Here is a 41,755-nt window from a genome sequence, read left to right on the forward strand (position 1 = left end):
TTTGTTGAAATATAGAAAATAAACTTCATTAATGGTTTGTTTAAACGACTTCACCGGAAGGGGGCGCATCCAGGCTTCAGATAAGGAGGAATGTTCGTTTATCTAATAGCAGCAGAAGCCATGCGCCGTTTGGAGGATGCAATACAGTAATTTTCAAGTGTATATTATTGTGTTTTTTCATTCTATCAATTAGTGTTTAACATTATTAGCGATTTTAATATGTTAAACACACAGTATAAATAGAAAACGTGTATATATGTATTAACATTTGATAAAAACAAGCCAGATTTACTATCAGTGTTTAGTTTACATAATATGGATTATTTACATTATTAAAGTAGAACGAAAGAGTACAGTTTTGAGTCAGATCCGTCATTAGACGGCTTTTAAATATCTAATTGCTTCGGCCTTAAACGGCCCGATAACCAACGGACTGTATGACTAGCGCCAACATTCCGTTGGTTCCTGTTCCATTTACGGCAAGCCGCCAGTTTTTTGTTCCTTCACATTAGTTTGTATGCGTTTTGTACACATATAAAAAAATAACCTTAATATCATTACAAAAAATTATTCATATTACATATTACTTATTATGTAATACTTATACTTAACAAGTTGACTCACTCGTATTCCATTTGTATAATCGTGGTAAATCTATTTTAATAAGGTGGTGTATCATTGTGGCGAAAGTTATTTCTGTTGGTATACAGAAAGGGGGTTGCGGAAAATCCACTACAGCAAGTATCTTAGTCTATCAACTTAGTCAGAAGCACAAAGTATTAGCTGTTGATATGGATGGACAAGGCAATCTAACGCAATTACTGACAGGCTCAGAAGACATCTTTGAGTTCGGTGGCACAACGGTTTATGATGCAATTCTTGCAGAAGATGCTACAGAGTACGTCTTGCAAATCAACCCCAATCTTCACATCCTTAGTGGCGATGAAAATGTAAATACACTCGCCCCTTACTTCCACGTTGAATTAAAAAATCAAGGGAAAGAATATCATTACGCGCTTAAGAATGCACTCGACAAAATTGCCGACAACTACGACTACATAATCATAGATAATCCCCCTGCATTGGGTGAATTATCTATCATTTCATTGACAGCAAGTGATTACGTTTTAATCATGTTTGAAACAAGTAAATTTTGCTATAGTTCATTAAGAAGTTACCTTAAGACAATTGAAGTTGTTAAAGATAGAGTTAATGGTGACTTAAAGATAGCAGGAATAGTGCGTAATTTAATCGATGGAAGAAGAAGCGATAACAAGTATTATTCGAATCTAGTCAAAAAAGAATATGGTGAATTGTGCTTAGATACAGTTATTAAACGCTCGGCTATCGTTGGTAAATTGCCAGCATTAGGATTTAAAGATAATAACGATATTAAGAAGATTATGAAAGAGTATCAACCACTAATTAAGGAGTTGATGAGTAATGTCATTTGAGGAAAGTTTAAAGAAGAAACAGAAGAAAGATGCAAGAGATGTTCTGATACCAGTAAGTAAAGCTGAACCAAGTCTTGTAACAAACAATGATAATACTAAACATAAAACAAGAGATGTAACACTTAAAAGTAATACAACTACTGAACAAGAAACCGAAACACTAATAAATAATAAGACAGTATTAGATGTAAAAGAAAACCTGTTAAGCAAGTATGAAGAAAAATCAAAGAAGCTGACAGTTGAAGAAACACATACAAGGTCTACATTCCTTTTCAGAAATGACTTATCGAAACGTCTAGATGAACTTGCTAAAGGGAAACGTGGATTCAAAACTATGTTTCTAAATGAAGCTATCGAATCTTTATTAGATGAATTAGAGAAGAAATAAAAATAATAAGGAGTGGTCTTAAGCAAGTATCAGGCATTATAAGTAGTTCTAAATAACACATTGAGAAGGTGCATACTGTACCTTTTTTTTCTTCATGTCTTTCTAAAACTTCTTAAAAATGTGTGTATAAAGTTATCCAATTTTTCAATCTTACATGTAGTCCAAGTTGTTAATAAATTTTACGGAAAGTTGATCTATTGAGAACTAAATAACAACATTACATAAGTGTGCTTATAGTAAGCACACTTATAACTTGTTTATCTGTTTCTTCATGATTACAACAAAATATTAAGTAATATGTAAACTCTAAGGTCACATCCTGTGACTTTAGAAGATTCATAGTATTACGTGTTACTTTTTCTTTTTCCGTTTTCATCGTTATATCTCCAATGACTATTATGGGAAGCTGATATGAATAAGATGCAAGAGGTGTTCTGATACCAGTAAGTAAAACTTAACCAAGTCTTAGTCTTGTAACAAACAATGATAATATTAAACATCAAAAGATGTAACATTTAAAAGTAATACAATTACTGAACAAGTAACTGAAATATTAATAAATAATAAGACAGTATTAGATGTATAAGAAAACCTGTTAAGAAAGTATAAGAAAAATCAAAGAAGCTGACAGTTGAAGAAACACATCTAAAATCAACGTCAAGCATTTCCTTGACATCAGCATTTAAATGGCATAATATTACCTTATAACCAATTCTCATCTTGTCTAATCTCGTAGAATAATGTTAGAATTATAGCAATTAAACAAAAAAACTACATAGAAATTGAAAACGCCCTAACCTTTTCAAACTTGGCGGAATGGAAGGTTAGAGCGCTCTGGAATTCGTATATTAAATCTATGAACTAATAATACCATAGGTATATATTTGGTGTAAATAGATTTGATATGTGAAATCCTGCCTTTTTTCTATACTGGGAGGATTTTTTTAATGCAAAAAATGCCAATAGCAACAACTAAAAGAAGGACAGTCAATGAACATCTACGCATAAAACACATTCAGATTCCAAAATTCTTGTACTACGTTTCCCCATACAAAGAGATGAGCAACAACGCCAAACAACTCTATGGTCTATTATTAGACAGAAATAATCTATCTATCAAAAATAACTGGTACGACAGCGAAGGCTGTATTTTTCAATACTATAGTGTTAAAACCATTATGGACATGCTTAATGTCTCTAATAAGACTGCAATCAAGCTTAAAAAGGAATTAGTCGAGATTGGTCTGATCGAAGAGGTAAGAAATGGCTGTAATCGCTCGAATAACATCTACATCCTAGACATCATGAATGAATCAGAATTTATGAATTATGTTTACGAAGTCGAATCCGAACAAGAGCAGGTTATTGTCTCGGAAGCCTCTTCGGAGAGCTCGAAAAGCTCCGGAAGGCTAGAGCCACAAGGAAGTGTAAAAAATACACTTTCGGAAGTGAAAAAATTACACACGAGTAATACTGAATTAACTAACACTGAACTAAATAATATATACAATAATATAGATTACATTGATGATGATAAGCGAACATCCCCTTCGGGAGATAGTTCAGCAATACATAACGAAGAAACTATTAATTTAACTATTAATTTGCTAAGAGAAGCTACTAAGAATGAATTATCAGACAGAAGCTTTAAGTCTGTAATTCGTAAAGTCGTAGACAAATATAATCAAGGCAAGGTACATAGTTTCAGAGATTATCTAGCAACGTCCCTAGCAAGGCATATTGAAGCGCTAGAGTTTCGTAAAGTTAAAGAAGGCGCTAAGTCAGCTTTGCAAGAATCTAAGCGCATGAGTCAAGCTGAGAGGTCTGAGGCAATACTTGAGCAAGCTGAATCAAAACAAATCAAGGATATTCCTTTCTATAACTGGTTGGAATGGAAATAAGCCTCAGGAGATATAACGATGAAAACGGAAAATGAAAAACTTATACATTATCTAGTTTAACTTTGCCAAAGCTACAAATTTTAGAACTAAATCAAGGCATATAACTTACCTCATCGGAAAAGGACATGATTGCGAAGCTGAGAGGCTTAAAGTTAGGGTATGGTGTTATTAACGTCCTATTTGAATACGTTATGATAAAAACTAACATGATATTGTCTTCTCCTTACGTTATGAATAGGTAGCCACTAGTCTAGAATGAATATGATTAAAACAGTTGAAGATGTAATGACATTCGCTTAGTCCAAACAAAGAAATATTAAGAATGGAATAGAGAACATCGTCTAAAGCAAGTTAAAACGATAACGCCAGTTGAAAGAACAAAATCCAAAGCCATTGAGGATGCTATTTTTCAAGGCATAAACGACAAATAACTTGGTGTATTTGTAAGGGAATTGTTCTCATAGCCCCAAAAGCCACTCTAAGTGATTCTAGGTTAACAAGGTATGTAGTCACCGAGTTGATTAAAAATCTGTGCGGGATAAATATGGAAGGTTGAATGGTATTCTGAACCACTACAACTAAATATTGTTATAAAAACATAAGTATGAAAGTATTACGTTGTTTGTAATATGTAATAGTAATATGGTTACATAGTTAGTAATTTTCCGAAAATGTCAAGGGTCCGGTTGACGAGTGGTTGTATTACCCATATAGATCGTGTGTGTAGATAGATGAAAATATGAAAATACTATCCAATAAAGTTGAAAATAACAACCATGAAAATCAGTGACACTCTTAATAAAATAGTAGAAAGCACATTAACACCAAATCTAACTCAAAAGCAGAAGGATTTGCTTAAATACGATCTTGAGGAATCAGTTACAAATTTGGGACTAGAAACTCAATTTAGTGGTTTTAAAATCTGTGAAGAAAAAGGTTATAATGAAGGATATAAGTAGGATAGCAACTGTATTTCGTGACCTTATCAGAGGCAGTGAAGTAGATGATATACAAAGCGAACAAGGAGGAAATTTTAAGTTGGGAATAAACTTAAATGACAGTACTATCATGGACATGGTAACAGCTTCTGAGCGCTACAACATACCAGTAGATACAATTAGATGGTGGCTCAAGAATAAGGATGCTGATTTGCCTACAGGAAGCTTTAGACGATTCGGTAGCAAGTGGATTGTTACAGAAGATTGTATGAACTATATCAAGACAAACAAATCATATAGTAAGAATTAGAGGATACTCCTGTATTTGATCTGATCTAACTGATACATGAAGAAAAGCTACTAAAAAGGATGGGATTAGAAGTCAAGTTAACGATTGATACATACTCTTATCGTTTTGACGTTCTTAGGATGACTCCTGTATGGTATCACGGTCGGAAATCAACTAGGATTTATCGTATCTCTTACTGCTGAACTTGTTGGATGTACCTTAATACTATGGAATTATGCAACGAATAAACGTCCCAAACAAGATGATTTTTCTGATAATTAGGGTACATATCTACAACAGTGAGGATGCTGAAAAGTATCCTTTTTCTTATTAGAGATTCCACTCAATCACCCTGCTTTGGGAGTATTAGTATGTATTTTACTAACTCACCTGTCTAATCGGAGATTGATTAAAAATTGTAGTTTATGTACATTTAAAACTCCTTTCTGAAAAGGAATGTTAATTTTGTATGTGCTTCTTCAACTGTCAGCTTCTTTGATTTTTCTTTATACTTGCTAAACAGGTTTTCTTTAGGATACGGTAGTTTAATCGGCAAACCAAACGGAACGATAGTGGAGTGCGGTAGTAATGGAAGACCACTACATAATATTACTATATGGGGTTCTAAAATTAAAACGCGTTTTTATAGTATATGAGATAAAGTTAAAATTAAAGTGAAGTGCATTAAGAGCCTGGAACGGAAACTGCTTCAGGCATTCTTTTTCTTTTTGGGAAAAGTCGGGATTCCTTTTTTTTCTGAATGAGCGAGAATTTTTTTTAATAATTCTTTGCCTTCTTCTTTAGTCATGTTCACTTTTTGTTTAGCCATGATCCATACTCCTTTTTATGTAATTTGATTGTACAAGCATGGCCGAAATTCAGAATTATTAAACATCTCCCTTTCTTCTGGAATAGTTCATATTTCAGGTTCATATGGATAGTGTACATAGGGTATTTTCACTTTTGGGAGGGGAAAGGGCTTATGAAAGAGGGAAGCCAGACAACAAAAAGAAAAGTTCGGTCAGATAAAAAAAGGGATATCAAACCAACAATCTCACAATCTTTACATGAATGTGTTCATAATCTATCCTATATTTTGAATCAGCCTGTGAAGGATATAGGGGAAAAAATAATAATGGCAGCTTTCAATTCCAGGGAATGCATTGAGGGCTTGTCCATGTACTTCAAAAGAGACTACAGGCACGATAATACGATTTTTAGAGGTGATCTTGAAGCAGAGGTAATCCAGAAGAGGAATATCATTCAGAAGGAAAGGCTTCATTTAAGATTCAAAGCTTGCGAACATGAAAGAATTTCAGCCTTGGCTTATTCAATGGATTGTAGCGTCAGTTTAGCCACAACTATGCTGCTGATTGCTGGTATTAGAAATCATGACGTCTTTATTCAAATGGTGGATTCAGAGGTAATTCGTTTACTTGATCCTGGAAGGCAAAAAAGTTTAAAGATGATTCAGAAATATATTTCTAAACTGAATGATCAGCACATTTCACTTTTTTCTGTAATTTCATATGTAGCTCATGAAGTAGTGGACACTACGAAAACCATGCACGAAAAAGTTAATGATTGGATAGATGCAAATATAAAAAATATTGAATGAAAAATTGATATCAATATCAATTTGAATCTTACAAGCTAGCAAACCCTTGCTACATCAAGGTTGTATAAATTTCTGAATAAACGATAAAAAAAGATTAAGAGCCAAACCCCTTATACACATGGGTTTGGCTTTTTTAGCTACTTCCTTAAATTAGCATTATATTAAATAAGAGTTTTATATAAAATATGAATTTAGTAAGAAAGCGAAAAGACTACCTCTTTCTCAACAAGGTAGTCTTTTCATAGAGACTATATAAAGTCGAACTGTTCTTTTTGATTTGGTAATTATCCTATTACCCAAGCATTTCCGGTTGCCGGAGGATCTTGATGAATATCCTCGTCTTCGACTTCAATAAGATCGTCATGACGGAAGAACATGGTTGGTTCATGCATTAGATCACTTGTTCTTTTACCGACGAACGATAATTCAAGTTTCTCTGCATCTTCATCCAAGTCTCCTTTAGCAAAAAAACGAAGGATAGCATCTGGTTGAACAATAAGAAAATTTATTCTAAAACAGCTATTGTTAGGGATGTTAATAGGACCAGAAGGAAAAGTAGTTTCAGTTGTGGAGTTAGGAGGACAAACATCACCAAATAATTCTATTGTGAAATTTTTGGTAGTTGGATTTTTAATTGAAACAGCAACTACGTTTGGGGGTCCACCAGCAGGATCACCTGTTATTCGACCGGGAACCCTCATTGGTCCTGTTGTAAGAATATCTGCCAAATTAAAACACCTCCTTAATGTTAACATTCTATAGTAAATGCAATGTAAAGGTAATTTGTATAAGACAAACTGTCTAATCTATTAGACTATTTTTCGTCATTTCAAATGATTGCATAAAAACAGCAGGTGAAATCATCCATTGTGATCCTTACCATGCACGAAAAAGTGAATGGTTGGATAGATACAAATATCAAAAATATCGAGTGAAATTGATAACGATATTAATATTAATTTTTGGCTGAATTGATTGCTTCAGTCTTTTTTTTATGCGAAAAAATATTCAATGTGTAACCTCCTTGAAAACTGAATGTTCCATTATGGTTACTTACAGTTTTATAAAGATAGAAAATTTTTTCATACGGTCCAGAATCAAAAAAGTAAAAGGCTGCTGAATTTTAGAAAGTTGTTTTTTCGTATGGATCAGGAAGTTAAATAGAAAATTAGGACAAGCAAAATGAAAGGTCAGTCGATTAGGAAATTTTACCTGTTTTGGAAAACCTCCTTGAAAAGAAGAAGAATAAGAAGTAAGATAAAAGTACAAACAAAAACCGTAAATGAAATAATAACCAAAAGAGAAATAAAAAGTAAATTGCGTTACGGTTTTATTTACGGTTTTAAAAACTCAAAACCCTTATATGGTGGGGGTCACTGGCCCAAATGTATCTCGTGGGCAAATAGAAGACCTCATACCCCCAACGTACTACGTACTTTTGGTGTTATGAGGTCTTCTATTACTTCGATAAATGTGGGCCAGGGACAAGATAAGTGTTTGGGGTGGGAGAGGTTAAGAAAGAGATAAGGGAGAGGTAAGGATAAGAGATAAGAGATAAGGGATAAGAGATAAGTTCAAGAGATAAGAGATAAGGTCAAAGGATAAGTTCAAGATCAAGTTCAAGGGATGAGGTCAAGTTCAAGAGATTGGGTTTGGTTGAATTTTAGGGAGGTGATGGGATTCCAGGAGTGAGTAGGAAGAATGTATATTTTGGATTTTTGTTGAATAAATATTCGGCTTCTGGGAGGGGTGAAGTTAATTAATTTTAGAGTGTTTATACCAATGTTAGGATTGATTGGATTTGCGTATTCAGTTGTATTCTATATTGCGGTTCTGTTTATAAAGTTGTTGGTGTTTCTAATTGCAAAGTTATTTACGCTTTTTGTGTATATAGTTGCATGGGTATTTGGTAGAATTTTTAGAAAGCAGGTGAACATTAATTAAGAAGAAAGAGGTCGATTGATTAAATGGTGATTAAGTATAGCGCACTTAAAGAAAAAGATATTAATTATCTAAAATTCATTTTGAAATCCGGGACAGTGACAGCACAGCAGATTTTTTTAAAGTTCCAGGAGAATAATATCTACGCTGTTTACCGCAGATTAAGGAAATTGAAGGAGCGCGGCTTTGTCAGGCATGAAATGTTAGCTCATAAAGTTGGGGTATATATCGGAACCACAGAAGCCAGGGATCTTGTTGAAGTTGATGTAACAGTACCAGCAAAACTATCGTTATACACCATTAAACATGAGCTATTATTAACGGATTTGGCTTTGTATTATGAGTTTTTCACCAAAAAAAAGGGTTTGGAATTTGCTTATAAATCTGAAAGAGAAATCAGATATGAAGCAATTGGGGAAGGCGATAATGCTTCAAAGTTGAAAAAGTATAACGAAAATAGGGAGAGGATACCTGATTCTATCTTCTATATAAGGGGAAATGGTACCACTCAAAAAATCTGGATAGAGCTTGAAATAAATAAGAAGGAACAAAAACGATATGACGAAAAGTTCAAGGAAGTTTTTGAACCTGCTTTATCCAGCGGTGATTATGCAGCGGTTTGGTACTTTGCAAACTCCACAAAAATTAAAAATGGAGTGGTAACGGCTAAAAACAAGCTTCTCAATGGCGATAAAATCAAGGTTTACGATATTCCCGAAGTCATTTTAAAAGACAAATGGGAAGAGGTGTTGCCAAATGGAGCAACAAATGGAAAAACCACAGGGGAAGGGGACAGCGGACCAGGAAATTGAACAATTAGTTTTATGGGGTGTAGGAATTATTGCAGGAGCCTTCTTCATTATTCCTATGATCCTAGCCATGATAGGAGTTGCAGTCCTGAAAGCCTTAAAAAAAGAATCCATTTCCCACTATATAGGTATAGCGGGCGCACTGATTCTAATTTTTCAAGCTTTAACAGGAAAAATATTAAGTTATTTAGCCATTTTTAAAGAAATGAATGTACCGTATGTTGTCCCAGCCATTGAAAAGTTGTCGCACAAGCCACTAGAAATGAATTTTTCATCTTATCTTAGTGTATTGGCTCTTTCAATGGTTTTTATTATGGCCTTTTCCGTACTTGGTAAGTATTTCTGGAAGCATTCTGTTAAATCAAAGCAAACAGAAATTAAAAAACAGAAAGAGGAAAGCAAGTATGTTTCCTTCAGAAAAAACCGCCTGAAGTTCCTTGATAAACAGCAAAAGAAATACAGGGAGAGCGATTCCAAAGATACTTTTATAGGATATTCGGAATTTAAAGAGCGGGTGGAGCTTTCAGGAAATGAATTTAACTACCATATGTTAGCTGTAGGGGGCACAGGGACAGGGAAAACCACTTTGTTAGCTTCAGTTATGGAAGGAGCTTTAAAAAACGATAAGCCAATCATATTTGTCGATGGAAAAGGCGAATATGCAGCCATGCAGGAGTTTAAAAAGTTTTGTGAAGCATACGGCAAAAAGGTTTATATGTTCTCTGAAGTCGATTCATACACCTACAATCCTATAAAACATGGTACTCCGACAGAAATACGCGACAAAATAATGAATCTTTTTGAATGGAGCGAACCATATTATAAAAATTTCAGTTCTCGCTACCTTCAATTAGTTGTGAAGCTGCTAGATGAAACAGGAACCAAGAGAGAGCTTCAAAACGTTTATAAGCTTACAGGCCTTGAAGTTTTCAAGTTTTTTCAATCTTTTGAAAAAACAAAGGAAATTGAGGTAGAAGTGGAGGTCGAAAGAGTAGAAGAAATTCCAGAGGATCAGCCAGAAGAAAATACAGATTCTAGCCAGGAAGAAGACCAATTAGCTTCCCTGGGACTGATTCCAGAGCCAGAACAGGAAGCAAAACAGGCGGAAATCACCCAGGAAGACGAATTCGCAAGCCTTTTCGGTTCTATACCGCCAGAAACAGAAGAAACGCCAGAAGAAACCCCGAAAAAAAGGGAAAAGGCAGCGGTAAAAACCAAAAAGAAAAAATCCGAAAAGAAAAAAACTAGAAAAGTGAAGGTTATGGAGATTCAAAAGAAGACAGTCAAATATTTAGACGATAACCTTCAGGAACTAAAAGATATTTTTGTCTCAATCCTTGCGGATGAAGAAGCGGAACGATGCCTGACAGGGTTAAAAAACCAGCTTGGAGAGCTACTTGAAAGTGATTTAGGCCATTTATTTGTAAGTTCTAATAAGGAAATTGATTTAAGACAGATAACGGATGAGGGAAATGTAGTGATTTTTAGCATATCCGGCAGCCGTTACAGGGAGTACATTAAAAAGCTCGGCAAGATCATTATTTTAGATGTAAATAGCCTGGTAGCATACCGTCAATCCAATGGTATGAAGCGAACACTCACTATATATGATGAATTTTCAGCTTATGGAAACAGTGAAATTGTGGATCTTGTGAATAAATCAAGGTCAGCGGGTTTTGAATGTATCATTTCAACGCAATCACTAGCAGATATTGACGCGGTAGAGCCATTTCTTACTAATCGTATTATTTCCAATTGCGGTATTTTGGCAACAGGTCGTGTTGATGCTGAAGACGCGGAAAAGCTCGCAAGCCAGTTCGGAACCTTTGAAGACCAAGAAATCACTTCACAGGTCGAGAAAAAACACAATTTGCGCCAGGTTTACAGCGAAATGGGTACAGTGAGAGGGGTTGAAAGGTTCATAGCGCATCCAAACACTATAAAAAATTTACAGGTTGGTGAGATATTCATTAAAAGAAAAATGAAAGAAGAAAAGGCGGGCACGTATACGCGCAGGGTTTATGTAAGAAACGCCTTAAATTTAGGGGGGATTAAACAAAGTGAAAATACCCGAAGCGTTCAAAAGTAAATTCAAAGTTGGGAAAACCAAGATGTTAAAGCAAGAAAGGAAGCTAAAAAAGAATAAGGCCGGAACCATTGTAGTTGGTGGATTTTATGTAGTATTGGCGGCAACGATTTTTCTTTCCTTTTCATCATTCACAAGGACAGGATTTATAAATGAAAAGCTTAATGGGTTTCAAAGTGAAGCAAAAGCACAGATGAAAGACATTAATCAATCGGCCTTTGTTTCTTCTCCAGCTGGTGAAGATTATGCAGAAAGGTTTGTAAAAGACTATATAGCCATTCCGACAGATAAGGAGGGCCGGGAGCAGCGGAAAGAAAAGCTTCAGAATTACTTTGCTGAAGGATTATCAATGGATCGGGTGGAAAATCTAGCAGACTTCAAAGGGAAGCGGGTTTTAAAGGATATAAAGCTTTATAAAATCGAGAACGTGAAGGCAGAATCAGCGGAATTACTTTTCAGAATCAGCTATGAAGTTATTAATATCAAGGAAGTTAAAAAAATTGAAAAGAAAGGCAAAAAGAAAACAGAAGTTATAGAGCAGCAGGAACAGCAGCCAATCAAAAAAGAAATGCTTATAGCCGTACCGCTTGGAACAAACGGTGAAACGTTCAATGTAATAGAGCAGCCATACTTTGAAGCAATACCAACAGGAAGCAAGCTTGCAGCGGTTAAGGATCAAGGGACCAGAACAAAACAAGATTTTAAGAGAACAGAAGAAATAAAGGATTTTACCGTTCAATTCCTTACTTCTTATACGGAAAACACAAAAGAAGAAATGGCTTACTTGATGGAAAAGCCGGAAAGCTTGAAAGGGTTATATCAGTACAAGGGTTTGCAAGAAATAACGGTATATAAAGCCGGAAAAGGAAAATGGGATGTAAAGGCTTTGGTGGAACTAAAAGAGCAGGAAAGCGGCTTAGTGGTTAAACAGCCTATGACACTGACTCTTTCCATGCAGAATGAAAAATATTTTGTAGAAAATCTAAAACAAACACTAGGAGGAAAATAATATGCCAGATTTAACAGGATTTACGGATTATGCTTCAGCACAAATTGCAGCGGTGATTTTAATTATTTGTTTCGTTTCATTGGTCAGAGCGTTTATTTCTCAAAGATGGGGAGCTTTCTTTTCAAGTTTGATTTTCGGGATTGTTTGCTGGGTAGTAGTTGCTAATCCAGGAGAATTTGAAGACTTAGCAAGTTCTGTTTGGGGGCTAATTACAAGCGGTGGTTTATCGTGAGGGAAAAAGCTCGCTGTTATAGGAAGTTATGGAAAAAGCCAATAACCATACACAAGCTTGGAAAAGGCGATATGGCATTGACTTTCTCCAAAGGAATTGAGGTGCGACAGATTCTTGTCGCTCTTCTCATTTTAAGCGTGATTGCGATATTTCACAAATCAATAAATTCTATTATTCCTTTCCAATTTCAAGTAGTTGTATACGGTCTAGTTCCTTGGATGTTAGCAGGGTGGATATGTAAACAGAATGTGAATGGAAAGCGGTTAGATCGTTTCTTTTTAGGATACTTCAAATTCCTTTATAACAGGCGGTACAGCTACAGCAACAATAAAGCGGTGTATCAGCCACAAATGAAGAAAAAGCAATCATACGGACAATATGAGGTGAAAATAAATGATTAAATTCCCGATTGAACATATGAAAGCAAATATTTTTTTTACCAAAGACAATAACGCCTGGGCCTATTACAAAATAGGTGAAAATTCTATAGGGATTAACGATAGGGAGCAGGAAGACAAGTTGATCCATAGTTTAAATAAATTATCATGGCAGCTTTCCTCTTTTGAGGAAATTGACTATAAAATCATTCCCTTCCCAATTGATATTTCAAAAAAGATAGATGACATAAGCGGGAGATATGAGGGGCAATACGCTGAAATTGGACGATATTACGCAAATAGAGCCAAAGATATTTTGGCAGATGAAGTAAAAGACGCGGTGGAATACAAATTTTTTATAGGCGTGAAGCTAAAAGAGGAAAATTTAAGTGATGAAGGGCCAATGCAGGAAGTTTTTAAAGCTTTTAAAGGGATAAACCAGACCATTAAACATCTTACAGGAGCGGGCGCAGGCTTTGACGTCCAGGAAGCCGAAAAGAAGTTCAAATCAAATGAAGAAGAAGCTTTTTCAGAAATCAGCGCATATTTAGGAGCGTACCGCCTGACAGAAGAAGAAATGCGGTATATGGTGCGTTATCAGTTCATGAGGGGCAATGGAAGACCGGAGCCAAAACAAGGCTTATATAGCCTTACTGAAGGTATTTTGGACCCAAAGGAAGCGGGATTCCTGAAAATTGAGCAAATAGAAAAAGAATCATATTGCGCTTTCCTTCCCATTTCAGAATTGCCAATTGATCTTTTATATTCTTCCTGGGCACATTCATTCCAGGCTTTCAGCTTCCCTGTTGAAATGAATATAAGAGCGGTATATAAGGGACGGGAGCCGGATTATAAAGAAACCAACAAAATGAAAAAGCGGTTCAGGGAACAAGATGCACAGCTTATAGAAGCGAATGAAGATGAAGATACATTAATTAGCCAGGGCCGCGTTCTCCTATATGAGCTTGAAAACGATATTAAGAACCAAAATAAACCGTTAATAAGAACACACGCTCAATTTGTTGTCTATGGTTCAACTAAGGAACAATGCAGAGCGCGGGCAAAATCAATCATTAAACGATATGAAGACCAATCTTTAGAGGTTGTGCAGCCTTTAGCGGATCAGTTGCTTTTATTTCACCAAGCTATACCAGGAGCGGAGATTGTGGCGAATGATTGGGAACAGCTTTTAACGCCAGAATCATTTGCAGAATCTTTATTCTCACTCACTAGGAAAATAGGAAATCACACGGGATTCTATCTAGGCCGTGATATTTCACTACCAGGGGAAAGGTTAGAAAATTCAAAACAGTTAGTTTTCTTTGATCCATTCATAGCGCGCCTGGGAGTGAAAGGGAGTAAATATTCTTCCCCTCATTCCACTTTAAGCGGACCCACAGGAATGGGGAAATCTTACTTGCTGAAACTTATCATACTTAATGCGCTATTCATGGGGGCAAAGGTACTTATTACAGACCCTAAAAATGAAATTGAAAAAGCGTTCAAGAAATTAGCCAAAGGGGATGACCCTTTCAGCCAGATAGTGAATTCGTTCAACTTCATTACATTTTCAGCTGATAAACAGGATGCAGGAAAGCTTGACCCGCTTACATTCTTGGAGAAAGAGGAAGCACAGGACACGGCACTTTCTATTCTTGAATACTTGGCAGAAATCAAAGGTGATGAAAGGGAAATTAAAACAGCCATTTCAGAAGCGGTAAGAACGGTTGTAAAAGAAGAAAGTAAGCCGGGATTGCTGAAAGTAGTCAAACGATTACAAGCAGATCCATTGGAAGCCGTTAAGCATGTCGGGAATTACCTTTATGAAATCGGCACAAACGGCACAGCAAAGCTTCTTTTCTCGGATGGGAACGTAAAAGGGATAAACCTTTCCGAACAAGTAAACATCCTTCAGATTCAGAATTTAACACTTCCAGGTGAAGGGGAAAAACCTTCAAACCGTGATGAACATATAGCGGTGGCCTTAATGATTCCGCTTGCCAAGTTCGCGGCAAAGTTCGCCAGGGATGACAGCCAAACGAAATTAACCATATTTGAAGAAGCCTGGATGCTTACAAGCACAGGACAAGGGCACAAGCTCATTAAAGAAATGTTAAGGACGGGCCGCTCGTTAAAGTCTTCTGTATACCTTGTAACGCAATCTATATCGGATTATAACAAAGCGGATATCAAAGAAAATATCGGTACAAAATTCGCTTTCAAAGCCAAAACAGCAGAAGAAGCGGGCCATATCATTGAATACCTGGGATTAGAGGACAACAAAGCCAACAGGGATATGCTGAAGAACCTCACAGAAGGCGAATGTATCATGGAAGACATTTACGGAAGGACAGCCAAAATTAAAGCGGACGTTCTTTTCTCGGAATGGGTGCAAGCCTTCAATACAAAGGATGATAAAAACAATACAGCAGAATTGGAGGAAGCTTTCATATGAATTTGATCAAATTTTTAACAGTAGTTTTGTTTTTCGGTGTTCTGGTAGGTTGCGGACAACAGCAGCCGCCAGAGCAAGTTGTAAATACCGCTTACCAATGGGAAAAAGCTTATATGGACCGTGATTATGAAGCCAAACAAGAGCTTTTATATGAGGATGGGACATACGACATAAAAAAGACCGCTCAAAAGAAAGATTCAGGACTAAAAAGCGAAAATATCCGTTATGAAGTCTATTTTGATAAAGAACTTGATTGGTATTACGTCTTTACAACATATAAAAACCCAGGGCATGGAACCAAGGTTAGTAATGATTTAGTTATCCGGGAAAAAGATTCAGATTGGAAAATAGACATGGAAGCCAGCGAAGATATTTCCAAAGAGGATATTGAGGGAAAATTCGATCAGGTCGCTTGTATAAACTGTAAATAAAGGGAGGAAATCATGAAATTTAAAAGAGTATTATTACTTTGCTTTTCAATCTTATGTATTTTGCTTCCCGCTTCAGTTTCAGCGGATGATCCAGCAGTAAAAGTAAAAGAGAACGAGGAATATATAGGACGGGTTTTACTAGATGATAAGAAATATCCGCTAAGTCATTACAAAGTGGAAACACAGACAGGTGACAGCTTCCTTTCATCAGGTGATAAGGCTTTAGCTGGTTTAAATAATGGGTTATGGAGCATTAACAAACAAATTGCTAAATTTACTATTTTTGCAGTAGAGCAGCTCATGACATTTGATTTATTTTCTAAAGTATCGGAGCATGTAGCCATTATGAGTGAGCGGATATTTGAAACTGTTTCAGGGATATTCCTCACTCTATTTGTAACCATAGCGGGCGGTGTAGCTGCTTATAGATATTTTGTTAATCAGCAAGTCGCAGGAGCGGTTAAAGCGTTTATAGGGGTTCTTTTGGTCCTTACAGCGAATTTATGGTTTTTCAGTGATGTTGAGAAAAATGTTACTTGGATCAATGAGGTAAGCGCAGATATTGAAGGGGCCGCAAGTTCTACAAATGTTTTTTTAACATCAGATGAATTTAACAGCAATGAACCGGCAGACAAACAGGAAGGAACAGCCGTTTTAAGAAATCAGCTTTTCGATTTAATGGTAAAGAAACCTTACTTGCTGCTTAATTACGGAACTACAAACGAAAATAAGGTTGTAAAAGAAGAGCCCGAAAGAATCAATGAATTGTTAGCCGTTAAGCCATATGCAGAGGAAGCAAAGGAAAAAAGGGAAAAAATCGTTAAAGAAGAAGTTGAAACCATTGGAAATATTCATATGTCCGCTGATTATAGCGCGGAAAGGTTCGGCCAGGTGCTTTTAACTATTGTTTCTACTATAGCCGTATCTATTCCAGTACTTATAATGGCAGGGTGTAAATTCATACTTCAGCTTTTTTTCCTAACAGCCGTGATATTTACGGGAATACCGCTCATTATCTCCTTAATTCCTTCTTATGCAGGGAAAGCAGCTTCACATTTTAAATTGATTGTATCTTTAATCATTCATAAAGCAGCTTTAGTTCTATTTATTGCCGTTGCAACAGGGATTGCTACATTAATTTATGAATCAGTCAAAGTTACGGACGGTATAGAAGGGTTTATGCTGATAGTTTTTATTCAAGTCTTGACTATGTGGGCCATTTTCAAATACAGAAATGAAATTTTGGAAGTTGCTTCAGTTGGTATGATTCAAGGCAATACCGCAGCTGGAAGGATTCAGCAATCAGCCATGTACGCGGCTACAGATACCGCTTCAAAAGGTTTGGGATTAGCGAAAAGGGTAACAGCTGAAAGTTTCCAAATGGGTGAGAAGGCCAGGAATAGAATGGGGAGCATGGAAAGCGCAGGAGTTAAAGAAAGTGAAAAACGTGAGAAAGTGCCAGCAGTTACCATTATTGACGGTCAAGGCGGCCAGGGATCAAAACCTTCTTCAAAAAGAGCTGCAGGAGTATTTGATATGCAAAGTGTATACAGGAGTGAAGGCAGCCAGCGCAAAAAATTAAATAGTAATGGATATTATTTGGATCAAGGCGAAAAAGGCCCAGACGGTCCAAACGAGAGCAAAGAAAGGGCCGGAGTAGTATCACTATCAAAATATAGAGAACAAAGCACAGGAAGCGGACAGGAGCCACAAAGACAAGAGAATCAAGCAGCCAGGGAACAGCAAGCGGAAAAAGAAAGTGTCTCCGCTTATAGACAAGTTGAAAATCAACAAAATGATTCTATTTCCAGACAAGACAATCAGTCAGCCGGGGTACAGCAAGCAGAAAAAGATAATGTTTCAGCTCATAGACAAGTTGAAAGTATGCAAAATGATTATTTTTCAAGCCTAGCCAATTCAATACCGCCTGAAAGCGAAGCTTCCGGGTTTTATATGAACAGCAGCACGCCAAATTATGAAAATGTATCAAGTTTTAGACAGCCAGAACGAAAAAGAGAACAAGAACAACAAAAATGGCCAGAAATGGGGCGTAGAAGCAAAGAAGCCTATCCAGAAGCTAAAGGGTTAAGTCAAAAAGAAACAGCCGTTACAAGCGAAGCTAGAAGGCCAAATTTCAGGAATGAAGCGAAAAGGATTAAATCAGAATGAGTCAGCTTGCAAATGTAGCGAAAAATACAGCAAAGACCGCAATTAAAGGGGCTTTGCTGAAAAATCCTTATACTTGGCTGGTTATAGCAATCGGCCTTTTCTTGGCCGGGTTGGTTGCTATAGTTGCCTTGTATTTAATGGCTTACAGTAACGAGGATGGCGCAGAAAGTAACATGAGCGAGGAATTTATACCAGGGGGAACAGCTCAAATTTCCCCGGAGGTTTTAAGATATGAGCCGCTTGTCAGGAAATACGCGTTACAAAATGGAGTAGAAGAACATGTTCCTTTGCTATTAGCGAAGATCCAGCAGGAATCCGGGGGAAGGTTGCCGGACGTTATGCAATCAAGCGAAAGCCTGGGATTACCAAGGAATACAATCATGGACCCGGAATACAGCATAAAGGTTGGTGTGGCCTATTTTGCAGGGATTATAAAACAAACTAAAGGCGATATAAAACTAGCTTTACAGAGTTATAACTTCGGAACAGGCTTTATAGATTACGCCTTAAAGCGTGGTGGTTATTCAAAAGCGGTTGCCATAGAATTTTCAAATATGATGGCTGCAAAGCAAGGCTGGGATAGTTACGGTGATGTTAATTATGTTGAAAACGTCTTACGTTATATGCCCAATACAAACTCTATACCTGTAAATGCCAAAGGTTTTCTACTTCCTATGAATCAAGTCTCTATTACTTCACAGTTCGGAATGAGGGTTAATCCGGTTACAGGGGTTTATAAATTACATGCGGGTACTGACTTTGCTTGTAATCGTGGGGACGCGATTTATGCAACAAAAGAAGGGAAAGTCACTAGTGCGGGTTGGCAAAACCCAGGAAATCATAACGCTGGTTATGGTCAAAGGGTTAATATTCAGCACGGAAGCAATTTAGAAACCCTTTACGCTCATTTATCCGCTATTCATGTAAAGCCAGGGCAACAGGTTAAAGCGGGCCAACAGATAGGAGCTTGCGGAACGACAGGTAGCAGCACGGGAAACCATTTACATTTTGAAATTGCTATGAGTGGTAAAAAGGTTGACCCATTGCCATATGTCAGCAGCGGTAAATAAAAAAGGGGGGGCGGTGTCAATCATGAAAAAAAATCTAATATTGATTGGTCTTGTATTGTTTGGCTTAATTACTTTCTATGTATCTAGCTTACAAACGCAGCTAGCCGAAGCTACTTCTTTAAAACAAAATTACCAGGATGAAATCAAAAAGCTTTCTACATACAAAGAGGATGAAGCCAAAAAAGCAAATAAAGCCTTCCTGAAGTATTTTTTCAACTATGAGAACGTAAAGGAACGAAACAAGGAAATAAAGCCGCTAATGACGGACCAGGCTTTCCAAAAGGTCAATTATGAAGGAGATTCAGAAGCGGAAGTACATGTTTCCACTTCAAACATTAAAAGCTATGAGTACAGGGAAGACAAAACAACAGCTGAATATATCACAGAACTGGATATGAAAGTCAGCTATGACGGTGTAAGTAGCAAGGAACAAACAATGATAAAAACAGAATGGATTTTCGTTGAGGGTGAAGGCTGGAAGGTGGATCATGTAGAAATGATTGGAGGGGTACAAGAATGAAAGAAAAATTGTTTAATAGGGTTTTAGAACGCATGGAAAAAAGGTCTCAAAACGCTGGGAAATACCAGAAAGTATGGCTTTATGTATTATATGGATACCTTGCTTTATGTTTATTTTTTTTCATACTTCATAAGGTAGCTATCTTTCTAGTTTTCATGCCGTTAGGGGTAATTTTATATTTACTTTATGTTCAGGGGAACAAAAGCTATAAAAAAAGGACAGAAAAGATACTAAAAAAGTATAAAAATTAAACCTTTCCGGCTTTTGAAAAAGCCTAGCCAAAACTTTTAATATGTGGGGAGGTTCCCCACGCCCCTTTACCGCTCGCCACTAGGCAGCTTCAAAACGGGGTTTTGAAGGGCATGAAAGCTTCTTTGGGATAGATAGCTTATCAACTCCTTAAATTCCTTCCCTACGGTCAGTCAGACATTTACCGTTGACAAGGCCATGTGTAGCCAATATACCAAGGAAAGAGGCCTACTGGTTTATTCCTATTGTTTACCCCCTTGTTTTGGGGTGTGAAGGCGGAGGCGGTCTTATTGGTGTATCTGTATAAAGATTAAAAAGAAACGTCAGGAGCGGAAGCACAGGCGGTTTGTCGGGTACGATAGGCAGAGTAAGCCGGATATCTGATTCCTCGTTTTGGGTATGTTCGGCTTGGCGATGGACACAAACCCGACAAAATTCGTAAGGCAAGGGTAAAGGGTGGAGATTTTTTGGAGTGGTTTTCTCTAAAAAATACTACCCGGCCCTTTCCTGAAGAATAGCCATTTTGTTTTGTAATGAAAACCGGGGTTTTATGGCCTGTCTTGAAAAAAGTGAAGCTTTCAAGCCATTAAGGGGGTTTATATGAGTCTAGAAAAATATTGCTTGTATTGTCAAAGAAGATTCCCCCAGGTTGAATATTTAAAGCCGATTTATAGTTGGACCAATGGGGAGCTGGAAGGCTATTTTTGTGAACGTCATTTTGATCAAGTTAAGGCTTTTAATATGAATCAGAAAGAAGCATATGAAAAATACAATAAAACAAAGGGGGAAAAAGGATGAAATTAAAATTTGAGGAATGGTTAGTTGAACAAGGAATAGATAAAGACTCTGAAGTAAATGAATTATTTATAGAAGGTATTACTTGTTATAAAGCTTCTGCATATAGAGCAGCACTATTATTTTCATTTCTAGGTTTTCAGACAATGATTAAACATAGAATTCTTAACTCCAAACCAGCAGAGAATTACGCAATTGGAGAGTGGGATCAGTTAAAAATTAATCTTCAAAATGATGATGTTTGGGACAAGAAAATAATTGAATCAATACAAAATAAGCAAAAACCAATTTTTAAGGTTAGTGAAGACCTAAGAGAGCAATATGTATTCTGGAAAAATCGAAGAAACGACTGCGCACATGCTAAAGGAAATACAATAAGTTATCCTCATGTAGAGAGTTTTTGGTTATTTCTTCAATCAAATTTACCTAAATTTGTTGTAAATGGCGGAAGAGAATTTATTTTACAAAGCATTAAAAATCATTTTGATCCTACTCGCACTCCTGTCGGAATAACTATAGACCCAATTATTTTAAAGATAAAAACTTCTATAGATATTGTTGATTATAAAGAATTCCTTCAAAAGTTAAAGGATTTCACTATAGATTATGATTTAATAAATAGCATTATTAATATGAATGATAATCTTGCAAATATGTGGCATAGCTTATTTCAACTTCCTGAAGTGTATTGTGATGTATTAGTCGACTTTCTGGTAAGTGATCCTCCGTTTTGTTTAGATATATTAAGAGTTAAACAACAAATGGTTCAATATTTCCATAGGAAATCCACTTTTATAAGAATGTTATGGAAAAAGGACTTTAATCGTGATTCAGATTACAAAGTATTTATTGGATTACTTAGGTATAACCTTATTCCAAAAGATCAGATAAGCGAAGCGTATAAACATGTGTTAGAAAATATTAGTACACAGTATTTTGACGAGGATTCTTCATGGTTGTATGGTGAAGACGGTATTATTAATGAAAATGAAAAGATGGTTTTATTAGATAGAGGGTTCTTCGGCGAGTTTGAAAAAATTGCATTCGAACAGAAAAAAGTTGTTTATGATTTTAATTGGGGAAATCTGAATAAAGAATTATTTGTTTACTACATAAGACATTTTGGATTAAATAAAAGATTTGTAGAATCAATTAATGACGCTTTATATAGGGCGAATCCTCCTTTCAAACTAAGAGATGAACTAAAGCTTTTTTATAAAAATGAACCAGTTTATCTAGAGAAACATCGTGAAATTAGCGATGAATTTGGATTTTTAATGCCTGAATATTTTCGGTAATAAATTTACCTAATATCGGAAATTAACCTCGTTAGAATATAGATTAGAAAAACCCCGGTGACTAGGCCGGGAATGGGTTTTACCTGGTGAATGTTTTATAATTAGGGTATGACTTACTAGACATTGTTGGTCATACTCTTTTTTTATTTGGGCATAGAAAAAGAGCTTATAAACTTCATTGTTCACTTTCCGAAAAGTCGAGCAATGAAGCCTTTTTTTTCTGTTTTTTCCGCTTCTCTTTCTGCTTTAATAGTTTCTATTTCCTCTTTAGCAGCAGCCAATTCTTTTTTAGTGGATTCCACTTCTTCATTTGCCATTAATAAAAGCTGTTCTTCTATATGTTCAGCTTTTTTACCACAGCAGCGGATACTTCAGCGACTATTTTATCTAACCGTTCATTAAACCTTTTATCTCGTTCTTCTTCATATTTAGATTTTTCGTTTAGACGTTCCACTAAAACGCGGATCAGTTCGGATTGTTTTTCTATGGTTTTGTCTTGCTGGTCCATTCTATCCATTATATCTTGTTCAAAACGCGTTATATCAAAGGGTAGGATTGTATCGGAAGGGATTATACCTTTACTTTTATATATTGCTACAATCGACTTTGCAGCCGCTTCGAGAGTTATGCCAGGGCGGTTTCGTTGCTTTATAAGTTCTTTGAACATCATAATGTTTGAATCGGTATAGTTACGTGAACGCAATTAAAAAAGTAGTATTCTTGGATATATTTATATTAATATTGTATTTTTTTCATAAAATGGTAGAATAGTTCCGGGAAGGAAGTTGAAAAAAATGAAAAAATTAGCAATATTACCACTTATAGCAGTTTTATCTTTGAGTATCTTTTCTGGAAATAAAGCAGAAGCCGCAATTAACAATAAACCTGGAGATATTATTGTAACCAAAAGTACTGCCGGTAGTGGAATTGTAGGACATAGTGGTATATATATTGATACTACACATATTCTTCATACTTCAGGTCGGAAAAATGAACCATATCCTAGAATCGATACAGAAAGTGAATGGCATGCTAGATATGCTCAATCTAAAGTTGTTAGACCGGACTCAAGTACAATAGGATCTAAGGCTGCAGAGAAAGCTAAATACTATTTTAAAGGTAAAACAATACCTTATAAAATTACTTCGAATCCAACAAATATTACAAATATATATTGTAGTGAATTAGTTTGGTATTCTTACTATAAGGCAGGTAAAACATTTAAAACTCGTAATAGTTCTGGCAACTTTTATCAACCAACAGACTTAGTTACACCGTACAACTTTATTGATTCAGCTAATGTTGATTATAATAATTTTTCGTTTATAGATAATACTTGGTAACAAAGATTATTTCATTTAAAAGGCACTTTTCTAACATAGGAGAGTGCTTTTTTTTGTTAAGATAAAGGACCTTTTCCTATTATATTGGTATAAAGTTAATTTTAGAAAGAAGGTGTTTTTTTGTTATCGCTACTCGATCTAATCTATCTCCATTTGTATATAAATACCTCTTGGTGAAGTGAGTCTATCAACTCCTTATCCTCCCTTCGGTCCGGTACCGTTGACAGACGCCAAATAGAAAAGGGTTCTTATCTAATTTTAGATAAGAACCCTTTTTCCATTTTACAGTAGTTTACATAAAGCACCTTACCGGAAGCTACTAAACATAGCAAAACCCTGATTTCGGCCAATTTTGGTCAAATTCAGGGTTTTGCTATGTTTGATAAATAACCACAAAATGGGTGTATAGTTTTTCTTGAAAAAATTTGATTATTCACTTTCCGATAAGTCGAGCAAAGAAACCCTTTTTTGGTTTATCTGGGTTAGTATCAGGGTTTTCGTTAGCAGCTGCTATTAACTTTTTCTGTTCCTTGGCTTCTTTAATTGCTTTTGTTAATTGATCATCACGCTCGACACTTCCCCTTTCAAACTTTTGAAGTTGTTCTACTAAGGCTTTATTAAAGTTTTCTTGATTCTCCAAGTGAGTCTTTATTTCTTGATTTTCTTCCCTAAGTACGGCTAATTCTTCACGCATGGCCTTCAATTCTTCCGCAATCATTTCGCCTGCTTTCTTTTCAGGTTCCGGCTTGAATGATTCTCCACCAGTAGCAAAATAATGTTCAATTTGCTTCATGGACCAATTTTGTTCGCGGTGAAGAGCTTGTATCTCTTTGAAGCGTTCTATTCCTTCACGCTTATAGACGTTATAGCCATTGCCGTTCTTTACGTGAGGGATATATTGACGCAGCTCCTTAAACCAGTTCCTAATGACGTTTGGGGTTTCATCTATAAAGCTTGCGACTTCTTTAACGGTAAAGCCTTTATCCAAGTTAATATCACACTTTTCCTCACCTTGGTTTTCACTTATATTCAAGTTTTCTACCACCTTTCTAATCTGGATCTAAACATGGGTAAGTTGGATTAATGGGATGGATAAGCAAATTTATAAAGGATTTTACCTATCATTAACAGCTAAGTATATATTAATTAATTATGAGCTTGGTTAAATCCTGCTATGAATCTAAGTATAAATGAAAAATCAAGGTTTTTCATAAGTAAAACTTGTTTATTAAAGTGATATATTGTTGAAGGGTTTGTGGGAATAATTGGTAATATAGTCTGGGTTAAATATGTGTATTTCGAACCTTAAAGAAAAAAATGAGTTCGACTATATTTAAATGGTATGCAATTTTTGAATAGGGAGTGGTTGAAGTGAAAACGATTTACAGTCTCATGTTTACTGTTGCTGTTACCTTCTTAGCGATTTTCTCCTTTTCTAATGTATCTTTTGCGGCCGAAAAAAAGATAAGTCAGTATGATTTAATTGATGGGAAACAGGCGAATGAGTATACGATTAAGTCGTTCGACTATTTAACTGTGGATGGAAAAGATGTGGATTCCCAGGCCAAAGTGAATATCAATTCCAACAAAGACATAAAAGTAACCATGGTTCTGCCTAAACAGAATAAAGAGGGCGATTGGTTGGCGTATGGATTTACGAGCAGGGAAACTTTGCAGGCATTTATTGAAAAAGATAAACAGAGACTTCAAAACAAAGTCAATATCATGGGCAGCGGTTCTTGTTGTACCGATTTCTATGAGTCTAAAAATAAAGGTGGACAGTATATTTATTGGAGAGACGGGTTTAAAAACTTGTCTTCCAGCTGGAATGACAGAATTTCCTCCTTAAGTACGGCGTCACCTTCTTCAAGCTATTCGACGACGCTGTGGGAGCATACTTCATCTCAAGGGTATGGCAGAGGAGTCTCCTTTAGACACTCTGATTGGTATGGTAAAACTGCTAATATGGCTTCGGATTGGGACAACAAGGCTTCGGCGATCGAAATCAAATAACGGGAGATTGCCAATGACCAGGTGAAGGGGTTTCAAAATCACTATTCTCTCATCGATTTAGAAAGAATGGGAGAATAGTGATCTTTTTAATGTACGATTATGTAAATTATCGTACATTCAAATCCTTGATTTCATTTACTTTTTTCTTTTTTTCTCTTTATACTGAAGAAAGAGAAAAAATCGTACATTCAAATCATTGGTACATAAGGGTTTTGAAGCCGGGTTTTTGAATGAAGAAGAAAGGGTGATGAAGATGACGCAACCAAAAGATGTGCAGCCGATTCGTAATCAGGAGCAGTTAGAAGATATGAAATGGGCGCTGAAGCGTCATTGTTCGGAGCGTGATTACATCCTGTTTGTCGTAGGGTGCGAGACCGGCCTGCGTGTCGGGGACCTACTCAAGCTGACCACGAAGCAGATCCTAGACCTTAAAGGCAAACAAAACAAGATTCTCCGGGTCAAGGAAGGTAAAACGCAAAAAATCCGCGATATCTATATCGCGAATTGCTTCCAGGAGGTCTATGAGTACGCCAAAAACGTCCAGAGTCCCTGTTTATTCCCCTCTAGGAAGGGAGAACGCCCCACATAACCCCTACTCAAGCCTACCGGCAATTAAATAAGGCTGCAGAGTTCGCTGGCGTGGAACATGTTGGCAACCATACCTTGCGAAAAACGTTTGGCTATTGGTTTTACAAGTCGACCAAAGATATTGCCATGTTGCAACGGATCCTACATCATTCTCATCCATCCGTTACCCTGCGTTATATCGCAAGAAGAAACGAATAACGTATTGAAACATTTTAGCGTTTTTCACTAAGAATACATTGGTGTATTGATCAGTTTACATGGAATCCATGAGATACTGTGTTAAAACTGTTGGTAGTTTTGTTCCATAATCCAACGTCTTTTCCGACGGACTGGGGATTTCTCTGTTCAAGGTTGGTTTACAGAGGAACGTAGTCATAATAGTGGACTGATAGAGGGTGTACATACACTCCAGAAAAAAAAGTATCCTGGATCAAGGATACTTTTTTATTTTTTAAATTGTATTACCGAGATAAATAATAGCAGGGAGATTATGATTACAATGCTGATTTGTAACCAATATTTATTACAGAAATATTGGAGGGCTGTCCCTATTGATGAAAATATTGTTGGGAATAAAGCAATTACAAAAGTTAAGGCAAAACCAATCCACCAAATATTTTGTTGTAAAAAAGCCATACTTTTCTCCTTTCTAATTAGCGTATTTATTTGATTGATTATGAGGGGGGGGGGGGCACTTCTTGTTTTACTACATCAATTGTATTACCCTTATATATATACAGCAACGGATAAAATAACAAAAAAAAACTTTAAACCATTGATATTGTTGAATTGTGTTCAAATTAAGCATTGAAAAAAGTTGTATTTTAACCACCCTGTAGTTGTATATTTTGCAATAAAATAGTAAAAAGTTGTGATATACACAACAAATGGAGGCCGATATGGTAAAAAGATTGAAAGATACGCAAAATTATTGGGGAGCGTTAGTTTTGGATTGGTTTACTCATTTACAAGATAATGAACTAAGTGGTTCAGACTATAAGGTTCTGTTTTTCCTCTGTGAAAAAATGCAGGCCAGCGATAACTCAATATATTTACGGCAGAAGCAGATTGCTCAAGAGTTAAGCATGGACAAAGGAAATGTCTCAAAATGTATTAAAATGCTATCTGAAAAACAATTTATTGTTAAAAAGCCGAATGGCTTCATGATAAATCCTAATCTTTTTTATGTTGGTAAGCGTTCGCGGGAACTTAGAGAAATGATTAGGCTGGAATTTTATAAATTACTTATAGCCCAGGAAAAAACTCCGCGTTTTTATCTACATGAAGACGAACATATTCTTGAAGTTACTGATCTTGAAAGGCAGCAATTAGACGAAACTGAGGGTATGTTTTAATGTAGAAGAATCATGCGTTTGTATAAGCTTGACGAAGAATTAATTTACAAAATGCACCTTTTGTAAGGAGTGGCGAAGAAACATACAGGCGAAAGTGTAAGAAACAACATCGCTAAGTTTCGTCGAAAAAAACAATAAAAAAAAGTGAAATGAAAGAGAGGGTTTCCTTCTCTTTTTTTATAATATTCAATAAAATAGGGGGACGTAAAGGGGACATTGATTAACATTTAGTGATATCACTAAACACCTGCTTTTTTAATAAAAATGTAAGACCCACATCAGCCCACCTATATCAATCAGGATCCCCGCGTCAGCCCACCTGAAAGAAATTAACGATATCACAAAAAACACTAGGATTTGCCTAGGATATCACCCTTGGTGATATCAGTTTTTCCTTATGCTCTTCCTACCAATACCTTTAAGTTATGAGACTTTAACCTACCTATAGGTTTCTTATTCTTTCTACATCAATGTGATAAATAGATAAAGAGTTTGATGACAAATACTACATAGGAAAAGAACCATGCAGAAAGTGTCCGAAAACAGAAGTCGTGCGGCATACAGAGTAGGACACGCTAATTATTGGTGGTTTTCCTTGTCAAGTTCTTGATCCCTTCAAAAAATGAGCTTATGATTTATCTCGCTAAGAAAGTGTCTGAAACCTACTAATAAGATGTTTAAGGGCTGAAAATGACTGAAAATTTGGGAGGAGGTGCCGATATTCAGCCCTCTAATAGTGAACAAGTTGATTGAAGGTTTTCAAATGATGGATTATCTTTACAAATATAAGGGTTCGTAAATGGAAAATACTTTAATTCGTATTTGCCGAAAGAAAAAATCCCGCTACAATTAGAAGGGAGAGGAAAAGGATTTGAAAGGATGTGATAAACAAAAAATGCTACTAATTGGAGTTGATGGACATTGGATGGTGTAGGGGGCTTAGTTGAGAATGCCCTATCTACGGTATTAGAAGTATATGTTCATCACAGTTCACCGTAGGTGAACCAGTATTTATTCCGTTTCCCTCTAAAAATTTTGTGGTGGGCTGGCCATAACTCGCCTGAAGAAGGGCAAAAAAATAAGCAGGGTTAAATTTTTATTTAATGAACTACCATACTAAATTGGTTTAGGGCCTATACAGCTAGGTTTGGTCGAAGTGGTCAAAAATCAAGGTTCAAATTAATTGAAATTTAATGAGAGATTAATATAAATCGGCAGTTTCCTCCCTATTGCTAAATATATTAATCGATTTATAGTTTGACAAAATTAAAAGCCAATCAAAACAAACACAATATATAGTAGTTAAAATATTTAATATGACACTATACGTTGATTTATTGAGCTTTCCTGTGTACACTTAAATAGATCTGGTGGTTAGTTTTACTTCTGTTCCAGAAACTGGATTTAAAGATATAATAGAGAAGTAGCAACCTAGAATACGTTTTTGGTGATTGTCCCTTGCTAGAAGGGAGGGACTAATCGAATGAAAATATTGGAATTATTAGTGTTAGCTTCCGATTTAATAATTGCTTTTAAAGAGTTTAAAGAGTTATTAAGCTTCATACCATTAGATTCGGATTTTAAGCTACCATTGATTATCATTTTCGGATATTCAAATCCTTCGAAAAGCCAAAAAAAAACAGCTATCTAATCGTCACATTAGATAACTGTCAATACATTTGTTCTACCGAGAACATTTTAATCAAGGAAACAGACATCAAAAACTACATCATGAAAATTTTGAATCGGGTGCGCCAACACCTGATTCTTTTTTTTGCTTTATAGTCCATCCACTTAGAAGTAACGTTAATGTTAATGTTAATGTTTATCTTAATCCAAGTGTAGCTTAAAATTCAAAAGTTCACAAGGAGTGAACATCATAAAAGTTATAATAATTCAGTATTCCCCAAATTGAACTAGACAACCATCTGCAGTTGCTGTAGGCATATTAATTCCACGAAAGGTAGTCAGGGATTTCCCTTACCCCATTTCCAGTATAAAAATTTTGACGGGGGGTGGCCATAACTCGGCCAAGGGAAGTGGTATAACAGTCTAAAACTTATAAGTTCTAGAGACTAGAAAAAACACTTCAATTCGCCCTCAAAATAACCCTTCAAAATGTCCAGAAGTTAGTCTAAAATAAAATTACAGAAGTTAATAAACTTTTAGACAAATGAAAAGAGGTTATACATAATGGCTATTATAGGATACGGACGTGTAAGCACCATTGATCAATCATTAGATTTACAGGAAGAGAAGTTAAAGGAATATGGCTGTGAGAAGATATTCATGGAGAAACAAAGTGGTGCTAAAAGTAATCGTGAGGAACTGATTAAGGCGTTGGACTATTTAAGGGAAGGTGACAAGCTGGTTGTTTACAAAATAGACAGACTAGCTAGGAGTACATTTGATTTACAAAAGATTGCTAAGGATTTAGAAGAACGTGGAATAGCTTTAGTATTCATCAAAGAACAGATTGATTTTAGTACACCATCAGGAAAGCTAATGTTTACTATGCTGGGGGCTATTGCTGAGTTTGAACGTGATCTAATTAAAGATAGAACCACTGAGGGACGTAAAAGGGCTAAGGCACAGGGGAAACATATGGGACGTAAAGGGAAGGACGAGAAGGACGTTAAGAAGGCGTTAAAGCTGTATGATGAAAGAGAATCTAATGGTTTAAGCGTTAATGATATAGCTAAAATGACTGGCGTTCCACGTTCCACTATTTACGCTAAAGTGAAAGAGATGACTAGCAAATAGCTAATCGTCTTTTTTCTTAATGAACTAAAGGGGCAGGTTAGTGGAAGAAGGAAAGTACGACATGTATGATGAATAATCAAAAAACAAAGGGGGAATCAGTGTATGAATAATGAATTTAAAAAGGCCATGAATTTACTGGAAAATAAGGATAAAGAAACTTATCCTACATTTGCTTACTCTGTATTAAATAATTATATTCCTGGACAGGTCTATATGGATGAATTGAAGAAAACAGTTTTAATTGGAACTGATTCAGGTATTTTTGTTATTGGTGGAGACGAAATGAACAATGGTTTTGACAGCATATTTTTAGAAATTTATAGAAGCAGAAAAAATGATAAAAAGCGATTCACTTTGTTTTCTCCATCAAAAGAATGGGATCAAGTTATAAATAAGTTGTTTGAAAAAGAGTTAAGACAAATGCATAGATATTCTTTTCATTTTAATAAGGATACATACTCAACAATAAAAAAAGAAAAACTCCCTAAAGATTTTAAAGTAAAGAGAATAGATGAAAAAATAATTACTGATAGTCTAGAATTTAATGAATCTTATTATAATGAATATTGGGGTTCAGTATCAAATTTTCTTGAGAATGGTTTTGGGTATTGTTTGGTACATAATGATACCGTTGTAAGTGAGTGTACATCTATATTTAGTTCATCACAATTTGCTGAAATTGATATTGCAACTCAAAATAAGTATAGAGGAATGGGCTTAGCTCAAAATGTTGCAGAAATATTCATTGAACATTGTATTGAAAGAAATTTGAAACCCAACTGGGATTGTGATGTTAACAATTTTGCGTCGATAAAGCTGGCTGAAAGATTAGGATTCGAAAATCCAATAGAATACTCATTATTCGTTAGAAGGTAAAAAGTTCTTATTTCGCTAACGGGTGCGTTAGCTGAAGATCGGAGCTGTCTTTAAGGCAGCGCAGGTTTGTAAAAGAATGCAGGTACAAAGATTTTTCTGAATCTGAAAAAATTAAAATCTTGAGGGAGAGTAAAATGAAAGATATTCATGATGAAAGCACATGGCCCGTTTGGGCTAATGAGACAATAGACATTGTCGAACCAAATCCCAAGTGGGTAGAAAAAGGTAATCAGGAAAAAGCACTTCTTCTTAATCTTCTTTCAACTTTCGGCATAACGGAAATTCAACATTATGGAAGTACATCTATTCCAAATTTACCAGCTAAACCAATCATTGATTTAATGGCTAAAATTGATTCATTTCAAAAAATAAAAGAAATATCTTCATTGTTAGCTAATCACGACTGGAATTATGTACCACCTAACTTAGACAATCGACCTTGGCAAAGGTTTTTTGTGAAAGTAATTAACGACAAACGAGTAGTACATTTACATATTTTACTTGAGGGAGAAGAACGGTGGGATAATCAGCTACTTTTTCGTGATTTATTACGGACTAATCAGCAGTTTATTGATGAATACGCTATTCTTAAAAGAAATTTAGCAAAAAAATATAGCAATGATCGTGAAGCGTACACTAAAGCAAAAACAGAATTTATTAATTATGTTCTTAAATCTTAGTTGTGAACTAATATAAGTTTGTGAAGAAATGTACTTAAACTAACGGGTGCGTTAGTTCAATAAGATATGAGATCCTTGAAGATCCTAAGCGAAGGAAATTCGGGGCTTTATTTTTTCATAAAATGTATTATCATAGTTTTTCGCGTTTTGCGGTCTGGACCATAATTAGAGTGTTCAAAATAGCTATCATTCCCCAGAAATAGGAATCAAATTTGAAGAAGCCGACCAATAAAGGTCGGCTTTTTTCATACTATTTTTAGCAGCAGCCTCCACCAACAAAGCTAGCTCCAACAATGATTAAGAGTATAAACAAAACGACTATAAATGCGAAACCTCCACCAAATCCAATACCGTCCATACTGAAACCTCTCCTTATTTGTTTTTAAGGAGGAACTTAATTAAATGGGTTATATTACGTTATGCTCTAATTAGGAAAATGACACAATAGTCGGGTGGGTTAGTTCTATAAGAAGAAGTAAAAAAAGTCGATTCCTTAACGTAGAGGAGATCGACATTTTCAGGTTGGAACTCTCTTAGCGTATAAAATTTCAGAAATGGGCGGTATAGCATTGTTGCTACCGTTCGTAAAAATACACTTTTACGAACTTTTTTTGATTGTTACTTCTTTAAAATAGCCTCTGTTAAACAATGCTTTTAATTTACTCGAAATCAAAAAAACAGCAAAAAACCCAACAATTAAGCTGGGAATGAATTTTAACTGGTGAGTTGTTTAATTAGAATATGGCTTCACGCCTTTTATGTGTTTCTGTTTTTTTATATTTTTTTCACATTTTGTCGTCTGGACCAAAATTAGAGTGTTCAAAATAGCTATAATTCCCCAGAAATAGGAATCAAATTTGAAGAAGCCGACCAATAAAGGTCGGCTTTTTTCATACTATTTTTAGCAGCCGCCGCCGTATCCACCGCCGCCGTAACCACCGCCGCCGTAACCACCGCCGCCGTATCCACCGCCGCCGTAACCACCGCCACCGTAACCACCGCCGCCGTATCCACCGCCACCGTAACCACCGCCGCCACCAACAAAGCTAGCTCCAACAATGATTAAGAGTATAAACAAAACGACTATAAATGCGAAACCTCCACCAAATCCAAAACCTTCGTCTCTACATTCGTCTCTACATTCGTCTCTACATTCACGACCTGACATACTGAAACATCTCCTTATTTGTTCTTAAGGAGGAAATACAATTAAATGGGTTATCTCACTTTATGCTCTACTTAGGAAAATGACACAATAGTCTCCATCTCTGTTCATAGGATAAAATTTGGAGGTACCTCTTATTTAGCGTATAAAATTTCCGAAATGGGCGGTATATCATTGTTGATATCGTTCGTAAAAGTAGACTTTTACGAACGGTTTTTTTTTATGCAAAATCATCTTATTTTAACGTTCGTTAAAGATAAAAAACACTTTATGAACGTTCGTGATATTACACACACTTTTACGAACGGTTTTGATGGAATAAGAGAAAAGTAGAAGAAGGAGTAAAAAATGAATATTCGTAATTTTGGATACATACGAGTCAGCAGCAAAGATTAAAATGAAGAGCGACAACTTCAGGCAATGAAAAAACGGGGCTTGATGAACGAGATATCTTTATGGATAAACAGAGTGGGAAAAATTTTGACCGAGAACAATATCAACTATTAAAACGGATGATCCGAAAAGGGGATGTCCTATATATTCATTCACTTGATCGTTTTGGACGAAACAAGGAAGAGATTCTAAAAGAATGGAATGACATCACGAAAAATATCCAAGCAGATATCGTTGTGATGGATATGCCATTGTTGGATACAACTCAATTTAAGGATAGTTTAGGGACTTTCATTGCAATCTAGTTTTACAAATCCTTTCTTGGATGGCAGAAGAGGAACGGGACCGTATTCGAAAAAGGCAGCGTGAAGGAATTGATGTGGCTTTGCAAACAGGAATAAAATTTGGTCGGCCAAAGGCTCATATTACCAAGGAGTTTGTACAAGCTTACCATCGATGGAAATCGACGGAAATAACAGCTGTGAAGGCTATGCAGGAAATTAACCTTAAAAAAACGACTTTTTATAAACTAGTCAGAGAGTATGAAAAATCCTTGTAATAATCTAAAAGTAAGTAGAAGAAACAGGAATTTTTTCATTGTTTTAGTCCCAATAATTGTAATCTTAGTTAGATTTTAATATGCATCTATTTTGACTATCCTTTTCTATTCTCTCTTTATTTATATCTACTATGTCATTTTCTAAATATTTTATTTTATTTTTTTATTAAACAATTCAAAACCCTACAAATCATAGTAATATTAGGATATATTGTCGAATAGTAAAAAGAAGACAGAATGGAGGCAGTTATGGTTTTTAAAATTAAAAAAAAGGACACTCTTATATTTGAATCTCCTCAAGAGATGTATCGAGATTATAAAAGAAGAACTATTAAGGGACCTCTAGATTATCAATCAAAAATGATTGATTTATACATGAATACGGCTTATGAGAAAAAGGATATAGCGTTTGAGTTACCAACTGGTAGTGGAAAAACCTTAATCGGCTTACTCATTGGGGAATATAGAAGGAGAAAAAATAAAGAGAAAGTAGTTTATATTTGTCCCACTAATCAATTGGTAAATCAGGTGGTTGAAAAAGCAAATTCCGTGTATGGTTTTAAAGTTCATGGCTTTACAGGAAGTAGAGCAGAATATGATCAGAAAGCTGTTTCTAGTTATACGAGAGCAGAAGGAATCGCTATTACAAACTATAGTAGCTTATTCAACACAAATTCTTTTTTTAATGATGCTGATGTTATTATTTTTGACGATGCACATAGTTCTGAAAATTATATCGCCAGTAACTGGAGTTTGAAAATTTCATTCTTTGAGTCTCGTGAATTGTTTTTATCTTTAGCGGAAGTCTTAAAAGATACTTTGGAAACTACTCAGTATAATCGGTTAGTAAATGAAAATTCTTCAGAAGCTAATTGGTATGATAAACTTCCAAATCTTAAAATGGCGGAAAAAATAGAAGAGTTGATGCCCCTGATTGAATCTCATGTTAAGGGCACAAAATTGAAGCACCCTTGGAATAATATTAAAAATCACTTACATGCATGTAATATGTTTTTTAGTAACACTGAAATATTAATAAGACCTTACATACCACCAACAATGACTCATGAGCCTTTTGCGAATGCTAAGCAAAGAATTTATATGTCGGCCACTTTAGGCGAAAGTGGTGAATTAGAACGTATTACTGGAGTAAGAAACATCCATAGACTTCCTATAGCAGATGAGTGGGGAGTAAAAAGTATTGGAAGAAGGTTTTTTGTTTTTCCTAATGCTTCCTTCAAGGTTAACCAATCTGTGGAAATTTTACTCAGTATAAAAAAGTTACAAAAAAGAGCCTTAATATTAGTCCAAGATGAGAGAAGAGTTCAGGCAGTAGAGAAAGTTATAAAAGAAAACTCAAAATCAGAGATCTATTTGAGTAAGGACATCGAAAAAACTAAGGAGGATTTTACAAATTCCGAAGATGGTATTGCTATCTTAGCAAACAGGTACGATGGTATTGATTTAGATGGTGAAAAATGTAACCTTCTTATGTTGCTAAGCTTACCTAATGCTACCCATCTTCAAGAAAAATTTATAACTAATCGTATGGCTGCCTCTGTTTTATTTAATGAAAGAATAAAAACAAGAATAGTACAAGCCATTGGACGATGTACGCGTTCAGATGTAGATTATGCTGCTGTAATAATATTTGGAACAGATTTAGAAAATGCTTTAATATCTCCAAAGAAAATAACACAGTTTCAACCTGAAATGAGAGCTGAATTAGAATTTGGTTATGATCAGTCAGAGAATCACGATAATATTGACGACTTATTAGATAATTTGAAATTGTTTTTTGAGCGTGGAGAAAAGTGGGAATCAGCAGAAGAAGCAATTATTAATTTAAGAGACGATATAATAGAGAGTGATGGAAAACACGAAGCAGATACTAATAACTTCCAAAATTTAAAGGCAGCTGCAATGCATGAAGTGGATTTTCAGTATGCATTGTGGAAAGAAGACTACGAAGATGCGATGAATAGTATTGATCAACTCTTAAGATATCTGAATGGACAGGAATTAACGGGATATCGAGGTTTTTGGTATTATATTGCTGGCTATGTTGCATTTCATATGTATAAATCTGGAACGAATGGTTATTATCAAGTTTCAAAAGATTTTTATAAAGCTGCTTCACAATGCACTAGCACTATAAACTGGTTCAACAAGCTTGTTGACCAAAAAGAGATTATTGGTGCGAATAGTGTAGAAGAAGGAGCGATTGACGTATTAGAGCGAATTGAACTCCAAATATTAAAAGATGGTGTTAAAAATCCTCACAAATTTGAGACACGGGTTGAAGGCATTCTGCAAAAACTTAGGAGTAATGATGGTAATGAATTTGAATCTGGACATATGGAATTAGGTAATCTTATAGGATATATCTCCGATAATGGTAAAGGAGATTCCGACCCCGATCCATGGTGGATTATCAATGATAAGTTTTGCATAGTTTCTGAGGACAAAATTTATAAAAAAGAAGAAAAAGGTATACCTACCAAACATATTAAACAAGCTCAAGGACATGAAGACTGGATACGTGCAAAGGTTGATATTTTAAGAAAAGATGCATTAATTCAAACCATTATACTTACAAACTCGAATCGTATTGAGAGTTCAGCCATCCCTTTTGCAAATAAGATTTATCATGTTAATAGGGATGAATTTGTGGGATGGGCGATTAAGGCTATAGAAGCACTCAGAAAAATGCGAAGAAGTTTTAGACAAGAAGGAGATATAATTTGGCGTCTTGAGGCTGAAAAAATTCTCAAGGAGCATCAGGCGTCCCCATCTGATTTTATAGAATTTATACAAAAGAAAAAGCTTGTTGAGCTCCCTGTAACCAATAAATGATTTAATAGCTTTGAAATAAAGTTTGATTAAAAATATGCGATAAGCATTGATTTAATAGCTTATCGCATACTAATCTTTTGAATAAAGATTGATTAAAACTACTACACTCACAAATACTCACATTTTGTTTTTAGAAAAAAGGTTGATAATTTCGAAAGCCTAATCTTCAAGAGCCGGCAATTGATGATAAATTTTAGTTTTTTACATATAACTTCATAAATTCATCTGCAAATTTTCTTACAAAGTCTCGGTCAAGTGCAGTAGCCAAAGTTTCATCATTGCCTCTAGCATTTTTACTCCAATTATAAGAACCATGCATTACAAATTCAAAGTCAATTATACAAAATTTATCATGAAGTCTATTTGATAAACGATTTCCTTTTAGCTGGACTTTCACAACTTCAAAATTACTTTCTAATTTTTCCATCAAATATCTATTTGAATCTTCATCTGATGTAATGATTCGTACATTTACTCCAGCACTTTTACTTAATAGTAACTCTTCAAATATCTCTTTATCTGTAAACCAAGCTACAGCAACCCATATCGTATATTTCGCATTTCGAATACCTTGAATTATTGTATTTTTTATTTCATCAAAAACAACATCATGCTCAATACCTTCTTCATTATCAAGTTCTACAGGTTTTGGCTTTATATTTAATCCTCCAAACTCATAGTTAGATGTTTCCATGTATACCATAGATGCCACATCTGCTAATTTAACCTTTAATTTTCTTGCTGTTTTTAACATAGGTATAGGTACTCTTAAATCTATATACTCCCAAAAATAGCCTGGTTTGTGTGCATAAGAACGTGTTTCATCATATGTAATTATGGAATTTCTTAAAATACCAAGTAAGTCATCTTTATCTTTATACTCATCATATTTTACTGTCTCTATCATTGTTTTCAAAAATTGTTGTTCGTTCATTTTATCCCCCTTAAATCTTTCATCTAACCTAATCTCTTAATTTCAGTACCGTACATAAGAAAAGCCTACACAATTATAATAAACGATCGAACTTTGTTATAAATGATCAAACTTTATTGTAAAGCTACAACAACACTTAAATATTTAATCAAGATAAACCAAATAACAGTACAGCCGTATTCCTTCGATTGGTGAAAATGATTTATAACATATGGTATTAAATATAGGAAACACCCAAAAAAGCATCTGATTTCTTTGCAGATGCTAAATTTAATAGGGGAATTTACTTTTTGTATATTTTATATCCATTCTTTTGGTATTAATGCCTCTTCACCACGCCACCGTTCCACCAAATGCACGTTTTTAATATTTTTCCAAGTTATTTCATCTGCATGCTCAATTACAATTATTTGTAAGTTGTTGTTTGTTCTATTAATCCCTAGAGAGAGTGCTGAGAAGATTTGATTAACCCTTTTAATATCATCAGAAAATCTTTTGGTAATATCCTCGTCTTTATTCTCATCATTATCCCCAGGCCATTGCTCAGGAAAGTAAACTTGACTTGGCTGATCGAAAACAATGAAGCTTGGTACAGCATTATCTTTAATTGAAATAAAATATTCGTGAAGCGACAATAAGGATGATATATGATAGCCCATCCAATTGGCACCACTACCAATTTCCCATAAAAAGTCCTCGCGTTTTCTCTCAGACGATATTTTTAAAGTAAGATTAGCAATATCGACTCTTACTAAACTCTCTGGATTTTCTACCCCTAAGATGCCTGTATAATGTGATATTATATTAGTGATTTTTGATAAGGCGTAATTCGTTTTTTGTTTTATTGACTCAGGGTCTATTTTTGATTGTATTTCTTTTATGCGTCCCTCTAAATTTTTTACATTAATATCCAATTCACTATCAGTACTGGTTAGATTTATATTCTCTAATGATTGTTCTAATTTACCAATAAACCTATATATTTCATTTTGCGTTTGTACAATTGACTGTACTTTATCCGACTTTTCTTCAAGCATACTTCTATGCCTACGAACATTGTTTAAGTTTTTCTCTAAAGTATTAATAAGTATTTTTATTTGTATGATTTCTTTATCTAAAACTTCATGTGAATCAATTATGTTATTAGTAGACTCCTGTAGTTCGTTGGAGGCTTCCTTTAATTTATTTATTTGATTATATGCCTTTTCACTTTGATTACCGCAGAAAGGGCAATCTGTCTTTTTATTTATCTTGTCTATAAACCAATCAATACCATCTAACCTTCTTTGTTTTGCTTGTAAGGTTTTATCAAATTCTTCTTCAGAAGATTTTAATTTTTCTAGTCTTAGCAGCTTTAATTTTTGATTTCTTAATTCATATGAGATCTCATACTCTTCATTTATTAGCACATTGAGCTCTTCTACTGCTCTTTCGGTATTCCCTACTTTTATAGTAAGTGTTTGATAAGATTTGATATTCTTTATAATAGAATTCAAATAATTTATATAAGTCGTTATTTCCCAATGTTGTGATGGGTTTGGGGCGTCGCTTAGTAGTCCAAATTCTATTGCCTTCGAATAAAATGATTTAATTTCTCCTAACCACGTATTGGCAGCCTTTTTTCTACTTAATAGTTCTTTTTGCTTTATTTTCAACTCTTTTTCTAACTCTCTTAATTCTTTTCTCAAAAACAAGGTTTCTTTATCAATTGCTCCTAGAATTAAGGGGAAAATATACTTAAGTTTCTCTTGATGCTCATATGTATCAGCTTTAAAAAATAAGGTATAAGGATTTGCGATTATATGTTGGGATTGAAAATTAAATGCTACCATATCTCTTACACTAGGCTTGTTTCCAAAAGACTGGGTTTCATCTTCTCCATTAAAATTTAAGGAAGGAAGACCCACAATATTATTTAAGCGAGTTTTTACAGCATTTAAATTACAATTTTTAAATGGTTTATCAATAATGGAAATAGTGTTTCCTTCTTGCATATACATCTCTGTACTTTGCAAATTTTCGCCAGGTTCTTTCCTAGCTAAAAGCATTTCCCGATTATCTATCTTTACGATTAGTCCAAACCAACTTGTTTTTTCTCTTATTACACCTGTGGGTATTGCACATTTCTCACTACCTAAACAATAATCTATAATTGATATTAGTGCTGATTTACCAGTTTGACTATTACCAGTTATAACGTTTATTTTATTATCTTCAAATTTTATTTTTCTGATTTCCTTTTCCTTATCTTTGGGCCATAAAATAATATATCTGATCTTTATATTCATATTTAAAACCTCACTTTTAGTATGGCTGCTAATTGAGAAATGTTTATAGTGGCAAACCAATATCCCAATCTTTTTGAAGTAGATAAAATGGTTTTTATTTCTTCATCAATTATTTGATATGGAGGAGTTCGTCGACTAGGTAACAATTGACTGGTATTTTCATCATATTTTAATAAACCAACTGAAAAACCTATATTTATTGCATTAAAGGTTTGTTCAGACATAGATTCCATCCGTTTTTGTAACCCTAAGTATAATGCTCTATCCTCAGAGATTGCACTATAGAACCCACCCTCCAAATTCTTTCTTGAAATCATTGTTGATACTTGTTTATTAAAAGCGAGAGGTAGTACAATCATTGTTATTGGCAATAAGGGCCCTTGTTTGTTTCCTGTTGCTTTATAATAATGAAGAACAAAACTCCACAATGCTAAACTGCCTAAGGCAGAATTTTGTACAATATCATGTTCCATTAAACGTTCCATCTCTATATCACCTATGACCTTTTTAGTTTTTTAATATAATCTGGATGCCATCCAACTTCCAACTCATCTGCTAACATGTGGTAACTTCCCCGTGTAAGATAGTAATTTTCAGTTGGTTGACCGGCTAATGCTTCCCTATGATCTAATGTGTCAATTAATATATCCCCACCATATTCTTCTCCTCGATATTTTTTTTCATCTTCATTGCGTGATCTCGAATACTTAAAATTGTATCTCTCATATATAAGCTTCCATCTTTCAACTAGACTTTCCTCGAATATTTCAAAATCTTCTTTCGTGATGTCCCCTTCCATAGATAACCTAGTTCTTTCGGTATTACATCTTAAAAAATCATCAATTGAATTAATTAACAGTTCATTATCTTCGTTTAATGATAATAGGTATAGTTGTCTAACAAACATTTTATGTAATTGTGCTTTACGTTCTATATCACTAATAGGCAATAGACTTTTTGAAGTTTCTTTAAAGGTTTTATCCTGAAACCGTGATATTACATTCCAATACTGTTTATCAAAAGCTCTACGTGAAATCCAGGCAGGCTTTCCTTCACGCCATAAGGTAATTACAGTAGTATGAATCCAACCTAATAGAGAATAGTAAATTTCATTAAAAGGGATATCTGTAGGTAAATGGAGAATGTCGCTCATTTTCTCTTTTAATTCTTCACCATGACTAGTAGCTAAACCATCTGTCAAAACCACTCTTTTTATTAATGCACCTAATTCTTCATCATCATATTCCAATACAGAGGTTACTATTTTTAATACCCCTTTAGGTACTGAGTCTTTTTTTGTCCGAATTTCTTTGATACAGGCTAAAACTTCATGTTCCGTATTTGATGTCCCAATTCTTTTTGCTAAACAATCTGATAAAACCTTATTAGTTACTAGGTGAAATTGTGCATAGTTAATATCAACTTCTTGTTTTTTTATTTCCTTCAACCATATATGTAATGTATTCCATAAATCTTTACTATGATCACCAAAAGGTATATTGCTAGAAATAGAGTGTTTATCTTGTTCATAAATGGAATGTTCTTTATTATTTTTTGCAAATTTAACCACATCATCGTTAGTCTCTATTCCAACGACTGCTCCTCTTTGACTATTAATTAACCAGAATAGGGCTCTCTCTGGTTGAAACAAATACCCAGCCATTTGCCCAGGTGCAGTATGTTGGCTTGAAATATTCAATCAAATTCCTCCTTACTTAACATAGTATTGATTTGATAGAACATCAGTTATATATAAACCAAAAAATAAATGTATGATAAGTTAAATATTACAAGATAATGTTAATTTAAACCATGTTTAATCATTGGTTTATAATAATTAATTAATATAACAATTTAAGGGCTACTAATCACTTAAAATACTTTATCTTTCATAAGTGTCTTCACTACATAAA

At 35.0% G+C, this 41,755-nt stretch carries 35 protein-coding genes and 4 pseudogenes; 28 read left to right on the forward strand and 11 right to left on the reverse strand.

Going from position 1 to position 41,755, the window contains the following annotated elements:
* The first annotated feature begins 680 nt into the window (after positions 1–680).
* From RE409_RS30240 to RE409_RS30260, 5 genes are all read left to right on the forward strand, one after another.
* Positions 681–1,454, forward strand: coding sequence for a ParA family protein (locus tag RE409_RS30240; RefSeq protein ID WP_309559673.1), 774 nt, complete (start codon positions 681–683; stop codon positions 1,452–1,454).
* Positions 1,444–1,842: a hypothetical protein gene (locus RE409_RS30245; RefSeq protein ID WP_309559674.1), complete on the forward strand. Its 399-nt coding sequence runs from the start codon at positions 1,444–1,446 to the stop codon at positions 1,840–1,842. Before RE409_RS30240 ends, RE409_RS30245 begins: the two co-directional genes overlap by 11 nt.
* Positions 1,843–2,789: 947 nt before the next feature.
* Positions 2,790–3,743: a replication initiator protein A gene (locus tag RE409_RS30250; RefSeq protein ID WP_309559675.1), complete on the forward strand. Its 954-nt coding sequence runs from the start codon at positions 2,790–2,792 to the stop codon at positions 3,741–3,743.
* 1,038 nt (positions 3,744–4,781) lie between these two features.
* Positions 4,782–4,991 (forward strand): helix-turn-helix domain-containing protein, encoded by a 210-nt coding sequence (locus tag RE409_RS30255; protein WP_309559676.1) that lies wholly within the window; start codon positions 4,782–4,784, stop codon positions 4,989–4,991.
* 961 nt (positions 4,992–5,952) lie between these two features.
* Complete coding sequence (locus RE409_RS30260) at positions 5,953–6,588, forward strand: hypothetical protein (RefSeq protein ID WP_309559677.1); 636 nt, start codon at positions 5,953–5,955, stop codon at positions 6,586–6,588.
* A gap of 284 nt (positions 6,589–6,872) precedes the next feature.
* Here RE409_RS30260 and RE409_RS30265 read toward each other — a convergent pair whose 3' ends face one another.
* Positions 6,873–7,316, reverse strand: coding sequence for a hypothetical protein (locus RE409_RS30265; protein WP_309559678.1), 444 nt, complete (start codon positions 7,314–7,316; stop codon positions 6,873–6,875).
* 1,239 nt (positions 7,317–8,555) lie between these two features.
* On the opposite strand from RE409_RS30265, the gene RE409_RS30270 reads away from it, so the two are divergent.
* The 13 genes from RE409_RS30270 to RE409_RS30330 all read left to right on the forward strand — a co-directional run bounded on the left by RE409_RS30270 (position 8,556) and on the right by RE409_RS30330 (position 22,029).
* Positions 8,556–9,341: a hypothetical protein gene (locus RE409_RS30270; protein ID WP_309559679.1), complete on the forward strand. Its 786-nt coding sequence runs from the start codon at positions 8,556–8,558 to the stop codon at positions 9,339–9,341.
* A complete protein-coding gene (locus tag RE409_RS30275; RefSeq protein WP_309559680.1) occupies positions 9,286–11,427 on the forward strand; it encodes a TraM recognition domain-containing protein in 2,142 nt (713 codons plus the stop codon). Before RE409_RS30270 ends, RE409_RS30275 begins: the two co-directional genes overlap by 56 nt.
* The gene (locus RE409_RS30280; RefSeq protein ID WP_309559681.1) at positions 11,399–12,433 is read left to right on the forward strand and encodes a conjugal transfer protein; all 1,035 of its coding nucleotides are present in this window, start codon (positions 11,399–11,401) and stop codon (positions 12,431–12,433) included. Before RE409_RS30275 ends, RE409_RS30280 begins: the two co-directional genes overlap by 29 nt.
* Before the next feature lies 1 nt (position 12,434).
* Positions 12,435–12,665 (forward strand): TcpD family membrane protein, encoded by a 231-nt coding sequence (locus tag RE409_RS30285; protein ID WP_309559682.1) that lies wholly within the window; start codon positions 12,435–12,437, stop codon positions 12,663–12,665.
* A complete protein-coding gene (locus RE409_RS30290; RefSeq protein WP_309559683.1) occupies positions 12,662–13,066 on the forward strand; it encodes a TcpE family conjugal transfer membrane protein in 405 nt (134 codons plus the stop codon). The genes RE409_RS30285 and RE409_RS30290 overlap by 4 nt, the downstream gene beginning before the upstream one ends.
* A complete protein-coding gene (locus RE409_RS30295; RefSeq protein ID WP_309559684.1) occupies positions 13,059–15,497 on the forward strand; it encodes an ATP-binding protein in 2,439 nt (812 codons plus the stop codon). The genes RE409_RS30290 and RE409_RS30295 overlap by 8 nt, the downstream gene beginning before the upstream one ends.
* On the forward strand, positions 15,494–15,928 hold the full coding sequence (locus RE409_RS30300; RefSeq protein ID WP_309559685.1) for a hypothetical protein: 435 nt from the start codon (positions 15,494–15,496) through the stop codon (positions 15,926–15,928). The genes RE409_RS30295 and RE409_RS30300 overlap by 4 nt, the downstream gene beginning before the upstream one ends.
* A gap of 12 nt (positions 15,929–15,940) precedes the next feature.
* Positions 15,941–18,097 (forward strand): CD3337/EF1877 family mobilome membrane protein, encoded by a 2,157-nt coding sequence (locus RE409_RS30305; RefSeq protein WP_309559686.1) that lies wholly within the window; start codon positions 15,941–15,943, stop codon positions 18,095–18,097.
* Complete coding sequence (locus RE409_RS30310) at positions 18,094–19,167, forward strand: lysozyme family protein (protein ID WP_309559687.1); 1,074 nt, start codon at positions 18,094–18,096, stop codon at positions 19,165–19,167. The genes RE409_RS30305 and RE409_RS30310 overlap by 4 nt, the downstream gene beginning before the upstream one ends.
* 22 nt (positions 19,168–19,189) lie before the next feature.
* On the forward strand, positions 19,190–19,687 hold the full coding sequence (locus RE409_RS30315; protein WP_309559688.1) for a hypothetical protein: 498 nt from the start codon (positions 19,190–19,192) through the stop codon (positions 19,685–19,687).
* A complete protein-coding gene (locus RE409_RS30320; protein ID WP_309559689.1) occupies positions 19,684–19,938 on the forward strand; it encodes a hypothetical protein in 255 nt (84 codons plus the stop codon). The genes RE409_RS30315 and RE409_RS30320 overlap by 4 nt, the downstream gene beginning before the upstream one ends.
* A gap of 598 nt (positions 19,939–20,536) precedes the next feature.
* Positions 20,537–20,734, forward strand: a complete 198-nt coding sequence (locus RE409_RS30325; RefSeq protein WP_309559690.1) for a hypothetical protein — start codon at positions 20,537–20,539, stop codon at positions 20,732–20,734.
* The gene (locus tag RE409_RS30330; protein WP_309559691.1) at positions 20,731–22,029 is read left to right on the forward strand and encodes a hypothetical protein; all 1,299 of its coding nucleotides are present in this window, start codon (positions 20,731–20,733) and stop codon (positions 22,027–22,029) included. The genes RE409_RS30325 and RE409_RS30330 overlap by 4 nt, the downstream gene beginning before the upstream one ends.
* Positions 22,030–22,211: 182 nt before the next feature.
* Here the strand turns inward: RE409_RS30330 and RE409_RS30335 are convergent, their stop codons facing one another.
* A complete protein-coding gene (locus RE409_RS30335; protein WP_309559658.1) occupies positions 22,212–22,346 on the reverse strand; it encodes a hypothetical protein in 135 nt (44 codons plus the stop codon).
* A 17-nt stretch (positions 22,347–22,363) separates the two neighbouring features.
* Positions 22,364–22,732: a hypothetical protein gene (locus RE409_RS30340; RefSeq protein ID WP_309559659.1), complete on the reverse strand. Its 369-nt coding sequence runs from the start codon at positions 22,730–22,732 to the stop codon at positions 22,364–22,366.
* Between the two features lie 91 nt (positions 22,733–22,823).
* Between RE409_RS30340 and RE409_RS30345 the strand changes: the two genes are divergently transcribed.
* Complete coding sequence (locus RE409_RS30345; RefSeq protein ID WP_309559660.1) at positions 22,824–23,372, forward strand: hypothetical protein; 549 nt, start codon at positions 22,824–22,826, stop codon at positions 23,370–23,372.
* 433 nt (positions 23,373–23,805) lie between these two features.
* Here RE409_RS30345 and RE409_RS30350 read toward each other — a convergent pair whose 3' ends face one another.
* A complete protein-coding gene (locus RE409_RS30350; RefSeq protein WP_309559661.1) occupies positions 23,806–24,405 on the reverse strand; it encodes a DUF3967 domain-containing protein in 600 nt (199 codons plus the stop codon).
* 476 nt (positions 24,406–24,881) lie between these two features.
* On the opposite strand from RE409_RS30350, the pseudogene RE409_RS30355 reads away from it, so the two are divergent.
* A pseudogene (locus tag RE409_RS30355) lies at positions 24,882–25,385 on the forward strand (hypothetical protein); the annotation flags it as partial.
* 253 nt (positions 25,386–25,638) lie between these two features.
* Positions 25,639–26,171, forward strand: a pseudogene (locus RE409_RS30360) (tyrosine-type recombinase/integrase).
* Positions 26,172–26,417: 246 nt separating this feature from the next.
* On the opposite strand, the gene RE409_RS30365 reads toward RE409_RS30360, so the two are convergent.
* Positions 26,418–26,609, reverse strand: a complete 192-nt coding sequence (locus tag RE409_RS30365) for a hypothetical protein (RefSeq protein ID WP_309559662.1) — start codon at positions 26,607–26,609, stop codon at positions 26,418–26,420.
* A gap of 263 nt (positions 26,610–26,872) precedes the next feature.
* Between RE409_RS30365 and RE409_RS30370 the strand changes: the two genes are divergently transcribed.
* From RE409_RS30370 to RE409_RS30390, 5 genes are all read left to right on the forward strand, one after another.
* Positions 26,873–27,328, forward strand: coding sequence for a MarR family transcriptional regulator (locus RE409_RS30370; protein WP_309559663.1), 456 nt, complete (start codon positions 26,873–26,875; stop codon positions 27,326–27,328).
* 1,483 nt (positions 27,329–28,811) lie between these two features.
* The gene (locus RE409_RS30375; protein WP_309559664.1) at positions 28,812–28,979 is read left to right on the forward strand and encodes a hypothetical protein; all 168 of its coding nucleotides are present in this window, start codon (positions 28,812–28,814) and stop codon (positions 28,977–28,979) included.
* A gap of 542 nt (positions 28,980–29,521) precedes the next feature.
* On the forward strand, positions 29,522–30,091 hold the full coding sequence (locus tag RE409_RS30380; RefSeq protein WP_054400695.1) for a recombinase family protein: 570 nt from the start codon (positions 29,522–29,524) through the stop codon (positions 30,089–30,091).
* 102 nt (positions 30,092–30,193) lie between these two features.
* Positions 30,194–30,967, forward strand: coding sequence for a GNAT family N-acetyltransferase (locus RE409_RS30385; protein ID WP_309559665.1), 774 nt, complete (start codon positions 30,194–30,196; stop codon positions 30,965–30,967).
* Between the two features lie 134 nt (positions 30,968–31,101).
* Entirely contained in the window at positions 31,102–31,647 is a 546-nt protein-coding gene (locus RE409_RS30390; protein WP_201182651.1) for a GrpB family protein, read from the forward strand.
* A 256-nt stretch (positions 31,648–31,903) separates the two neighbouring features.
* Here RE409_RS30390 and RE409_RS30395 read toward each other — a convergent pair whose 3' ends face one another.
* Entirely contained in the window at positions 31,904–32,005 is a 102-nt protein-coding gene (locus tag RE409_RS30395) for a YjcZ family sporulation protein (RefSeq protein ID WP_309559666.1), read from the reverse strand.
* 675 nt (positions 32,006–32,680) lie between these two features.
* Positions 32,681–32,758: pseudogene (locus RE409_RS30870) on the reverse strand (YjcZ family sporulation protein); the annotation flags it as partial.
* 402 nt (positions 32,759–33,160) lie between these two features.
* On the opposite strand from RE409_RS30870, the pseudogene RE409_RS30405 reads away from it, so the two are divergent.
* Positions 33,161–33,764: pseudogene (locus RE409_RS30405) on the forward strand (recombinase family protein).
* Positions 33,765–34,013: 249 nt separating this feature from the next.
* Complete coding sequence (locus tag RE409_RS30410) at positions 34,014–36,620, forward strand: DEAD/DEAH box helicase family protein (RefSeq protein WP_309559668.1); 2,607 nt, start codon at positions 34,014–34,016, stop codon at positions 36,618–36,620.
* 193 nt (positions 36,621–36,813) lie between these two features.
* Here the strand turns inward: RE409_RS30410 and RE409_RS30415 are convergent, their stop codons facing one another.
* The 4 genes from RE409_RS30415 to RE409_RS30430 form a co-directional block, all read right to left on the reverse strand.
* A complete protein-coding gene (locus tag RE409_RS30415; protein WP_309559669.1) occupies positions 36,814–37,554 on the reverse strand; it encodes a phospholipase D-like domain-containing protein in 741 nt (246 codons plus the stop codon).
* A 299-nt stretch (positions 37,555–37,853) separates the two neighbouring features.
* Positions 37,854–39,842, reverse strand: coding sequence for a DUF3732 domain-containing protein (locus RE409_RS30420; RefSeq protein ID WP_309559670.1), 1,989 nt, complete (start codon positions 39,840–39,842; stop codon positions 37,854–37,856).
* A gap of 2 nt (positions 39,843–39,844) precedes the next feature.
* Positions 39,845–40,327: a three component ABC system middle component gene (locus RE409_RS30425; RefSeq protein WP_309559671.1), complete on the reverse strand. Its 483-nt coding sequence runs from the start codon at positions 40,325–40,327 to the stop codon at positions 39,845–39,847.
* An 11-nt stretch (positions 40,328–40,338) separates the two neighbouring features.
* Complete coding sequence (locus tag RE409_RS30430) at positions 40,339–41,541, reverse strand: ABC-three component system protein (RefSeq protein ID WP_309559672.1); 1,203 nt, start codon at positions 41,539–41,541, stop codon at positions 40,339–40,341.
* Positions 41,542–41,755: the final 214 nt, after the last annotated feature.

It is taken from the genome of Peribacillus sp. R9-11, assembly GCF_031345095.1.
GTDB classification, from domain to species: domain Bacteria; phylum Bacillota; class Bacilli; order Bacillales; family DSM-1321; genus Peribacillus; species Peribacillus butanolivorans.

Excerpts from the sequence above, each read along its gene's own strand:
- RE409_RS30415 (WP_309559669.1), bottom strand. The coding sequence starts at position 37,554 with ATGAACGAACAACAATTTTTGAAAACAATGATAGAGACAGTAAAATAT.
- RE409_RS30330 (WP_309559691.1), top strand. The coding sequence starts at position 20,731 with ATGAAATTAAAATTTGAGGAATGGTTAGTTGAACAAGGAATAGATAAA.
- RE409_RS30395 (WP_309559666.1), bottom strand. The coding sequence starts at position 32,005 with ATGGACGGTATTGGATTTGGTGGAGGTTTCGCATTTATAGTCGTTTTG.
- RE409_RS30315 (WP_309559688.1), top strand. The coding sequence starts at position 19,190 with ATGAAAAAAAATCTAATATTGATTGGTCTTGTATTGTTTGGCTTAATT.
- RE409_RS30260 (WP_309559677.1), top strand. The coding sequence starts at position 5,953 with ATGAAAGAGGGAAGCCAGACAACAAAAAGAAAAGTTCGGTCAGATAAA.
- RE409_RS30375 (WP_309559664.1), top strand. The coding sequence starts at position 28,812 with ATGAAAATATTGGAATTATTAGTGTTAGCTTCCGATTTAATAATTGCT.
- RE409_RS30335 (WP_309559658.1), bottom strand. The coding sequence starts at position 22,346 with ATGGCAAATGAAGAAGTGGAATCCACTAAAAAAGAATTGGCTGCTGCT.
- RE409_RS30250 (WP_309559675.1), top strand. The coding sequence starts at position 2,790 with ATGCAAAAAATGCCAATAGCAACAACTAAAAGAAGGACAGTCAATGAA.
- RE409_RS30245 (WP_309559674.1), top strand. The coding sequence starts at position 1,444 with ATGTCATTTGAGGAAAGTTTAAAGAAGAAACAGAAGAAAGATGCAAGA.
- RE409_RS30420 (WP_309559670.1), bottom strand. The coding sequence starts at position 39,842 with ATGAATATAAAGATCAGATATATTATTTTATGGCCCAAAGATAAGGAA.
- RE409_RS30325 (WP_309559690.1), top strand. The coding sequence starts at position 20,537 with ATGAGTCTAGAAAAATATTGCTTGTATTGTCAAAGAAGATTCCCCCAG.
- RE409_RS30300 (WP_309559685.1), top strand. The coding sequence starts at position 15,494 with ATGAATTTGATCAAATTTTTAACAGTAGTTTTGTTTTTCGGTGTTCTG.
- RE409_RS30345 (WP_309559660.1), top strand. The coding sequence starts at position 22,824 with ATGAAAAAATTAGCAATATTACCACTTATAGCAGTTTTATCTTTGAGT.
- RE409_RS30365 (WP_309559662.1), bottom strand. The coding sequence starts at position 26,609 with ATGGCTTTTTTACAACAAAATATTTGGTGGATTGGTTTTGCCTTAACT.
- RE409_RS30285 (WP_309559682.1), top strand. The coding sequence starts at position 12,435 with ATGCCAGATTTAACAGGATTTACGGATTATGCTTCAGCACAAATTGCA.
- RE409_RS30275 (WP_309559680.1), top strand. The coding sequence starts at position 9,286 with ATGGAGCAACAAATGGAAAAACCACAGGGGAAGGGGACAGCGGACCAG.
- RE409_RS30305 (WP_309559686.1), top strand. The coding sequence starts at position 15,941 with ATGAAATTTAAAAGAGTATTATTACTTTGCTTTTCAATCTTATGTATT.
- RE409_RS30310 (WP_309559687.1), top strand. The coding sequence starts at position 18,094 with ATGAGTCAGCTTGCAAATGTAGCGAAAAATACAGCAAAGACCGCAATT.
- RE409_RS30380 (WP_054400695.1), top strand. The coding sequence starts at position 29,522 with ATGGCTATTATAGGATACGGACGTGTAAGCACCATTGATCAATCATTA.
- RE409_RS30270 (WP_309559679.1), top strand. The coding sequence starts at position 8,556 with ATGGTGATTAAGTATAGCGCACTTAAAGAAAAAGATATTAATTATCTA.
- RE409_RS30410 (WP_309559668.1), top strand. The coding sequence starts at position 34,014 with ATGGTTTTTAAAATTAAAAAAAAGGACACTCTTATATTTGAATCTCCT.
- RE409_RS30385 (WP_309559665.1), top strand. The coding sequence starts at position 30,194 with ATGAATAATGAATTTAAAAAGGCCATGAATTTACTGGAAAATAAGGAT.
- RE409_RS30425 (WP_309559671.1), bottom strand. The coding sequence starts at position 40,327 with ATGGAACGTTTAATGGAACATGATATTGTACAAAATTCTGCCTTAGGC.
- RE409_RS30295 (WP_309559684.1), top strand. The coding sequence starts at position 13,059 with ATGATTAAATTCCCGATTGAACATATGAAAGCAAATATTTTTTTTACC.
- RE409_RS30320 (WP_309559689.1), top strand. The coding sequence starts at position 19,684 with ATGAAAGAAAAATTGTTTAATAGGGTTTTAGAACGCATGGAAAAAAGG.
- RE409_RS30390 (WP_201182651.1), top strand. The coding sequence starts at position 31,102 with ATGAAAGATATTCATGATGAAAGCACATGGCCCGTTTGGGCTAATGAG.
- RE409_RS30370 (WP_309559663.1), top strand. The coding sequence starts at position 26,873 with ATGGTAAAAAGATTGAAAGATACGCAAAATTATTGGGGAGCGTTAGTT.